A 57,340-nucleotide genomic window follows, 5' to 3' on the forward strand; every position below is an offset into this window, starting at 1 on the left:
GTCTTGCCGTGGTCAACGTGGCCAATCGTGCCGATGTTGACGTGCGGTTTTGTACGCTCAAACTTTTCCTTTGCCATGATGGCCTCCTTTTTCGGTAATGAAGGGAGCGTGATACCCACGCTCCCTCAAATCTTCGCTTATGCGTATTTCGCCTGGATCTCGTCCGAGATGTTCTGCGGAACCGGATCGTAGTGGTCGAACTGCATGGTGAACTGGGCACGGCCCGACGACATCGAACGCAGAGTGTTGATGTAGCCGAACATGTTCGCCAGCGGAACGAACGCGTCGATCGCGATTGCGTTGCCGCGCGGTTCCTGACCAGACACCTGGCCACGACGCGAGGTCAGGTCGCCGATGATACCGCCGGTGTATTCTTCCGGGGTGATCACTTCGACCTTCATGATCGGTTCCAGCAGTTTCGCGCCGGCTTTGCGCATGCCTTCACGCATGCACATACGGGCAGCGATTTCGAACGCCAGAACGCTCGAGTCAACGTCGTGGAACTTACCGTCCAGCAGGGCAACCTTGAAGTCGATCACGGGGAAGCCAGCCAGAGGGCCACTGTCCATGACAGACTGGATGCCTTTTTCGACACCCGGGATGTATTCCTTCGGAACAGCACCACCAACGATGCGGCTTTCGAACGAGTAACCTTCGCCCGGCTCGGTCGGAGTGATCTCAAGCTTGACCTCGGCGAACTGACCCGAACCACCCGACTGTTTCTTGTGGGTGTAGGTGTGCTCGACCGGCATCGAGATGGTTTCACGATAGGCCACCTGCGGCGCACCGATGTTGGCCTCGACCTTGAACTCGCGCTTGAGGCGGTCAACCAGGATGTCCAGGTGAAGTTCGCCCATGCCCTTCATGATGGTCTGACCCGATTCCAGATCGGTTTCCACACGGAAGGACGGGTCTTCGGCTGCCAGACGCGCCAGACCCTGAGACATTTTCTCCTGGTCGCCCTTGGTTTTGGGCTCGACCGCGATCTCGATCACCGGATCGGGGAAGGTCATGGTTTCCAGAACCACCGGATCCTTCGCGTCACACAGGGTGTCACCGGTGGTGGTGTCTTTCAGACCCGCCAGCGCGATGATGTCGCCTGCAAACGCTTCTTCGATCTCTTCCCGGTTGTTCGAGTGCATCATCATCATACGACCGATGCGCTCTTTCTTGCCTTTGGTCGAGTTCAGGATCGAGTCACCCTTGTTCAGCACGCCCGAATAAATCCGGGTGAAGGTCAGCGAACCGACGAAGGGGTCGTTCATGATTTTGAACGCCAGACCCGAGAACGCCATGTTGTCGTCAGCACGACGGGCGATGTCCCGAACTTCGTCCTCGTCACCGGGTTTGAAGCCCATGTAATCGACAACGTCCAGCGGGCTGGGCAGATAGTCGATCACAGCGTTGAGCAGCGGCTGAACGCCTTTGTTCTTGAACGCAGAACCACCCAGCACCGGAACGAACGCGATTTCCAGTGTGCCCTTGCGCAGCAGTTTGCGCAGGGTCGGAACGTCGGGCTCATTGCCTTCCAGGTATTCCATCATCGCGTCGTCGTCCATTTCGACGGCCGCTTCGATCATCTTGCCGCGCCATTCTTCAGCCATGTCTTTCAGGCTGTCGCGGATCGGAGCTTTGATCCAGCTTGCGCCCAGGTCTTCACCCTGCCACAGCCATTCTTCCATGGTGACCAGGTCGATCAGACCTTCCAGCTCGGATTCGGCGCCAATCGGGATACCAACCGGAACAGCACGTGCGCCGGTGCGGTCTTCGATCATGCGAACGCAGTTGAAGAAATCTGCGCCGATCTTGTCCATCTTGTTGACGAAAACCATACGCGGAACCTTGTAGCGGTCAGCCTGACGCCACACGGTTTCGGTCTGGGGCTCAACACCGGCGTTTGCGTCCAGAACGCAGACGGCACCGTCGAGAACCGCCAGCGAGCGTTCGACTTCGATGGTGAAGTCAACGTGGCCGGGGGTGTCGATGATGTTCAGGCGGTGCTTGGGGGTATCGGCGGTTTTACCGTCCTCGGTGCGTTCCCAGAACGTGGTGGTCGCAGCCGAAGTGATGGTGATGCCGCGTTCCTGCTCCTGCTCCATCCAGTCCATGGTGGCGGCACCATCGTGCACCTCACCGATGTTGTGGGATTTGCCAGTATAATACAGGATGCGTTCCGAGCAGGTCGTCTTGCCTGCATCGATGTGCGCCATGATACCGAAGTTACGGTATAGTTCGAGCGGATATTCGCGTGCCATTTGGATAAGCCTCTAGAATTACCAGCGGTAATGGCTGAAGGCTTTGTTCGCCTCGGCCATCTTGTGGGTGTCTTCGCGCTTCTTAACGGCAGTACCGCGGGACTGTACGGCGTCCAGCAGTTCGCCGGCGAGGCGTTCTTCCATGGTGTTTTCGTTGCGGCCGCGCGCAGCGGTGATCAGCCAGCGGATGGCCAGTGCTTCGCGGCGCTCGGGGCGCACTTCGACCGGAACCTGGTAGGTTGCACCACCAACCCGGCGCGAGCGAACCTCGACCGAAGGTTTGATGTTGTCGAGCGCTTCGTGGAACACTTCGACCGGAGCGCGCTTTACCTTGTTCTCAACGCGGTCAAATGCGTTGTAGACGATGCGCTCTGCGACCGACTTCTTGCCGTCGATCATCAGGTTGTTCATGAATTTGGTCAGTACCTTGTCGCCGAATTTGGCGTCAGGCAGGACTTCGCGTTTTTCGGCGGCGTGACGACGTGACATATCAGCCTCTCCTTCTTACTTGGGACGCTTCGCGCCGTATTTCGAACGACGTTGCTTACGGTCTTTGACGCCCTGAGTATCCAGAACACCGCGCAGGATGTGGTAACGCACACCGGGAAGGTCTTTCACACGGCCGCCACGGATCAGAACAACCGAGTGTTCCTGCAGGTTGTGGCTTTCACCGGGGATGTACGAGATGACCTCGAACCCGTTGGTCAGGCGCACCTTGGCAACCTTACGCATCGCCGAGTTCGGCTTTTTAGGCGTTGTGGTATAGACACGTGTGCAGACACCGCGCTTCTGCGGGCACTGCTCCAGGTGCATGGACTTCGAGCGTTTGACTTTGGGCTGCCGCGGCTTGCGGATCAGCTGTTGAATAGTTGGCATTCCGGTTCTTTCCCCGTTTTGCAACACACATGACATGCACGCGCGTTGCGTGCGGCTAAATTCGCTGCACTTATGCGTCCACAAGCGCAAAACCCACGAGCGTTCCCATTCCGAGGTGAACGTCGCGGTTGGTTCTCAGAGGGCGCGAACTGCAAAATTGTCCGGGCCTTGACCAGTTCATTACTGGAATCGGCTACGGGGCGGCCCCCGGTACCGAGATGACGCGCGTATAGGGGGAGTCGTCCCAAGTGTCAACAGCCCTATCCCGGCGCCCAGGCGCGCGCGTTGAATGCAGCCTGTCGGATTGCCATTCCTGCGCGCCGCTGTCCCGGTTGCGGCTGAACCGCGGCAAGGGCATAGTCGGGTCGAATATCTGCTGATGGATTACAGATGCAAGTGATTGGCCTTTGCCGGTTTTCCTATCCCGCAATTGGCGGCTTTCAGACAACGCACGAGAGTGTCGAAGAAAGACGGCAATTCCTGTACCAGCACGACAGGTTGGAAGAACGGTTTCGCCTGTTCGAGACGGTCGCCCTGCCCGGTTTCAAAAAACAGTCCGACGAAGATTTCCAGTTGGTGATCGTGGTCGGCGACTGCCTGCCCAAGCCGGCATTTGACCGCCTCAACGATCTGACCGGTGGGCTGAAACAGGTGCGCATTGTCGCGAAACCTCCGGGGCGGCACAGAAAAGTCATGCAGGATGTCCTGAATTCGGCGCGGAACGATCCTGATCAACCCTGCCTTCAGTTTCGCCACGACGATGATGATGCAGTGGCCGTGGATTTTGTCGAGCGGTTTCGGGGCTGTGTCAGGGAATGTGTCGGCTTGTTCGAAAGGCACGCGATGGTCGCCGTTGACTTCAACTGCGGTTATCTGGCCCGCGCCAATTCCGAGGGGATACGGGCTACGCGCGTGCATCGCCCGTTGATCACTGCCGGTCTGGGAATGTACGTGCGGGGCGGGCAGCGGAAATCGATCATGAATTTTGCCCATAACAGGATCAACCGCGCGATGCCCGTTGTGACCCGACCCGATAGTCCTATGTGGGTACGGGGATTGAACCGGTTCAATGACTCACCGCGAACCAGAAACATGGATGTAGCGCTCAACCCTCTTACCCGGCAGCAGGAGCTCGAGTTTCAAACCCGTTTCGCCATTGATCCGGACGTGGTCAGACGGCGTCACGCCAAGCCCTGACGCGCACGTGCCCGGAACAAGGTGAACAGACCGGCACCCACGATCAGGACAGCACCCAGCATCGTCAGGCTGTCAGGCCATTCGTCAAACACGACCCAACCCAACCCGAGCGCCCAGATCAGGCTGGAATATCTGAACGGTGCAACGAATCCGACATCTCCCTGACGCATGACCATGACGCTGAACAAATAGCCAAGCAGCACAAACACGGCCGCCGCCGCGACCAGAGAACCCGCCGTTGCCGAAACCGCAACCCATCCTTCGAAAACCGAGGCTATTGCCGCAGCCCCCGCTATGGAAACCGAGGTGGCAAGGGTAACCAGCATTGACGGCACGTCGGCTGACATGCGTCGCGTGATGAGGTCCCGAACTGTAATCGAAACCACTGCAACCAGCGCATAGATGGAATACACGCTGAACCCCCCTGGGCCGGGTCTTACGATCAGCAGCATTCCGACGAAACCCACGGCGATTGCCAAAGCGCGTCGCCAACCAACCTGTTCGGAAAAAACCAGAGCAGCACCCAATGTTACCGTAAGAGGCAATGCCTGAAGAATGGCCGTAACATTGGCAAGCGGCATGTTCTTCAGCGCCGTCAGGAAAAAGAATGTCGCCGCAAGCTCTGCAAGGCAGCGCAGTGCAACCAGCCACTTGTCATGGCGCGAAAAATTCAGATGCAACGTGCCCAGTGACCGGGCAAGCACATAGATCAGAAATACCGCCAGAAACCCGCGCATGGCCACCAGCTGAAACAATGGCAGATCCTGCAAGGCAACCTTCACCAGCGTGTCGTTCAGGGTAAAGGCAGCCATGCTGCCCATCATCAGCAAAGCACCTTTGGTGTTTGGAGTCATGCTGCTTCGGGCTCCGGGGCTATTGATCGCCCCGCATTGGCCGCCGAGACGGGCTGGATGTCAACAACGCACAAGGGGTGCAGAGATCATCAACCGAATGGAAGGATGGTCCCGAACAGATTCAGGCTGGAAGGCTCTGTCGTGTCTTTTACAAACTCCACCCAGTCTTCCCCGTATACAAGTTCGAAAAACACAGGATATTTCCACACGAAATTATGAAAGGAAAAGGTCGTCACCAACGCACCAACCGTGAGCGCCCCAGCGAACTCTCGCAGTTTACCTTTCAAAAACAGCATAACCATGATGCAGGCCCCGCCTGCGAGGCCGAGGCTTACGAAATCCTGCGTTCCTACCTTGCCGGGCACCGGAATGCCAACCGATTGGTATTGAATCAGGCGGGACAGGAAGACCGCAAAAACACCCAGTAAAAAAGCCCCCAGAAACGCAGCGGGATACCCCAGACGTTGCCAGATACTCTCGGTTCGAGGCATAGGCGACTTGTGTGTGTTTTCTGCCGAACGCTTTTTGATCCGCGCCACTCGGTCCTCGAAAGAGTTGCTTTTGGTGTCCATTGTTCAGCTCAAAATAATCCGAAAACACAGAACATCGCTAAACCACCGATTGCAGAACCACAAGCCTGATGAAATCGCGTCAAAGGCTGTGCTCTGTCACGACGGTTCACAATTGCGTACCGGGAGAGGCGACGAAAAAAGGCCCCACGAAATCGCAGGGCCTTTTTCTGTTCGATTCTGAATGACGCGGTTTATTCGCGGCTTTCCGGTGTTTCGACCAGAACGTCCAGCTCATCCCCGACCATATCATCATCCATGATCGGCGCGGCCAGGGCGGCGGCGGCCTCGGCCTCTTCCCGGCGGGCTTCGATCACCACGTTGTCACGCGACTGCGCGATGTGGCGGACAGCCTGCGTTGCACCACCGGTACCGGCGGGGATCAGACGACCGACGATGACGTTCTCTTTCAGGCCGACCAGCTTGTCCTTCTTGCCCTGAACCGAAGCTTCGGTCAGCACGCGGGTGGTCTCCTGGAACGACGCCGCCGAGATGAACGAGCGCGTCTGCAACGAGGCCTTGGTGATCCCCAACAGGATCGGCTCACCCTGTGCCGGACGACCACCGCGGGCGATGGTCTTCTCGTTGGCCGCGTCGAACTCCTGCTTGTCGACATGCTCGCCTTTCAGCAGGGTGGTGTCGCCTGAATCCAGGATCTCCCACTTCTGCAGCATCTGGCGCACGATGACCTCGATGTGCTTGTCGTTGATCTTCACGCCCTGCAGACGATACACGTCCTGCACCTCGTCGATCATGTAATCCGCCAGCGCTTCGACACCCATGATGGACAGGATGTCATGCGGCGCAGGGTTACCGTCCATCAGGTATTCACCCTTCTGGATGAAGTCCCCTTCGGCGACCGGGATGTGCTTGCCCTTGGGTACCATGTACTCGATGGTCTCCATGGACTCGTCAGCCGGCTCGATGCTGATGCGGCGCTTGTTCTTGTAGTCGCGGCCAAAGCGCACGTAACCATCGGCCTCGGCGATGATCGCGTGATCCTTGGGACGGCGCGCTTCGAACAGTTCGGCCACACGCGGCAGACCACCGGTGATGTCCTTGGTCTTGGCACCTTCGCGCGGGATACGCGCGACGACGTCACCGGCTTCGACCTTCTGACCGTCTTCGACCGACAGGATCGCATCCACCGACATCGGATAGTGAACCGGGTTGCCCGCATCGTTGCGGACCGGCTCGCCATCTTCGCCAACCAGAATGATCTCGGGCTTGAGGTCGCTGCCCTTGGGGGCGGCGCGCCAATCGATCACGATCTTCTGGGTCATGCCGGTTGCTTCGTCGGTCTCGTCGCGAACAGCGAGGCCCGAAACCAGATCGACATATTTCGCAGTACCGGCTTTCTCGGCGATGATCGGCAAGGTGTACGGGTCCCACTCGAACAGCTTGTCGCCACGGGCCACCTTGGTGCCGTCCTTGACGAACAGCTTGGAGCCGTAGCCCAGCTTGTGGCTGGCACGCTCTTCGCCGTGTTCGTCCTTGATCACCAGCTTCATGTTCCGGCCCATGACCAGGCTTTCGCCGGCTGCGTTGACCAGGATCTGCGGGTTCTCGAAGGAAACGATACCTTCCTGGCTGGCTTCCTGGAACGACTGCTGACCACCTTGCGCAACACCACCGATGTGGAAGGTCCGCATGGTCAGCTGTGTACCGGGTTCACCGATCGACTGAGCCGCGATAATGCCGACAGCTTCACCTGTGTTCACCATCGTACCGCGTGCAAGGTCACGACCATAGCAGGTCGCACAGACGCCTTCCTCGGACTCACAGGTCAGAGGCGAGCGGATGCGCATCGACTGAACGCCGGCTTCGTCGATGGTGTCTGCCATACGTTCGTCGATCAGCTGACCGGCTGCGACGATCACCTCATCGGTGCCCGGACGCAGAACATCGTCAGCGGCCACACGGCCCAGCACGCGTTCGGCCAGCGAGGCGACAACCTCACCGTCGTTCACGGCTGCTTCGGCTGTGATCGCACGCTCGGTGCCGCAGTCGATCTCACGAACGATACAGTCTTGCGCCACGTCCACCAGACGACGGGTCAGGTAACCCGAGTTCGCCGTCTTCAGAGCGGTATCCGACAGACCCTTACGGGCACCGTGGGTCGAGTTGAAGTACTCGAGAACGGTCAGACCTTCTTTAAAGTTCGAGATGATCGGCGTCTCGATGATGTCACCGTTCGGTTTGGCCATCAAGCCCCGCATACCGCCCAGCTGTTTCATCTGAGTGACCGAGCCACGCGCACCCGAGTGGGCCATCATGTAGACCGAGTTCGGCTCCATGTCCGACCCGTCTTCGGCCTTGGCAACGTCCGAGATCGTGCTCATCATTGCCTCGGTCACGCGGTCGTTACACTTCGACCAGGCATCAACAACCTTGTTGTACTTTTCGCCCTGAGTGATCAGGCCGTCCATGTACTGTTGTTCAAAGTCTTTCACCTGGCTGCGGGTGTCATCGACGATGCTCCACTTGTCCTTCGGAATGACCATGTCATCCTTGCCGAACGAGATGCCCGCCTTGAACGCTTCCTTGAAGCCCATCGACATGATCTGGTCACAGAAGATCACCGACTCTTTCTGACCGCAGTAACGGTAGACGGTGTCGATCACCTGCTGCACTTCTTTCTTCCGCAGCAGGCGGTTGACCAAATCGAACGGTGCCTTGTTATTCATTGGCAGCAACGCACCCAGACGCAGACGGCCCGGGGTGGTTTCATATCGCTTCTGAACTTCGTTGCCTTCCTCGTCGATCTGCGTGATCCGGGCCGTGATTTTCGAGTGCAGATGCACCTCGCCCGCATCCAGCGCGTGCTGAACTTCTTCGATCGACCCAAAGACCTTGCCTTCGCCCGGCATGCCTTCGCGTTCCAGGGTCACATAGTACAGACCCAGGATCATATCCTGCGACGGAACGATGATCGGTGCGCCGTTTGCAGGCGACAGAACGTTGTTCGTCGACATCATCAGAACACGCGCTTCCAGCTGGGCCTCAAGGCTCAGCGGGACGTGAACGGCCATCTGGTCACCGTCGAAGTCGGCGTTAAAGGCCGAACAGACCAGCGGGTGCAGCTGGATGGCTTTACCTTCGATCAGAACGGGCTCGAACGCCTGAATGCCAAGACGGTGTAACGTCGGCGCACGGTTCAGCATGACAGGGTGTTCGCGGATCACCTCGTCGAGGATATCCCACACTTCGGGACGCTCTTTCTCGACCAGTTTCTTCGCCTGTTTCACGGTCGAAGAAAGACCCTTGGCTTCAAGGCGCGAGTAGATGAACGGCTTGAACAGTTCCAGCGCCATCTTCTTGGGCAGACCACACTGGTGCAGCTTGAGTTCCGGACCGGTCACAATGACCGAACGGCCCGAGAAGTCGACGCGCTTACCCAAAAGGTTCTGACGGAAGCGGCCCTGCTTACCCTTCAGCATGTCCGACAGCGATTTCAGCGGACGCTTGTTGGCGCCAGTGATCACGCGGCCACGACGGCCGTTGTCAAACAGAGCGTCAACGGATTCCTGCAGCATCCGCTTTTCGTTGCGGACGATAATGTCAGGCGCGCGCAGCTCGATCAGACGCTTCAGACGGTTGTTCCGGTTGATGACGCGGCGATACAGATCGTTCAGATCAGACGTCGCGAAACGGCCACCATCCAGCGGAACCAGCGGACGCAGTTCCGGCGGAATAACCGGGATCACGGTCATCACCATCCATTCGGGCCGGTTGCCCGACTCGAGGAAGGATTCAACAACCTTCAGACGCTTGATGATCTTCTTGGGCTTCAGCTCGCCGGTTGCTTCGGCCAGATCAGCGCGCAGCTGCTCGGCTTCGGCTTCCAGGTCGATTTGGGCCAGCATCTCACGGATGGCTTCAGCACCGATATTCGCGGTAAACGCGTCCATGCCATAAGCATCCTGCGCGTCCATGTACTCTTCTTCAGTCAGCATCTGGCCATAGGACAGGTCAGTCAGACCGGGCTCGATGACGACATAGTTTTCAAAGTACAGAACGCGTTCCAGATCGCGCAACGTCATGTCCAGCATCAGACCGATGCGGGACGGCAGCGATTTCAGGAACCAGATATGCGCGACGGGCGCGGCGAGTTCGATGTGGCCCATACGCTCGCGGCGGACTTTCTGCAAGGTGACTTCCACACCGCATTTCTCGCAGACAACGCCGCGATACTTCATCCGCTTGTATTTGCCGCACAGGCATTCGTAGTCTTTGATCGGGCCAAAGATACGCGCGCAGAACAGACCGTCGCGTTCAGGCTTGAACGTCCGGTAGTTGATGGTTTCGGGTTTCTTGATCTCGCCATAGGACCAAGACAGAATCCGCTCAGGGCTCGCCAGCGAGACCTTGATCTCGTCGAAAACCTTCGGGGGCGTCAGCGGGTTGAACGGGTTGTTGGTGATTTCCTGGTTCATTTGTTACCTCAAATCTTGCGGAAGGGGGGACGGGAGAAAGGGCAGCGCCCTTACTCCTCAACCTCCGCATCCAGGAGTTCCATATTCAGGCCGAGGCCACGGACTTCTTTCACCAGAACGTTGAACGATTCCGGTACGCCCGCTTCAAAGTTATCCTCGCCCTTGACGATCGACTCATAGACCTTGGTCCGGCCGGCGACGTCATCCGATTTCACGGTGAGCATCTCCTGCAGAGTGTAGGCGGCGCCGTAAGCTTCCAGAGCCCAGACTTCCATCTCACCAAAGCGCTGACCACCGAACTGCGCCTTACCACCCAGCGGCTGCTGGGTAACCAGGCTGTACGGCCCGGTCGAACGCGCGTGGATTTTGTCGTCCACAAGGTGGTGCAGTTTCAGCAGGTACTTGATGCCCACGGTCACCGGACGCGCGAATTGCTCACCGGTACGACCGTCGAACAGGATCGACTGACCGCTTTCCGAGAAGCCCGCGCGCACCAGCGCGTCGTTGACGTCAGCCTCTTTGGCGCCGTCAAAGACCGGGGTAGCAATCGGAACACCGCGGGTGACGTTGCTGGCCGCTTCGATCAGCTGGTCCTCGTCCATGCCGCTGATGCCCTCTTCATAGACATCCTCGCCATAGGCGTGTTTCATCGCGTCACGTACCGGCGTCAGGTCGCCCGAACGGCGGTATTCCTGCAGCGCCTCATCGATGTTCAGACCCAGACCGCGTGCGGCCCACCCCATGTGGGTTTCAAGGATCTGACCGACGTTCATACGCGACGGCACACCCAGCGGGTTCAGACAGAAGTCGACCGGCGTACCATCGGCCAGGAACGGCATGTCTTCCATCGGAACAACCTTGGAAATCACACCTTTGTTCCCGTGGCGACCAGCCATCTTGTCGCCCGGCTGCAACTTGCGCTTCACGGCGATGAAGACTTTGACCATCTTCATCACACCCGGCGGCAGATCGTCGCCACGACGGACTTTCTCGACCTTGTCTTCGAAACGGGCGTCCAGAGCACGCTTTTGCACTTCGTACTGCTCGTTCAGAGCTTCGACGATCTGTGCATCCTGCTCGTCTTCCAGCGCCAGCTGCCACCACTGACCACGGGTCAGGGTTTCCAGCAGCTCCTCGGTGATCACCGACCCTGCCTTGACGCCTTTCGGGCCTTTGACAGCGGTTTTGCCCAGGATCAGACCTTGCAGACGCGCATAGATGTTGCGGTCAAGGATCGCCAGCTCGTCGTCCCGGTCACGGGCCAGACGTTCGACTTCCTCACGCTCGATCTGCAACGCACGTTCGTCTTTTTCGACGCCGTGACGGTTGAACACGCGGACTTCGACGACCGTACCGTAATCGCCCGGCTTCACGCGCAGCGAGGTGTCGCGCACGTCGGATGCTTTTTCACCAAAGATGGCGCGCAGCAGCTTTTCTTCCGGGGTCATCGGGCTTTCGCCCTTCGGGGTGATCTTGCCGACCAGGATATCGCCCGGCTCGACGTCCGCACCGATGTAAACGATGCCCGCCTCGTCGAGGTTGCGCAGCGCTTCTTCACCGACGTTCGGGATGTCGCGGGTGATCTCTTCCGGGCCCAGCTTGGTGTCACGGGCGGCGACTTCGAATTCCTCGATATGGACCGAGGTAAATACGTCATCGCGCGCGATACGTTCGCTGATCAGGATCGAGTCTTCGTAGTTGTAACCGTTCCACGGCATGAACGCGACGACCACGTTCTTACCCAGAGCCAGTTCACCCATATCGGTCGACGGACCGTCGGCAATAACCTCGCCCTTCTGGACGGTGTCACCCACCTTGATCAGCGGACGCTGGTTGATGCAGGTATTCTGGTTCGAACGCTGGAATTTGCGCAGACGATAGATGTCAACGCCAGCGTCGCCCAGTTCCAAATCCTCGGTGGCGCGGATAACGATACGCTGGGCATCGACCTGGTCGATGATACCGGCGCGTTTCGCCTGAATCGCAGCACCCGAGTCAATCGCAACCTTTTCCTCGATACCGGTACCGACCAGCGGCGCCTCGGCCCGCAGCAGCGGAACCGCCTGACGTTGCATGTTCGAGCCCATCAGAGCGCGGTTAGCGTCGTCATTTTCAAGGAACGGGATCAGCGATGCAGCGACCGAGACCAGCTGTTTCGGCGACACGTCGATCAGGTCCACATTCTCGCGCGGGGCAAGCGTGTAGTCACCGGCCTGACGTGTCGAAACCAGATCATTGATGAACTTGCCATCGGCATCCAAGGTCGCGTTCGCCTGCGCCACGGTGTGACGCATCTCCTCGGTCGCGGACATGTAGTGAACCTCATCGGTCACCTGCCCGTCTTTTACGACGCGATAAGGGGTTTCGATGAAGCCGTACTTGTTCACGCGGGCAAAGGTGGCCAGCGAGTTGATCAGACCGATGTTCGGACCTTCGGGCGTTTCGATCGGGCACATCCGGCCATAGTGGGTCGGGTGCACGTCGCGCACCTCAAAGCCCGCACGCTCACGTGTCAGACCACCGGGGCCAAGCGCCGAGAGACGGCGTTTGTGGGTGACTTCCGACAGCGGGTTGGTCTGGTCCATGAACTGCGACAGCTGCGACGAGCCGAAGAATTCGCGGACAGCAGCCGCAGCAGGTTTCGCGTTGATCAGGTCCTGAGGCATGACGGTGTCGATTTCAACCGACGACATACGCTCTTTGATCGCGCGCTCCATGCGCAGCAGACCGACGCGGTACTGGTTTTCCATCAGTTCGCCAACCGAACGCACGCGACGGTTGCCGAGGTGGTCGATGTCGTCCACGTCGCCTTTGCCGTCACGCAGTTCAACAAGCGCCTTGATGCAGGCCACGATGTCTTCGCGGCGCAGGGTACGCAGGGTGTCCGGCGCATCCAGAGCCAAGCGCATGTTCATCTTCACGCGGCCAACGGCGGACAGGTCATAACGCTCGCTGTCGAAGAACAGGGTGTCGAACAGCGCCGACGCAGCCTCGACGGTGGGCGGCTCGCCCGGACGCATGACGCGGTAGATGTCCATCAGCGCGGTTTCGCGGCTCATGTTCTTATCCTGAGCCATGGTATTGCGCATGTAAGGACCAACATTGACGTTGTCGATGTCCAGAACCGGGATGTCAGTGATACCTGCATCGATCAGCTCTTTGACGGTGCCGCCAATCAGGTCGCCGTCTTTGTCATATTCCAGGGTCAGCTCATCACCCGCTTCGACATAGATCGCGCCGTTTTCTTCGTTGATGATGTCCTTGGCGACAAATTTGCCAACGATGTGATCGAACGGAACCAGCAGGTCGGTGACGGTGCCTTCGTCGATCAGCTTCTTGACCGCGCGCGGGGTAACTTTCTTACCCGCTTCGGCAATCACTTCACCGGATTTGGCGTCGACCAGATCATAGGTCGGGCGTGTACCACGCACACGTTCGGGGAAGAACGGAGTGATCCAGCCCTTCTTCTTGTCCAGCTTGTAGGACACGGTGTTGTAATACGCGTCCATGATCGCTTCCTGGTCCAGACCCAGCGCGTACAGCAGGGTGGTCACAGGCAGCTTACGGCGACGGTCGATACGGGCGAAAACGATGTCTTTGGCATCGAACTCAAAGTCCAGCCAGCTGCCGCGATACGGGATGATGCGGCAGGCAAACAGCAGCTTGCCCGAGGAATGAGTCTTGCCCTTGTCGTGGTCAAAGAACACGCCGGGCGAACGGTGCATCTGGGATACGATCACACGCTCGGTCCCGTTCACGACAAATGTGCCGTTCGGCGTCATCAAAGGCATATCGCCCATGAAGACATCCTGTTCCTTGATGTCCTTTACCGATTTTGCGCCGGTGTCCTCATCGACATCAAAAACGATCAAACGCAGCGTTACCTTCAGCGGCGCGCTGTAGGTCATGTCGCGTTGCATACATTCTTCAACGTCGTATTTGGGTTTTTCCAGATCGTATTTCACGAATTCCAGAACGGAGGTTTCGTTGAAATCCTTGATCGGGAAAACCGACTGGAACACGCCCTTGATGCCTTCGCCGTCAGTGGGCTGCTCTGCATCGCCGGAGCGCAGGAAAAGATCATAAGAAGATTTCTGGACCTCAATAAGGTTCGGCATCTCCAGCACTTCGCGGATTTTGCCGTAATATTTACGAAGACGTTTCTGGCCAAGGAACGTTTGAGCCATGTCAGATGTCACCTTTCGATGTTCTCAGCGGGCAAAGACACCGTCGGGCCCCGGCATCTTGCACAATCGAGACAACACGTCCGGATCAATTCATGGCCACCGTCCCGAAGGCGGCCTCCCGATCCGAAAACCGTGTCTTAGAAAACGCCTCGCGTCTTGAGGCCCTTTCTAAGACAGGTTCGGCTGGACCCGGATTTCTCCGGACCCAGCCAAATTTTTCGGCACATCAGCGATGCACCTGAGGATAAGCTTAGGCCAGTTCGACTTCGGCGCCAGCTGCTTCCAGCTTGGCTTTGACGTCTTCTGCTTCTGCTTTGTCCACGCCTTCTTTGATCTTGCCGCCGGCTTCGACCAGTTCCTTGGCTTCTTTCAGGCCCAGGCCGGTGATGCCGCGAACTTCTTTGATGACGTTGATTTTCGATGCGCCGGCGTTCTTCAGAACGACGTCGAATTCGGTTTTTTCTTCCTCAGCTGCGCCGCCGGCGTCGCCAGCTGCACCTGCGACCATTACGGCGCCGCCAGCTGCGGGCTCGATGCCGTATTCGTCTTTGAGGATGGTTTTCAGTTCTTGTGCTTCCAGCAGGGTCAGACCCACGATGCTTTCTGCGAGTGCTTTCAGATCAGCCATTTTATCAGCTCTTTCCGTTTACAGTGTGTGTTCCAACGTCAGGGCACATGCCCCACGCAGATCATTCAGTGCCAACCGCTTACGCAGCTTCCGCCTTCTCTTCGATGGTGGAAAGGATGCTTGCGATATTGCTTGCAGGTGCGCCAATCGCGCCGGCGATGTTCGAAGCAGGTGCGCCAATGCAGCCAACGATCGAAGCAATAAGCTCCTCGCGAGACGGCATTTTCGAAACAGCTTCGACGCCTTTGCGGTCCAGAGCGTTCTCGCCCATTGCACCGCCAAGGATTTCGAACTTTTTGTTCTCCTTGGCGAAGTCCTCGGCCACCTTGGCTGCTGCCACGGGGTCCTCGGAATAGGTCAGAACGGTCATCCCTGTCAGCAGGTCGGCCATGTTTGCACACGGCTTACCCTCAAGGGCGATTTTGGCGAGCCTGTTTTTGGCAACACGCACGGAACCGCCCGCTTCGCGTGCACGCGCGCGCAGGTCCTGCATCTCGGCAACTGTCAGACCGGCGTAGTGGGCAACCACTACGACGCCAGAGCTTTCGAAGATTTGGCCGAGTTCCTCGACCACTTTCTCTTTCTGGGCTCTATCCACAGTTCTCTCCAAGTTAGGGGCGAAATCTCACCCCGGCTCATATTTGCCGCAGCTTTCGCTCCGGCGTTCAGGTCCTTGTTACGGGATTGGCCAAAATGCGCCCGAGGGTGGGACCCCCAGAATTCTTTGGTCTTACCCGTCTCAGGCAGGGAATTAAGGGACCGAATGGGCCCACCCACCGTCTTGGACGAAACGAAACAAAGCGCACGACGAATCGCACGCTTTGTTCCGCAGGTCTTCTTAGGGCAGATGGAGGGGGTTTCCAAGGGGTAAATTGCACCCAATTCAGATCATACAGCACCCAAATTCCAAGGTCATGTTTTCAGAACTTCCCGTTGTCGTTTTTCCATTCCTCGCGCGGCGGAACCGCTTCGATGGTGCTCCAATGTTCGACGATCCGATCAGCGTCCCAGCGATACAAATCATAAAAGCTGGAATGCACCCCAATTCTTTCCCCTTCACACACGCAAAGGACGAAATTTCCCTCTGCCAAAACCCGATGCAAATGCTTGTAGACAAATTTTGCCCCGCTTTCGCTTGTTCCTTCCAACACGTTCTTGAGCGCTACGATTCCGTCGGCCATGTCCGGATTGTGCTGTTTTAGATCCTCTGCAACAAAGTCCGCCAATCTGTCAAACCTGCGCTTTATCAGAACGTCTGTGACAAACATGCTGCTAGCGGCCCGGTTTTCTTCCGTCTTCTCCAGGTCCGTTACTTCGGTGTGACCATCCAGCATTCCACGCCCAGAAAGGTTTGGACCGCGCAAAGGCTGAATGTTGTCCCAATGCTCTACGGCTTTGCCATCTTCGAACCGAAACACCTCAAACGCGGCGCGCAGGCTACTGAAATCGTACTCAATATGCGCAAAGGCAAAGTCGCCATCCTCGAAAACCCTTTTGAATGTAACCTTGGGTGAAGTTTTGGACAGCCTTGCGAACAGGTCGGCAATACCTTCGCTGCCTTCGTGAGTTTGAGGGTTGTGCTGGATGTACTTCTCTTCATTCACAACCGCTGCCGCCATGGCGTCACCGGTTTCCAATCCCTTAAGAAATCTTTGGAGGAGTTCGCGCTTAGTTTCCATAGCCATGGTCCGTTCGATTGCCAGAACTGAAATGCATGCGATTTATCTTCGCACCGAACCCGGCAAAATGAAAATCCCGGGCAGTTTGCACCACCCGGGATCAATTTTTTGCATCAGATTTGTCTGGCTTACTCGCCCGAGGCCTCTGCTACATCAACGGTCACACCGGGGCCCATGGTCGAGCTCAGCGCGATTTTCTTCATATAGGTGCCTTTGGCGCCCGACGGTTTCGCCTTGGCAACAGCCGAGACAAACGCGCGGACGTTTTCAGCCAGTTTGGCTTCGTCGAACGACGCTTTGCCAACACCGGCATGCACAACGCCGCCTTTTTCCGCCTTGAACTGAACTTCACCGCCCTTGGCTGCTTCCACGGCCGCTTTCACGTCCATGGTCACGGTGCCAACCTTGGGGTTCGGCATCAGGTTGCGGGGGCCCAGAACTTTACCCAGACGACCGACGATCGGCATCATGTCCGGGGTGGCAATGCAGCGATCGAATTCGATGGTGCCGCCCTGGATGGTTTCCATCAGGTCTTCTGCACCAACGATATCCGCGCCTGCTTCTTTCGCTTCGTCTGCCTTGGGGCCACGAGCGAAAACAGCAACGCGCATCGCTTTGCCGGTGCCGTTCGGCAGGCCGACAACACCTCGAACCATCTGGTCCGCGTGACGGGTGTCAACGCCCAGGTTCAGAGCGATCTCGATGGTTTCGTCGAATTTCGACGTTGCATTGGCTTTGACCAGGGCAACTGCTTCGTCTACCGACAGGTTTTCCTTGCCAGCGACAGCTTCGCGCGCGGCGCGCGTACGTTTACCGAGTTTTGCCATCTTACTTCACCTCGATGCCCATAGAGCGGGCCGAGCCCAGGATGATCTGCATTGCGCCTTCGACGTCGTTGGCGTTCAGATCTTTCATTTTGGCTTCGGCGATTTCGCGAACCTGCTTCGAGGTCACGGTTGCCACGGTCTCACGACCTGGGTTTTCCGCGCCACGGGGGCGGTTACGCTTGCCAACCGGCTTCAGACCAGCTGCTTTTTTCAGGTAGTAAGACGCGGGTGGCGTCTTGATGTCCATGGTGAAGGACTTGTCCTGATAATAGGTGATCACGGTCGGACAAGGGGCGCCCTGCTCCATGTCTGCAGTCTTGGCGTTGAACGCCTTGCAGAATTCCATGATGTTGATGCCGCGCTGACCCAGCGCCGGACCAACTGGCGGCGACGGGTTCGCCTGACCTGCAGGAACCTGCAGCTTCATTGTACCAGCAAGCTTCTTGGCCATTTGGTTTTCCTTTCAACTTGGGTGAAACGCGTCCCACCCAGATTATGTTGCGTGGTCCGGTCCGGGATCGCGACCCCAGCAACCTCCCACGAGAGAATCTCGCCCGAAGACGATAAAGGCGGCGTTTACATGGGATCAGGAGAGATGACAAGTGGTTGGCGCACCATTCGGGTTGTACCGAATCAAACCCTGAATCAAACCCTGAGAGGATTCTTGCTGCCTGCATGATCGCACGCGAATGTCCGTACAGTTTCAAATTCCTCTAACAATCTGCAAAGACATGTAAAACCGCCAGTTTGCCGCCAACTGAACGCGACATTGGCGCTTGCTTCGCCACAACGCAGATGACCGTGCTATACTCCTTAAAAATTGTGATTATTGGTGGAGGTTAATTATGATACTTCGTTTAGCTTTAACTCTTGGCATCGCCTTTTCTCTTGCTGCTGCCATCCCTCAAACGGCGCGGGCCGACGCTGGAGAGTTTCTTGGTGGTGCGGTCGTCGGCGGGATCGTTGGTTACGCAATCGGCAAGGACCAACAAAAGAAAAAATCTCAGAGAACAACTTCATCGAACCGCACCTACCGGTCAGGCATTCCGTCGACCACGCAAGGCGCGCAAACCCAGACCGCGCTCAATTACTTCGGATACAACGCAGGAAGGGTCGATGGTCAGGTCGGTCGTGGCACCCGGTCCGCAATCGAACGCTATCAGGCCTCGATGGGTTATCCTGTAAACGGCTATGATTTTCAGCCATATCAGTATGACTTTCTGATGCAAGCCTACTATTGGGCCACAAGCGGTGGACAGGCGACGACTCAACTTGCGGGCCAACCGCTTCTGATGGCGTATCGCCGTCAGGTGCAAACGGGATCTGCTTTGGCTACTGCCCCGCAAGCTCCGGCACAAACCGCCCCGGCACAACCTGTTCCGGTTGCGACACCGCAAGAACCTGAGCCGGAGACAACCGAAACAACGTCTGCCAGCCTGCCGAGCCTGTTTTCCGGCGGCACCGGAGGCCCGTCGCTGGCCAATCGCTGTAGCGGGGTCATGCTGCAAACATCTACCAATGGCGGCTATACGACCCTGGCGAACATGTCCGATCCCGACTTTGCGCTCAGCGAGCAGTTCTGTCTTGCCCGCAGCTACGCGATGGCGCGCGGTGAAGATCTGATTCAGGATATCCAGGGGCTGACGCCGGATCAGGTGAGTGCTCAATGCGACTCGTATGGTGAAATGGTGGCGCCTCAGGTTGATGCTCTGTCTATCAACTCGAAAACTGAGGCTGAAACCCAGATGCGCAAGCTGGCGCTGGACTCGGGCCTCAGCCCCCAAGATCTTGCCGCGACAAGCAAGGTCTGCCTTGCGATTGGCTATCGTCAGGACAACATGGATGCTGCTCTTGGGTCTGCCCTGATGCTGGTCGCAATGGGTGAGCCCGCCTATGGCGAGCTGATTGGCCACCATCTGCGCGAAGGCTTCGGTGTGCAGAAACGTCGCGATCTTGCGATGCAGTGGTATGACGCGAGCCTGTCGGCACTGGATGCCGGATCGCAGGCTGTGTTCCTGCCCTCGCAGACCGACCGCCCGCAACTCTTGCGCGCGGCCATGGTTCAGGCGCAATAGGTCGATCCGTTTTCAGCGAATACCCAAACAAAAAAACGCCGCGTTGCCCTTGGCATCGCGGCGCTTCAATTCTCGAGGAACGTTTCCTCAGCTCTGCTTGGTAACCTGCGTGAAGTCCAGCTCGACCGGAGTTTCCCGGCCGAAGATCGAAACCGAAACCTTCAGCTTCTGGTTTTCGTCGTCCACACCTTCGACCATGCCGTCGAAATCTTCGAACGGGCCGTCGTTGACTTTGACCTTCTCACCGACCTCGAAGCTGATCATCAGCTTGGGCGCTTCTTCGCCTTCCTGAACACGGTTCAGGATCTGATTCACTTCGGCGTCGCGCATCGGCATCGGGCGGCCTTGCGGGCCCAGGAAACCAGTGACGCGGTTGATCGAGTTGATCAGGTGATACCCCTGATCCGACATTTCCATATGCACCAGAACGTAACCAGGCATAAAGCGGCGTTCGGTCGTGACCTTCTTGCCCCGGCGCACTTCGATCACTTCTTCGGTGGGCACCAGAACTTCATCGATATCGTCCTCAAGGCCCTGTTCAGCCACCGACGTGCGGATCTGTTCTGCGATCTTCTTTTCGAAATTCGAAAGAACGCTGACCGAGTACCACCGTTTCGCCATGAACCTGTCGTCCTTGTTTGTCTTCGGGGCATCAAGCGTACCGGACACACCCGTCATTAAAATCTTGTCACACCATCCGGAATAAAAAGCGGCGCGCAGCCCGAATCGCCACACGCCCATTCCGAATAGTACCGCGTCACCTACTCTGACATTGCCCGCAGCGCAAGGGGGCAGAGACGTTTCAGCGCGCTGATCCCGTCTAGCTGAAAGCACCCAGGATCAGTTGAAGACCACCCCGAATACCCAAATCGACCAAAGCGAAAAATACAGCCGTCAGCGCCGCCATGATGAAGACCATTACCGTGGTCAACAGCACCTCGCGCCGGGTCGGCCAGACGACCTTGGAGACTTCGGCACGGACTTGCTGAATGAACTGGATCGGATTGGTGGTGGCCATTTGGCGTGTTCTCTCTGCTAGCGGATGGGCCGGACATAGCCGGGCATTGCGGCAATTTCAAGGGCAGTTGGTTCAACTCTGCCTCTATAGGGCATTCGTTCAGGGTTTGGGTTTGTCATCCCATTCGTCGCTCAGGATCCGGCGCGCATCACCTTCGGGGTCTTCGTACTGGTTCGTACGAACGGTATATACGAAGGCAGCCAGACCAACGCCCCCCAGGAACAGGGAAATCGGGATCAGATAAGCAAGCACTTCCATTCAGGTTACCTCAGCCGCAGGGCGTTCATGGACACGGTAATGGACGAGGTCGACATCGCCAAGGCCGCGATCAGCGGTGTCGCCAGTCCGATCACGGCCAGAGGAACGGCGATCACGTTGTAAACGGTTGCGATCTGGAAGTTTTCGCGAATGCGTCTGGTGGCTTTGACGGCCGTGTCACACGCATCCGCAATGGGCGAAAGATCATTGCCCAACAGCACGATATCCGACGCGACCCGCGCCGCATCCAGCGCAGAGGCCGGAGAGATCGACACATGCGCTGCCGCCAAAGCGGCGGTATCGTTCAGCCCGTCGCCAACCATCAGAACTTTGTGGCCTTCATCGCTGAGATCCTGAATGCGTCTTGCCTTGTCCTGCGGCAAAGCCTCGGCGATCCAATCCGTGATTCCCAGTTTTTCGGCCAAGGCGCGCACCGCCCCCTGCGAATCCCCTGAAATCAAAAGTACACGTTTGCCCGAAGCACGCAGGGCATCCACCGCCTCAGCAGCGCCGGGGCGCAACGCGTCCGAGAATCGGAAGGCCACGGGTGCGTCCTCGCCGATTGCAAGCCAGGCTGAAGTATCGGCGCCCTGATCCGCGCCGACCCAGGCCGCCCGCCCCAGACGAACACGTTGACCACGGAATTCGCCCTCAGTGCCATAGCCGGGAACCTCGGCTATTCCCCGCACACTTGCTGGTTTGATCCCTGCCGCGCGCGCCGCTTTTGCCAGTGATACGGACAAGGGATGTGCAGAAGCCTCGGCCAGCGCCAGAGCGACCTCGACCTTGGCGCGTGCATGGTCTGCCAGATTGACCAGTTCGGGTGCGCCGGATGTCAGCGTGCCTGTCTTGTCGAATACAACCGTGTCGGCTTCGGACAGCCGCTCCAGTGCCGTGGCGTGCTTGATCAGCATTCCCTTGCGGAACAACCGGCCCGACGCGGCCGTGGTTACTGCTGGCACGGCCAGACCCAACGCACAGGGGCAGGTAATAATCAGAACAGCCGCCGCGATATTCAGCGCCGTGCGCAAGTCACCGGAATAGATGTACCACCCAACAAAGCTGAGCGCCGACAGAATGTGAACACCCGGCGCATACAGCTTGGCGGCCTTGTCGGCCAACGAGGTATAACGGGACCGGCCAGACTCGGCGACGGCGACCAGATCAGCCATACGATGGAGCGACGTGTCTTCCCCGACCGCCGTTGCCCGGATTGTCAACGGACCCGTCAGGTTGACTTCGCCCGCGCTCACAGTCTGTCCGGCTTCGGCAAAGACTGGCACCGTCTCACCCGTCAGAAGGGATCGATCCAGTTCTGACTGACCCGACACGATCTGGCCGTCCACGGGCATGCGCCCACCCGGTCGCACAAGGATCAGGTCTCCGACGCGCAACTCGGCAACGGGAACTTCATCTTCAACCCCATCGGCGACACGAATGGCGCGGGGAACTTCCAACGCGGTCAATTCCTCGGCCGCAGATCGCGCCGCGGCACGGGTGCGGTAATCAAGATACCGTCCGGCCAGCAGAAAGAAGGTCAATGTCAGGGCTGCGTCGAAATAGGCATGCTCGCCGCTCAACGCGGTTTCCCACAGCGACGTGACCAGCGCCAACAGGATCGCCAGTACAATCGGCACATCCATATTCAGCCGTCGCACGCGCAGGGCGCTCCAGGCATTGGCAAAGAACGGCTGGGCCGAGAACGCAATGGCCGGCAGCGCAATGGCCGCTGAAATCCAGTGGAACATGTCCCGCGTTGCATCCGTCGCACCGGACCATACCGACACCGACAGCAACATCACGTTCATGGATGCAAACCCGGCCACGGCCAGCCGCATCAGAAGATCACGCCCGGCCTTGTCTGTCTGCGTTGCGGACAAAGCCCCCGGATCAAGCTCATGTGCTTCGAATCCTGCCTGTTCAAGCACCGGGATCAGATCGCTTGCACGCGTCTCCGGCGTGGCTTTGATCATCGCGCGTTTGAGCGTCAGGTTCACCCGGGCGTCTTCGACGCCGGGATGCGCGTTCAGTTCACGCTCGACCGTCGCGATACAGGCCGAGCAATGAATGCCCGGCAGCGACAAGGCGATCTGCACATCCTCCGGTATGGGCCGGGCCGGCTCTGCCGGGGCCGCAAGACAGCCCGGGCAGGCTGCTGTGCCGGATGAAAGCTGAGCCGTCATGCTTACCCCTTCACGTAAAGCGGGACGCGCTGCGAGAATTCGGCGCCGTTTCCGTCACGCGCCACCAATCGGATGTTCCAGTTGCCCTTACCCAGTGTAGCAGGCGTGGCATAGGCTGTACCGTCGAACGTAAAATCCGGCACGAAGTCGTCGCGCAAATGGGTTGCCCGGCCGACCACGGCCTGCAATTCGCTCACCTCAACTGGCGCACCGCTTTCGTCGGTGATGTGCAGGATCAGAAGGCCGCCTTTGGTTTCCGCCCGAACTGTCCAGCCCAGCGCCTGCTGCTCTTTCAGGCGCTCGTTGAACTCCTGGCTGGCGACGTAGGAGTTCTTGACCTCCAACCCCGGAAAGGTTTTCACCGCATTATACGCCAGCACGAGGTTCACCGCGATGATCACGCCAAAAGCGCCGACAAACACGGCCAAAGCGTGCTTTCCGGTGAATTTACGTTCGGCCATGATCAGTTCCCTCGTCCGTTAAACGTGGTGTCCTTGTAGGCGCGTTCGCCGCTGCTGAGGTCTTCGACCCAGATCCGTACTGGCGTCGCCTCTGCTGCGGCCGGATCGCTATCGCGGGAGGCCACGATATATACACGGGTCAATTGTGCCGTATCCGCCGTGACATTCACAGTATCGATATTGGTTCCCTCGATTTCCAGTCGCATCGCCGGATCGCCCGCCAAAGACAGTTTGAACAGACGGTCCTCACCGTGCTTATTGCGCAGACGAACGTCATAGGTGTTGCGGATTGTACCGTCCGACAGGGTGACGAAAGTGGGGTTGCGGACCGGTGCAACAGTCAGATCGATGTCAGAACGGATGAAGAGTGCAAACAACAGCCCGAACCCGACCAGCGCCCACAATGCGGTGTACATGATCGTACGCGGCCTCAGAATGTGCTTCCAGACATTCTTGGCGGGCTCGCCGGATCGCTCATGCTCTTCATCGCTCAGCGCCATGTAGTCGATCAGCCCTCGTGGCTTTCCGATCTTGGCCATCATGTCATCACACGCGTCGATGCAAAGGGCACAGGTGATGCATTCCAGCTGCTGGCCATCCCGAATATCGATTCCGACAGGGCAGACATTCACGCAGGCCATACAGTCGATGCAATCCCCCAATTCAGAATCGGCCGTCCGCTTGCCTTTGCCGCGCGGTTCACCCCGCCATTCGCGATAGCCGACAACCAGCGTGTCCTCATCCATCATCGCCGCCTGAATGCGCGGCCAAGGGCAGGCATAGATACAGATCTGCTCGCGGGCGAACCCGCCGAAGAAGAAGGTTGTACCCGTCAGGATCAACATCGTCGTGTAGGCGATGGGATGCGCGTTGCCGGTCACAAGATCACGGGCCAGCGTAGGTGCATCCGCGAAATAGAACACCCAGGCACCACCTGTCGCCAAACCGATCAGAAACCAGACCGCCCATTTGGTGACCCGCAAGCGAGCCTTTCGGAAATCAAGCTTTTCCTGACGGTGCAGGCGCAGGCGGGCGTTTCTGTCGCCTTCAATCCAGCGCTCGACCAGAATGAACAGGTCCGTCCAGACGGTTTGCGGGCATGCGTATCCGCACCAAACGCGACCCAGAGCGGACGTAAACAGGAACAGACCCAAACCTGCCATGATCAGCAGACCAGCGACAAAGTAGAATTCGTGCGGCCAGATCTCGATCCAGAAGAAATAAAAACGTCGATTTGCAAGATCCAGCAGGACAGCCTGATCAGGCAGGCTGGGGCCGCGATCCCATCTGATCCAGGGTGTCACATAGTAGATGCCCAGTGTCACGATGAGGATGATCCATTTCAGGTTTCGAAACGGCCCCGAAACACGTCTTGGAAAAATCGGCTCACGCGCGGCGTAAAGGCTGGGGGCGGGATCGGAATCGCTCACTGGCTGGCTCCACAAATGGGTCTTCTGAAGACGTCTTGTTCCAGATCATGCCTAGGCGAACTTTGACATGGGTCAAAAAGCGCATCGAGCAAACATCTTTTGAAGATCAGCCCATCTTGCCGGCGCTGGAAATCAGGTATTTTACCCGATTTTCAGCCTATTTTGGCGGAAATTATGCTTTTGGCGCGGTACCAACCGCACATGAGTACATGCAGCTTTCCAAGTGCCGACCAATTGTCGCAGCCCCGGGTCAACCCTGCCCGGACGCGGGTGATCAGCCGTCGTTGCAAAGAACGGAATGGCAAAACAACAGGAATTCAGTGTAAAAAAGCACCGGCTGTTCAGGAAACGCGCGAACAGATGGAACAGCCGGTGCTACAGCCTTCGGGCGGCCAACCGCCCGAAGGTGCCCTCTAGGTCTTACTGTCCACCACCCAACTGGTGGACATAGGCGGAAACCGCTCGGATCTGCGCCTCGGTCAGTCGGGTATCCCAGGGCGGCATGACACCAAAGCGGCTGTAAGTCACAGTTTCGGTCAGAGCTTCTTCGCTACCGCCATAAAGCCAGATCGCGTCGGTCAGGTTCGGCGCCCCCTGGAAGATGTCACCTTTGCCATCTTCACCATGGCAGGCCGCGCAGTTGTCTTCGAAGACTACCTTGCCCGCCTGTGCCGCCGCGTCATCGGTCTGAGCGTTGCTCAGCGACATGACATACTGAACCACCTGCGTGATTTCGTCATGCTCCAGGATTTCACCGAAGGCAGGCATCTCGGAATAGCGCGCATCGTCACTTTCTTCGTTCCGGATACCATAGCTGACGGTGTAGACGATATCTTCCATCGTACCACCCCACAGCCAGGCGTCATCCAGCAGGTTCGGGAAACCCGGCGCGCCCTGCGCACCGGAACCGTGGCACTGTGCACACCAGGTACGGAACACGGCACCGCCAGAGTTCACGGCATATTGCTGAAGCTCAGCGTCCTTCGCGATGTCTTCCAATGGTGTTTCTACCAGTTTGGCGTTCCAGGGTGCATTTGCCTCTTCGAATGCGACCATCTCCTGCTGGACCAAAGCCCGTGAAGACCATCCCATGACGCCGGCGGTTGCCGACTGCACCAGGGGCCATGCTGGATACATGATCGTGTAGATCACGCCCCAGAAGATAGTGGCGTAGAAGGTCCACAGCCACCAGCGCGGCATCGGGTTGTCGAACTCTTCGATCCCGTCCCAGCTGTGCCCGGTTGTATTCGGATCACCCGGCTGTTTTTCAGGTGTCTTGCTCATTGCCGCGCCTCCTTGGATGTGGCGGGTTTGTCTTGATGCCGGAAGGGGATGTTGGCGGTGTCCTTGTATTCCTTGCTGGCACCGGGGCGGAAAACCCAGATGACGATACCAACGAAGAAGGCGAACAACAGCAGCAGCATCCAGCTATCCGCGAACTGCCTGAGAATTGTGTATTCTTCCATCACGATCCTCCTTTAGCGGCTTGCGTCCGGGGTGAAGGTCGAGAAATCGACCAACGTGCCCAGCATCTGAAGATAGGCAACCAACGCATCAGCTTCGGTCAACTCGGGCTGGCCGTCGAAGTTGCGCACGTTGACCTTGTCGCCATAGCGCTCCAGCAGCCCGTCATAGTCGCTGTCCGGGTCAGCCTGAGCGAGGAAGTCGGCTTGTGCGTTTTCCAGCATCTCTTCGGAATAGGGCGTCCCGACCAGGGCATTGGCGGCCATCACATCACCGATGTACTTGCCGTCAATTTTGCGGTGTTCGAGGAAGCCGTATTTCGGCATCACGGATTCCGGCACAACGGATTGCGGATCCCGCAGGTGGTCGACATGCCATTGGTCAGAATAGCGGCCACCGACACGCGCCAGATCGGGTCCGGTACGTTTGGACCCCCACTGGAACGGGTGATCGTACATCGATTCCGCCGCCAGCGAGTAGTGGCCATAGCGTTCGACCTCATCCCGCATCGGGCGGATCATCTGGCTGTGGCAGACATAGCAGCCTTCGCGGATGTAGATCTCGCGCCCCGCCATTTCCAAGGGGGTGTAGGGCCGCATGCCCTCCACCTTTTCGATTGTGTTCTCAAGATAGAACAGCGGGGTGATCTGAACGATGCCGCCGATGGTCACGACCAGAAAGCTGAAGATCAGCAGGAGGGTCGCGTTGGTCTCGAGGATCTTGTGTTTGTCGAGAATTGCCATTGCTCCGGCCCTCCTTATTCAGCCGGGACCGCGACGGTCAGGCTGGCCTCTTTGGCCGGCGCTTTCCGCACAGTCATCCACAGGTTGTAGCACATGATCAGCGAACCGGCGACGAACATCACGCCACCCAGAGCACGCACCACATACATCGGGAACTTGGCAGCCACGGTGTCGGCGAACGAGTTCACCAGGAAGCCGTTGGCATCCACTTCGCGCCACATCAGGCCTTCCATGATACCGGTGACCCACATCGACGCGGCGTAAAGCACGATGCCGATGGTGGCGAGCCAGAAGTGCCAGCTGACCATCTGCAGCGAGTACAGACGCTCACGCTTCCACAGGACGGGCACCAGGAAGTACAGCGCACCGAAGGTGATCATGCCGTTCCAGCCCAGCGCGCCCGAGTGCACGTGACCAATGGTCCAGTCTGTGTAGTGCGACAGCGAGTTCACCGCGCGGATCGACATCATCGGGCCTTCGAAGGTGGACATGCCGTAGAAGCCGACCGAGATCACCATCATCCGGATCACCGGGTCAGTGCGCAGCTTGTCCCATGCGCCCGACAGAGTCATCAGACCGTTGATCATACCACCCCAGGACGGCATCCACAGGACCACCGAGAACACCATGCCCAGCGTCGAAGCCCAGTCAGGCAGCGCGGTATAGTGCAGGTGGTGCGGACCGGCCCAGATATACAGGAAGATCAGTGCCCAGAAGTGGATGATCGACAGCTTGTACGAGAATACAGGGCGTTCGGCCTGTTTCGGGATGAAATAGTACATCATGCCCAGGAAGCCGGCAGTCAGGAAGAATCCCACCGCGTTGTGGCCGTACCACCACTGGATCATGGCGTCTTGTACGCCCGACCAGACGATGACCGATTTCGAACCCCAGATGCTGACAGGAACGGTCATGTTGTTGACCAGGTGCAGCATCGCAACGGTGACGATAAAGGCCAGGTAGAACCAGTTGGCCACATAGATATGCGGCTCTTTCCGCTTGACGATCGTGCCCAGGAACACGGCCAGGTAGGCGACCCAGACAATGGTCAGCCACAGATCGACATACCATTCAGGCTCGGCATATTCCTTGGACTGCGTTCCGCCCAGAACATAGCCCGTCGCCGCCAGCACGATGAACAGCTGATAGCCCCAGAAAACGAACCAGGCCAGATTGCCGCCCCAAAGACGCGCGGCGCTGGTACGTTGAACGACGTAGAACGACGTTGCGATCAGCGCGTTGCCACCAAAGGCAAAAATCACTGCCGACGTATGCAGCGGACGCAAACGACCGAAATTCAGATACCCCTGTGCCCATTCAAAGTTCAGCACCGGAAAGGCGAGCTGAAACGCGATGAAGGTCCCGGCCAGAAACCCGACCACGCCCCAGAAGGCGGTTGCGATCACGCCATAGCGGATCACGTCATCCATGTATTCGCCCGAGCGATCGACTAGAATATCTGGCTCGTCAGTGTTTCGAAGCGTCCAGATAAACAGGCCACTGGCGATAAGCATCACCAGCAGTGCATGTACCTGATACGCCAAATCGCGTGCATAATTGGTTCCGATCGCTGCAAACAGCGCGATCAGACCAAGCACGATCAGCTTGATGTAATTCGACATATTGCGTCCCTTTGCCATGCCCCGCGCGTTTTTGATTCTTGTACGCGCGAAACCCATTTGACTGGCTGCCGTTCTGAAGCACGGCAGCTGTTACTGCTTTGATCTGTATCAAGACAGTTCTGCGTTTTCTGTGACACGCATTGTAGAGGAAATAGGCCGACTGGTCACATGAGACCAAATGCCCGAATCATGAGGTCGCAATGACTTACAAATCACTACTCACTGTCATGACCGAAACGCAGACGGCACCCGCCGCTCTGGCGCAGATGGTGGCCCTGGCAGAATCGCAGGATGCACATGCCGAAGCCCTGTGCCTTGGCGTCGATCGCAGTCAGACAGGTTATTACTATGCTGGTGCCAATGCGCTTATCGTTCAGGAAACACTGAGCCGGGCCAATGCCGAGGCCCAGGAGCTGTTGAACTTTGCCAATGACTACCTTGGCAAGTCCGGCGTTCGCTGGTCCGCCGAGCACGGCGTCGCGCAGATTGCCGATATCGGACGCCATGTTGCGCATCGGGCACGGTTTTCCGATCTGGTGGTCCTGCCGCACCCTTATGGCAAAGACCGCGCTGCCGAGGCCGAGCCGATCATCGAAGCCGCCATGTTCGAGGGGCATTGCCCGGTTCTGGTCGTACCGGACGACGCCGAGCCCCTGACGGTGCCGCGCAATATCATGATAGGTTGGAACGAAAGCGTAGAGGCCATGTGCGCCATTCGTCACGCCCTGCCCTTCCTGAAACAGGCCGAGCTGGTCCGAATCGTGGTCATCGATCCGCCCCGCCATGGGCCGGACCGGTCTGATCCAGGCGGAATGCTGTCACAGATGCTGGCGCGACACGGGGTCAAATGTGAGATTGATGTGCTGAGCAAAAGCATGACGCGCGTGTCGGATATTCTCAACCGCCACGCATCCGATACAGAATCAGATCTGATCGTCATGGGCGCTTACGGTCATTCCCGTTTTCGCGAGGCCATTCTGGGCGGCGCAACACGCAACATGCTGGAGCAGTCTACCGTACCGGTATTCCTGGCTCATTGATCCGCCCTTCAAAAGCCGCCCGACTTGGCGGCTTTTGTCATCCTCTGCGGATCAGGCCTATCAGGAACAACAAGATTACGGCACCTGCTGTTGCGAAGAGAATAGATGACAGCAGGCCGCCGCCAACGGCGAATCCAAGCGCCGGAAAAATCAACCCCGCCAGAAACGCACCTACGATTCCGACAACTATGTTTCCGAAAAGACCAAAACCCCTGCCCTCCATAATCTTTCCGGAAAGCCAACCGGCGATTGCGCCGACCAAAAGCATTGCCAAAAAACTGGTAAATTCCATGTCGATCTCCTGAATCAGACATTCCTGCGAACAAGACCGCGACGGCTGTTGGCGGTCAAAAACCGTTCGCGTCAGACCGGAAAGCCGCCATCCGAATCGTCACCTGCCTCTTCCATCAGGCGGCCCAGATCGGGGATGGTCACGTGTCGCTTTCCTTCAAGTGTGATCACCCCGTCTTTTTTCAAAGCTGATATCTGGCGACTGACCGTTTCCAATGTCAAACCCAGGTAATCCGCCATTGCTTCTCGGGTCAGGGGCAGGTCGAACACGATAGATCCAGTCAGACCCTTTTGGCTGACCGAAGCGTCCCGGCGCGCAATGATCGACAGCAGGCTGGCAATCTTCTCACGCGCCGTCTTGCGCCCCAGAACCAGCATCCACTCGCGGGCGGCATCAAGCTCGTCCAAAGTCATCTGCAAAAGACGATGGGCGATATGCGGGGTGTGGTCCATCAACTCTTCGAACGGTTTCTTGCGGAAACAGCACATCACGACATCCGTCGTGGCCTGAACATCATAAGGCGCAGTATCGCGACCCGGGCGGCCAACGAAGTCGCTTGGCAGCAGCAGACCAACCATTTGGGTGCGGCCATCTTCCATTGTCTGGGTCAACGATGCGATTCCGGCCACAACCGAGCCGACAAAACTCATCTGATCCCCAGACCAGATGATCGTCTGACCAGCCTCGAAACTTCGGTAATATTTAATGCTTTCAAGCTCTTCCAGCTCATCGGCATCACAACGGGCACAGACGGCGCGATGACGAATCGGGCAATCTCCGCAATTTGAATGGTCAAATTGTGCTTTTACTGTCATGCGCGTTCCCACTTGATCTCCATCAAAGCACCTGTGTCGCCTGTCGCATAAGGGTATCGCCATGATAGTGAAACCACAATTGGCAAAGCTTGGACTTTTTGACGCGAAAGTACCGCGTTACACAAGCTACCCCACCGCCCCCCACTTCAGCAACGACGTGGGAGCAGATATGTTCGGCGACTGGATTTCCGGGATCAAACCCGGCAGTGCAATTTCGCTGTACATTCATGTCCCATTCTGCCGCAGGCTATGCTGGTTCTGTGCCTGCCGAACACAAGGGACACAAACCGATAATCCGGTAATCGCCTATGTCGATGTTCTGAAGGCCGAACTGGACCTTCTGGCGGCACGTCTACCTGAAGGAGTGGTTCTGTCGCGCCTGCACTGGGGCGGCGGCACACCAACATTGCTGAACGCCCAATTGATGCGCGAATTGGCACAACACATCCTGGGTATCGTGCCCATGGGGCCGAATGCCGAATTCTCGGTCGAGATCGACCCGAACGAGATTGACGAGGCGCGTTTGGATGCGCTGGCAGACGCGGGCATGAACCGCGCCTCGATTGGGGTGCAGGATTTCGATGACGAAATCCAAAAAACAATAGGCCGTATTCAAAGCTACGACACCACGCGCGACGCCATCGACATGATCCGTGAACGTGGCATCACCAGCCTGAATGCGGATATCCTTTACGGTCTGCCACATCAGACCAAGGCGCGCATGACGGAAAGCGTGCAGAAACTCCTGTCGCTCAACCCGGATCGCGTGGCACTTTACGGTTATGCCCACGTGCCTTGGATGGCCAAGCGGCAGCAGCTGATTCCGTCGGACGCCCTGCCCACACCGGAACAGCGTCTTGAACTGTTCGACACGGCCCGACGTTTGTTCCTTTGGGACAATTATGCCGAGATCGGTATCGACCATTTCGCCACTGTGGATGACGGTCTGACACACGCTTTGCGCGCGGGCCGCCTCAAGCGGAACTTCCAGGGTTACACCGACGATCAGGCCGATGTTCTGATTGGTGTCGGGGCCAGCTCGATCTCTCGTTTCCCGCAAGGCTACGCGCAGAACGCTCCGGCCACCTCTGCCCATACCAAAGCCATTCGCGATGGGCAGTTTTCGACATCCCGAGGTCACCTCTTCAAAGGTCAGGACATTCTGCGTGCCCGCCTGATCGAGGCATTGATGTGCGATTTCAAGATCGACTCGGCGGAAATCCTGCGGGATCACGATATTTCGGCCTCTGACTTGGACGAGATGTACCGCGCAGCCAACGCATCTTTCGACGGAATGCTGCAAATCACCGAAGCCGGGCTTTTCATACCGCCCGAAGCGCGGGCGCTGACCCGGATGATCGCCCGCAGCTTTGACGCCTATGACCTCAGCAAAGCCGGGCACAGCTCGGCCATCTGACCCTTTTTCGGCGGGCAACATTCGGCCCGTGACGCGCAAAACACATCAGGGGCTTGACGCACGCCTGCGGTTTTTCCCACACTCATGTTGTAGGGCGGCATCTCGCTCTGCGGTCTGAGGCGGGCAAAATACAGACAATCCTTGTCGGCGCCAACGCGTCGGTCGGTCCCTTTCGTGTAGCCAATCTGCAACCTGAAAGAGGGACAACACTCATGCGCGTTTTCACCGTCCTCGGGCCCAGCCAATCGGGCAAATCTACGCTTGTCGAGGCCATCAGCCGCCTCGACGGGCGCCCCACCACATTCGATGTTTCCGGAACCGTGCATTTGCACGGTTTTTCTTACCTGGACGAGCCCTGGTGCGCAATCGACGTCGATGGGGGCGGCGATGCACTGGCCTATGTCGGCCCTGCAATGGCGATTTCGGACGCCGCCGTGGTCGTGGTGCCCCCCGACCCGAATGCCGCCGTTCTGTGCGCGCCCTACCTGCGATTGGTCGAAGAGGCCGGCATCCCCTGTTTTCTGTTCATCAACCGGATGGACAACCCCAATGGCCGCGTCCGCGATATCATCGCCGCTCTGCAAACATACTGCACCCACCACATTGCCCTGCGTCAGGTGCCGATCCGCGAAGGGGATACGATCATCGGGGCGGTTGATCTGATCTCGGAACGGGCCTGGAAATATCAGGAGGGCCAGCCCTCGGCGCTGATCGAACTGCCTCAATCCGTCGAAGACCGCGAGCAGGAAGCGCGAACCGAGCTGCTCGAAACCCTGTCCGATTTCGATGACACCCTGCTGGAACAGCTCATCGAAGACAAACAGCCGCCAAGCGACGAGGTCTATGACCTGGCGGCACAGGTCCTGAAGAACCATCAGTTGATTCCCGCCTGTCTGGGTGCCGCAAGCCACGGCAACGGGCTGACGCGCCTGATGAAGGCCCTGCGACACGAAGCCCCCGAATTTGATATCGCCGCCGGGCGCGACGAGGCCGGAGACAGCGCCCGCGCCATTGCCGGTTTTGCGGATGTCAAAAAACACATCGGAAAAATCGTTGTACTGCGCGGCCTGGGGGACGGCGTGCAAGCCCATGAAGCCTTGGGCGGTGAGACCGTCGGCAACCTGACAACGCTGGATGCCAAAACCCAGATCGCCACGCTTGAGGCCGGGCAGATTGGTCTGGCGGTGAAATCCGATCACCTCAACCCCGGCTATATCTACGACAGCAATTCGGCGACGGAACTGCCGGAATGGGCGGCCTCGCATCCGGTGGCGCATCGTCAGATCGTCTCGCCTGCGCATGAGCGGGACGATGTGCGCCTGTCCAACGCCCTGAGCCGTCTGGCCGAGATCGACCCCGGCCTTCACCTGCAACAGGATGAGCTGACCGGCCACGCCGTTCTTGGGTCTCAGGGTCCGCAGCACATGCGGCGCGTGACCGCCAAACTGGCCGAGGATTTCGGGATCGAGATTGAAGCCGACCAAGTCGAAACCGCCTATCGCGAAACCATCCGAACACCTGTCGAACATCGCCACAGACACCGCAAACAATCCGGCGGGGCCGGGCAATTCGCGGATGTCGTGATCTCGGTCGCACCGCTGCCGCGCGGATCTGGGTTCCAGTTCGAAGAGGTGGTCAAGGGCGGCGCGGTGCCCAAGAATTACATCCCATCCGTGGAACAGGGCGCCAGGGACGCGCTGGAGCAAGGCCCCGAGGGCTTTCCGGTGGTGGATGTGAAGGTCACGCTGCATGACGGCAAGCATCACAACGTGGACAGTTCCGATTATGCCTTCCGCACCGCGGGCAAGAACGCCGTGCGCGAAGCGCTGCCACAGGCCAAGCCCGTTGTTTTGCAGCCGATCCTGAACGCCGAAATCCACCTGCCTTCTGATTTTGTCGGCGACCTGGTGCCGACGATCAGCTCTCTGCAAGGGCAGGTTCTGGGATTTGAGGGCAACCCAAACGCATCAGGCTGGGAGATTTTCAACGCCCTGATACCCGCCGTGGCCGAGGATGAGTTGCATCGCACTCTTGCCAGCGCCACGCGCGGAACCGGGTGGGTCAAGCTGAGCTTTGATCACTATGAAGAACTGCGCGGACCGGTGCCGAAAGCGGCATCCAAAGAAAAGGCAAGCGCCTGACGGCCTGACGGTGGCGGGCTGATTTCAGCCCGCCGCAGCAATCAATTCGCGGGTATAGTCGGTCTGGGCATTTTCGAACAAATCCTCGGCCGTGCCCATTTCAACCACATCTCCGTTTCGCATGACGATCACCTTGTGCGACATCGCCCGCACAACTTTCAGGTCATGGCTGATGAACAGATAGGCCAGCCCGTATTTCTTTTGCAGATCGCGCAGCAGATCGACGATCTGAACCTGAACCGTCATGTCCAGCGCGCTGGTCGGTTCGTCCAGTACCAGCAGCTTGGGGCGCAAGACCATCGCGCGCGCAATCGCGATGCGCTGACGCTGCCCGCCCGAAAACTCGTGCGGATACCGGTCCATCGCCGCAGGATCCAGGCCCACCTCGGTCATCACTTCAGCGACCAGCTCGCGCGGCGCGCGATGAGGATCGACGTTGTGAATGGCCAGACCTTCCGCGATGATCTGCTGACAGGTCATGCGTGGGCTGAGGCTGCCGAACGGGTCCTGAAACACGATCTGCATATCCTTGCGCAGTCGGCGCAGCTCTCGCGTGGACCATTTTCGAACATCCTGATCGCGGAAGGTGATGCCGCCTTCGGACGCGATCAGACGCATGATCGCCAGCGCCAGCGTGGTCTTGCCCGACCCGCTTTCGCCCACGATCCCCAAAGTCTCACCCGCGCGTACACTCAGCGAGGCGTCATTCACCGCCTTCACATAGCCGACCGTGCGTTTCAGAAATCCCCGTTGGATCGGGAACCAGACCTTCAGGTGATCGGTGCGCGCGACTTCCTCGGCATCTGTTGCAACGGCGTCTGGCTGACCCGAAGGTTCCGCGGCCAGGAGCTTGCGGGTATAGGGGTGCTGCGGGTTGTCGAAGATCTCGGCGGTCGCGCCGGTCTCGACGATCTCACCATCCTTCATCACGCAAACCCGGTCGGCGATGCGCCGCACGATGCCCAGATCGTGGGTGATGAACAGCATCCCCATATTTTCGGATTTCTGCAAACTGGCCAGCAACTCGAGGATCTGTGCCTGAATGGTAACATCCAACGCCGTTGTCGGTTCATCGGCGATCAGGATGTCCGGCTTGTTCGCCAGCGCCATGGCGATCATCACGCGTTGCCGCTGTCCGCCAGACAACTGGTGCGGATAGCTGTCCAGCCGGTCTTCGGGGTCGCGGATACCGACCTTGTTCAACAATTCAAGAATTCGTTCGCGCGCGACATCACCCGTGACCCCCTGATGCAGGGCCAGCGATTCCGCCATCTGCTTCTGGATCGTGTGCAGCGGGTTCAGCGATGTCATCGGCTCTTGGAAAATAAAGCTGATGTCATTGCCGCGCACATCCATCAGGCGTTGCTCCGAGGCGCCGATCATCTCCTGTCCGTCATAGGTGACGGACCCTTCGACGATCGCGCTGTCGCCCAGCAAAGATACGGTGCTGAGCGCGGTCACAGATTTGCCCGATCCGGATTCACCCACCAGCGCCACGGTTTCCCCGCGATCGACATGGAATGACACGCCCCGAACCGCAGCACTGATCTGACCGTCCTGCCGGAACGAGACCTTCAGGTTGTTTACATCCAGCAGGCTCATGAGAAGGTCTTTCTGGGATCGAACGCATCCCGCACGCCTTCAAAGATGAAGACCAGCAGGGACAGCATGATGGCAAAGGTGAAAAAGGCCGTAAAGGCCAGCCATGGGGCCTGAAGGTTCTGTTTTGCCTGCAAGGTGAGCTCCCCCAGCGAAGGGGCCGAAGACGGAAGACCAAAACCCAGATAATCCAGCGAAGCCAGCCCCCCAATGGTGCCCGTAACGATGAAGGGCATGAAGGTCAGCGTGGCAACCATTGCGTTGGGCAGCATGTGGCGGAACATAATGGTCATGTTGCCCACACCCAGTGCCCGTGCAGCGCGCACATATTCAAGGTTTCGCGCCCGCAGGAATTCTGCGCGCACCACGCCAACCAGCCCGGTCCAGCTGAACAGGATCATCAACGCGACCAGCAGCCAGAAACTTCGCCCCAATACCGCGAACATGATGATGATGACGTAAAGCGATGGTGTCGCTGACCAGATCTCGATGATCCGCTGAAAGATCAGATCCAGCCAACCGCCGAAGAAACCCTGTATGGCACCGGCAAAAACACCGATCAGGCTGGCAGCGCCCGTCACCAACAGCGTGAACAGGATCGACAAGCGGAAGCCGTAAATCACCCGTGCCAGCACATCGCGCTTGGTGTCATCGGTGCCCAGCAGGTTCTGGCCGTTGGGCGGCAAAGGTGCGGCCCCGGGGCGGTCCACAGACGTGTTGTAGGAATAAGGGATCAGCGGCCAAAGCGACCAGCCACGCTCGAACCCCTCCGCCTGGAACGTGCCGGCGTCGATCTGTTCGATAATGGCTTCGGGATCGTCAAAACACTGCTCAAGCCCGCCACTGTCTATCAGGCACTGAACCTCGGGGTCGCGATAGATCGCCTCTGTCTGGAAGTCTCCGCCAAATTCGGTTTCCGCGTAGAAGTTGAAGACCGGCATGTAAAACTCGCCCCGGTATTTCACCAGAATCGGTTTGTCGTTGGCGATGAACTCGGCAAACAGCGACAGGCCGAACAACACGGCGAAGATGATCAACGACCAGAAGGCGCGCTTGTTTCGGCGAAAGTTGCTCCAGCGGCGCTGGTTCAGGGGGGACAATGCCATTTACCCCTCCCGCTTTTCAAAATCGATGCGCGGGTCGACCAGCACATACATCAGATCGCTGATGATGCCGACCACCAGCCCCATCAGGCCAAAGATGAACAGCGTGCCGAAAATCACCGGGTAATCCCGCGCCACGGCGGCTTCAAAACCCAGACGTCCCAAACCATCAAGTGAGAAGATCGTTTCGATGATGATCGAACCTCCGAAGAACACGCCGATGAACACAGCCGGAAATCCGGCTATGACGATCAGCATCGCGTTGCGGAACACATGGCCATACAGCACCTTGCGTTCGCTCAGGCCTTTGGCGCGGGCGGTCATGACATATTGCTTTTTGATTTCATCAAGAAAAGAGTTCTTGGTCAGCAGCGTCAATGTCGCAAAGGCCGAGATCGTCAGCGCAATGGTCGGCAACGCGATATGCCAGAAATAATCTGCGATCTTGCCAAAAAGACTCAGGCTGTCCCAGTTGTCGGATGTCAGCCCCCGAAGCGGGAAGATCTGCCAATAGGATCCACCGGCGAAAAGCACCAGCAGTAGAATGGCAAACAGGAAGCCAGGGATCGCATAGGCCACGATGATCGCTGCGCTGGTCCACGTGTCGAACTGCGAACCGTCCCTGATCGCCTTGCGAATGCCCAGAGGGATCGAAACCAGATAGGCGATAAGCGTTGACCACAGGCCCAGCGAGATCGAGACCGGCATTTTCTCGAGCACCAGATCAATCACGCTGATCGAGCGGAAATAGCTCTCGCCGAAGTCCAGCGTCAGATAGTTGCCCATCATGATCAGAAAACGTTCCAAGGGCGGTTTGTCGAAGCCGAACTCCTTTTCAAGTTCAGCGATGAACTCGGGCGGCAGGCCCCGCGCACCGACATATTTGTCGTCGAAAACGCCGCCCGCCGGCTCTGACCCCGCGCCGGTATCGCCCGCACCCGCAAAACCGGCGAAAACATCCCCCTGACCTTCGATCTGGGCAATGATCTGCTCGACCGGTCCGCCAGGCACGAATTGTACTAGCGTGAAGTTGACGATCATGATGCCCAGAAGGGTCGGGATGATCAGCAACAAACGTCTTAGAATATAGGCGCCCATGTTATCGCAGCGCGCCTTTCGCTTTCAGTGCGGCCTCTTTTTCCGGATTGATCCACCACAGATCCAGATAGCCCAAGGAATAAGGCGGCAGGTTTTCCGGGTATTCATACATATCGTAATATGCCACCCAGTGGTCAGCGATGTATCCTACGGGGATCACGAAGAACTCGTACCGCAAAGCGCGATCCAACGCCTTCAACGCCATGTCCTGATCCGCCTGATTGTCAGTATCAAAGGATGCTTCGATGATTGCGTCAACCAATGGGCTGGCCAATCCGGCCGGGTTGAAAAGACTGAATGCGGCCTCTTCCGACCCGTACATCTGGCTCAACCCGCCACCGGTCGACAAAAAAGACCCGTAACGTGTGGAATAGACCATGTCATAGTCCCGCTCGCGGCTGCGCAGCGTGTATTGCGCCGGGTCAACCTTTTCCGCCGACGCATCCACGCCAATGGCTTGCAGGTTCTGGACATAGGTTTCAATCATCGTGGCCGTCGAAGTCGGCAGGTTTGAAGGATAGGGGATATCCACCTTGAGCGTCTGTCCTTCCGCGTTGCGCCGCACGTTGCCATCGCCGACCGGCCACCCGGCCTCGTCCAGCAGTTTCGCGGCTTTTCGCAGATTTCTGCGATCATTCAGGCGCGCGGGGTTTGACTCGTGCACCGTCACGGCAGGTTCTGAAAGAAGGTCCTCGGGCACAACCTCACCCAGCGCTTGAAGAAACGCCAGTTCATCGCCCTCGGGCAGGCCTTGCGCTTCCAGCGGGGTGCCTTGTGTAAAGGAGTTGCGCGGCGAATTCAGACCAAACAGCAGGGATTCATTTGCCCATTCGAAATTGAAGGCCAAGGCAAGGGCCTTGCGTACGTTTTTGTCGGAGAACTGCGGTTTTCCGAGGTTGAAGACGAAGCCTGACGGTGTTGGCGGGCTGCCATCCGGTATCTCGTCCCGAACGATCACACCTTCGTTCAGCTTCGGAAAATCATACGCCGTCGCCCAAAGCTTGGGATCGCTTTCAATCCGCAGCGTGTATTCACCGGCCTTGAACCCCTCGAACGCCGCTGTCTGATCGGCGAAATACTCGACGCGAATGGTATCGAAATTGTTGCGACCGACATTGAATGGCAGATCTTTACCCCAATAGTCGTCGCGTCGCTTGTAAACGATACGGCGATTGATGTCATAGCTGTCGAGTTTGTAGGGACCCGAGCCGACCGCAACTTCCAGACGCGGCTCATCCAGACGCCGGGACTCGTCCGCCTCGAACCATGCTTTCGAAAAGACGGGGGTCGACCCAACGGTCTCGATCAAACTGCGGCGGGTGACTTCCGGATTGAACGTGAACTTGACCGTGTGATCATCCAGCGCTTCGGCCCCCGTCACCATGCGGCCCACGGCTTGGGCGTACGAAGGCAGGCCCTGTTCGATGAACAGGCGGTGGCTGTAAACAACATCCTCGGCCGTCACCGGCGTGCCATCCCAAAAGGTTGCTTCGGGTCGCAAATGGAAAATGACGTAGTTGCGCCCTTCATCATATTCCAGACTTTCCGCCAGCACGCCGTAATACTGCCCGACACCGTCATCAGAGCTTTCGAACAGGCGGTCATATTGCAGCGTCGTCAAGGCGCCTGCGCGCCCCTTGCGGGAATAGGGATTCAAGGAATCGAACGTCCCCGAAGCCGCCAAGGACAACTCACCACCTTTGGGCGCATCTGGATTCACGTAATTCAGATGCGGATAGTCAGCAGGGTAATCCAGATTGCCGAAATACGAGTATCCATGACTGCGGGTAACCCCCTCATCCAATGCCAAAGCGGCTTGCGGTGAGAGCAGAACAGCACAAAGCCCGAATATGCCAGCCAATGGCCTGACCTTAAGATCACGTGCAGCAGGCATTAGGGATATCATGGGGCTCATCCTCTGGGTTATTGTAATCTTTTATGTCGCATACGCTAGCTAAAGTGCCAACGCTGACAGTTTCAAGTTTAGAATGCGTGAGCGCTTTGTGAAGTTCCCTTCAGACAAAAAAAGCCGCTGCGCGGGGCAGCGGCTCTGAACTTCAATGGTCTCTCAGGCAATCAGTTGCCAATTGTCTGCAGATAAGCAATCAAGTCCGCGCGGTCCTGAGGTTTTTTCAAGCCAGCAAAACTCATCGATGTTCCCGAGATATAGGCGCTTGGGCGTTCCAGGAAGGCATCCAGCGCTTCGGGCGTCCAGTTGCCGCCATGAGCCTGCATGCTGGCTGAGTAACCGGTGAAACCTTTTGCCGAGGCAACCGGGCGATCAACTACGCCATACAGGTAAGGGCCGGTTCCATTCGCCCCGTCTTCCAGCTTGTGGCACGCGGTGCACTTGCGGAATACTTTCGCGCCCTTCTCAACGTCAGCGGCGGCCAGCAGATCTTCAAAGACCACTTCTTCGCCGTCGGCGCTTTCGCCCGAGCTTTCGGTTTCGATAATGTAGGCGGCCTCAGCCGAGCCATGGCCACCGGAAGAATAGAGGATGTCAGCCCCCCATTTGGCCAGAAGCAGCACCAGGAAAGTGCCGAACAGGCCAGCGGCGGCCTTCGTAACTGTCATCGTGTCGAACATTGATCGCGTGTCCATTTCAGCTGTCTGCGCAGGTGTCTAAGGCTTCCACTTGCGAGAGGCAAGGTATAGACACCGCGACGAAACGACCAAATCGCGAACTTGTTGCATGGAATCGACCAAATGACCAATCGCATTGCTTTTCAGGGCGAACCCGGCGCCTACAGTCACGAGGCCTGCCGCAACGCACGACCCGAAATGGAGGCCCTGCCCTGCCGCACATTCGAGGATGTGATCGAATCAGTTCGCTCAGGCGCGGCCGATCTGGCGATGCTGCCGGTCGAAAATACGACCTATGGTCGGGTTGCCGATATTCACCGGCTGTTGCCCCACAGCGGGCTTCACATCATCGACGAAGCGTTCGTGCGTGTTCACATCAACCTTCTTGGTGTACCCGGCGCAAAACTGGAAGACATCACCGAAGCGCATTCGCATCTGGTGCTGCTGCCGCAATGTTCCGGCTTTCTGAAAGAACACGGTATTCGCGGCCGTGTCAGTCCCGACAATGCCCGCGCCGCGCGCGAAGTGGCCGAAATCGGGGATTTGCATTCCGCCGCTCTGGCCAGCGAGCTTGCGGCTGAAATCTACGATCTGAACGTGCTGGCCCGCCATATCGAGGACAATGACGACAACACGACCCGTTTTCTTGTCATGTCACGAGAGGCGGATCTGTCACGTCGGGGTGAGTATGAAATGATCACCAGCTTCGTGTTTCAGGTCCGCAACATCCCGGCCGCGCTGTACAAGGCCATGGGTGGCTTTGCCACCAACGGGATCAACATGACCAAGCTGGAAAGCTATATGGTCGACGGGTCCTTCACTGCAACGCAGTTTTATGCGGATATCGTTGGACATCCCGAAGACCGCAACGTGCAGCTAGCAATGGACGAACTGGAACACTTCACGACCAATGTCGAGGTTCTTGGCGTCTACCCTGCGGCCCATCCTCGCGGCTGACAGGTCACGCGAAAGACTGGTTGAATTCCGATTGGCGCAGGTCACTGCGCCATGCCTGAAGAATTGCCTTCACGTTGGTCTCAATGCCGTCCATCGAATCAATCTCGATATCGTAAACTCTACCAGCATGGATCATGGATTGGTCCCGTTGGGCGCTTCCCACCGGGCGGTCGCCGCGCAATCGTTCGCGCGCGTTCAACTAGGGAAGCGGGCAATGGACAGCCACGAACAGAACATCAAACGGGCGGAAAAGGTCGCGCAAATCTCTGTCCCACCCCGGCGTATCCAGAATATGTTCCAAAATCAGATTGTTGCCCGAGGCCGCGTAGGCGGCCAGCGACTGATGAAACCCATCAAAGACTGCCGATCGGTCGTCGGACCAATCGAACTCGCCACGGCGATAGCGATCCAGCGGCAGAACACCACAATCGCGCAGGTGATCGATCGAGATATGCCAGAATGGCTTCGCCATCTTCTGTTGCAAAGCCTGCGCGATTGTCGATTTTCCGCTGCTTGATGCACCATGCAGAAAAATAATGTGCGACATCCGAGGTTTTTTCCAATCCTTGCCCCGATCAGCCCAGCAGACCCCGTTCACGCCCCGTGCAGGTGACGCTGCTCCAGTTCACGCGCAAACTCGCTGAACCGCAGCTGGAATTGCTTGCGGAACTTTGACTGTCCAAGCTTCATGGACTGCAACAGCAACCGCGCGGGCAAGGACTTTGCGGCCAAGGACATCTCGATGCTCAGGCGTGTCCGGCGCGGAGACAGGGCCAGAAAATCAACTGTCGTCAGGCCGGTCATCCCTTTGCTGGCCGCCTCAAACCGCATTTGCGACGGCTTGTCGTAATCCGTCATCACCACCGACATCTGGCGCGGCTTTCCACGCAACTTGAATTCGGTTTTCCATTCAGTGCCGGCAACCACCATTGCATCAGCCTCCAGACGCCGCACGTCGATACCACGACGCATCGCCATACGTTCGAACCTTTCGAAATCCGACACCATGTCGAACACCGAATTGATCGGGGCTTCGATATCTTCGCTCGCTGAAAACTGCATAATGACCTTTGCTGTTTATGGCTTCACCAGTTTTTCCTCAGTCCAGCGTATCCGCAAGCCAGTTCTGAAGCAGAAAATGAGCGATAGCTCCCTTGCGAGCCGGCAACAACCGGGGATGTTCGCCGGCAAATGCCTGCATCATTTCGGATTTGCTGACCCACATCGCCTCTTCGATCTCGACCGGATCGATAACGATGTCGCGCGACAGGGCCTCGCCGGCGCATCCGAACATCAGGGATGCCGGGAACGGCCAGGGCTGGCTGGACAGGTAAGACACCGCACCAACAGGTACGCCTGCCTCTTCCATCACTTCGCGACGCACCGCCGCTTCGAGCGTTTCGCCGGGTTCGACAAATCCCGCCAGCAAGGAAAACATGCCCTCGGGCCAACCCGGAGACCGCCCCATAAGCACATTGTCCCCATGCGTAATCAGCATGATCACAACCGGATCCGTGCGCGGAAAATGTTGCCCGCCGCATGACGGGCAACTGCGCTGCCATCCCGCTTGCGACATATCGCTGGCTGCGCCGCAGCGAGCGCAGAAGCGATGTGCTTCGTGCCAACCGACAACCGCCTTGGCGGATGCGGCCAGTTCGGCATCACGAGGCGACAATCGCGCCATGATCCGGCGAAGCTCGGCGAAAACATGCCCTTCAGGCAAATCCGGGTGCTGCTGTTCGGATCTGTCCACGAACTCTCCCAGGCCGGTCAGATCCAATCCCTCTGCCCCCCAGGCCGAGATATCCGCGGCAAACAGGGGTGCGCCCTCTGCGTTCAGGCCCAGAAAAACCGGTGCTTCGATCACGCCGCCGGGGCCATCGCATACCAGCGGGTGAGTCATCTGCGTCAGGGCAAGCTGATCCAGCGCCGCGCCCACGACCAAAAGCTTGCCTCGCCACAGCAATATGCATCGCGCAGCAGGGTCGCGCGCCATCTCGGCCAGCTTCTCTGAATCCCCACGAAGATGCGCTGCCCGATTCAGGCCCGAGCCACCGAAAGTCACCTGCTCTGCGTTTTTCATTGGAATTCCTTCTGGTCTTGCGCACAGGGCTGCCATGTCTCAGGCCCTGTTGCAATGGCAATTCAAGACGCAAAACGCAGAGACGCGCCGCCGAAAAGCCGCATGGCGGCCTCGGAAAAATCATCTAGACTGCGCTTTGATGATTTTAGCCCATTACCACATTCAAAAGCAGAACAAAAAAAGTGAAGCAAAACCCATCGACGCAGGTTCAACCCACAAAAGACCGTGGGCGTATTCGTATTCTTGCCACCTCCGACCTGCACATGCATCTGACCGGTTTTGACTATTACGCGGACACACCGGACCCGACGCTTGGGCTGACACGCACCGCCAGCCTGATCCGCAAGGCCCGACACGAGGCCACAGACGCGCTGGTGCTGATGTTCGACAACGGGGATTCGCTTCAGGGAACGCCGATGGGCGAATGGGCCGTTCGGAACGACAATCCCCACCCGATGATGCAGGCATTCAAGGCGCTGGACTATGATGCGATTGGTCTGGGCAACCATGATTTCGGGTTCGGGCTGCCGACATTGGACAAGACCCTTGCACAAGCCCCGTGCCCGGTTCTGTGCGGCAATCTTCATCGGTCCGGAGAACAACAATCATGGCAGCGTTTTACGATCCTTGACCGTGTCGTGAGAGTGGGAAACAAGGATGTGCCCATTCGCGTCGGCGTGTTTTCGGTTCTGCCGCCGCAGACGACGCGTTGGGAAGAACACAATCTGAACGAAACCGTAGCGGCGGACGACATCGTTGTCGCGGCACGGTCCCTGACGCGTATCTTGCGCGAAAAGGGGTGCGATCTGATCGTGGCGCTCGCCCATTCCGGGCTTGGACACCCGGACGCAGCGACCGACACTGAAAATGCCGTTATTCCCCTGGCCGCGATTGAGGGCATCGACGCTGTTGTCGCCGGGCACACTCACCTGAACCTTCCCGCACGCATCGGCGCGCAAACCCCGAATGTGGATTACGTGAAAGGGCTGGTGCATGGAACGCCGGTTGTCATGCCCGGCTCGGCAGGCGCATATCTTGGAGTAATCGATCTGGCCGTTACCCTACAGCCCCAGTCGGGGCTGCGTGTTGTCGACAGCCACACCGAATTGCGCCCGGTTTCGGTGGGCGGCACCGCGATTGGCGAAGATTTGGAAATCGCGCATCTGGTTGAACCCGCACATCAGCAGACCCGTCAGGACATGGCCGCGCCCGTTGCGCGCGTCTCGGACACATTGCACAGCCATTTCAGTTTCTGTGCGCCGGATCGTGGATTGACGCTTGTGGCAGCCGCACAGGCAGCCGCGTTGCGCCCTTTCTTACACGGCACCACGCTTGCAGAGCTGCCGCTGTTGTCAGCCGCGTCACCGGCCAAATGCGGCGGACGCTCTGGCCCCAGGCACTATACGGACGTGCCGCCCGGTGAAATCTGTCTGCGTCACGTGGCGGACCTGCATGTCTTTCCCAACGAGTTGCGCGCGGTTCAGATCACGGGCGCGCAGCTGCTGGAGTGGTTGGAGATGTCAGCCAGCGCATTCAACCAACAATTCCCCGACGCCGAGGCAGAGCTGTTCGACCGGGATCGGGCGGGATACAATTTCGATGTCATCTTTGGCCTGTCCTATCAGATCGACCCGTCGCAACCGGCGCGTTACGATGTCGGGGGGCAAATGATCCATCCCGGCCACAGGCGGGTGCATCATCTGACTTGCGCAGGCCAGGCCGTGCAACCCGATCAGGCATTTGTCGTTGCGCTCGATAATTATCGCGCAAGCGGGGGCGGACATTTCCCGCATGTGTCATCGGCCCCGGCTATCGATCTGCCCCCGCTGGATATCCGGGACATTTTGCGGGATTACATGACGCACCGCCTGCCACCCGACCCATTGGCCCGACAACCTTATCCGTTCTCTCTGATGCCGAAATCGGGGGTGACGACCATTCTTCGGACCGGTCCCGGTGCTTTCAAGTATGTCGACGAATTGAACAGGTTTGCCCCCAAGATTCTGGACCCTGACGAAAACGGTTTTGCACGCATTCGGCTGACGCTCTGACGGGTTGTCTTTTGCCGAAGCCTTCCCTATATCCTGAGTCGAGAGGTTGGCGCGGGCGAGCGCCTCGCCAACCTGGTCAGGTCCGGAAGGAAGCAGCCACAACGAGCCCCGCTTGGGTCGATGTCCAACCTCTCACTTTACGAACCTTAGCCGCAGGAGGGCTTTATGATTGTAGCAAAGACCCTTCGGGCAGCATGGTTCTGACCTCACGGTATCGACTGACTGCCTGAACACATGACCCGGGGATGAGCGATCGCCATCCGTCGGGAGTGCTGTTTCTGACGACAGGCAAACCAATGTTTCTTGCACTTTCGGACCTGGGATGGTCCTCTCACTTTGCTGCGCAACACGCGGCTTATCCTTCCTGCACACCTTTTCGCATCACTTCCGTTCATCGGGACCGCCTGATCGGGCTGAACCCTGACGGCGAAGTCCCGTTGCTGACCCCCGATCAAACGACCGGCAGCTATGCCGTTGGCGATTGGGTTCTCGCCGATGACGACAAACGCGTGCGCCATTTGCTCGACCGGCGCAGCCTGCTGCACCGACGCGCCGCCGGTACAGGCGCCGCAATGCAACTGATCGCAGCCAATGTCGATGTGCTGTTCATCGTCAGCTCGTGCAATGCCGATTTCAACCTGCCCCGGCTGGAACGGTATTTGGCGCTTGCGTATCAGGCCGGGTGTTACCCGGTCGTTGTTCTGACAAAGGCCGACAAATCGGCGGACCCTGACAGTTTCTCGGGACAGGTGCAATCACTGGACCCGTTCCTGACGGTTCTGGCGATCAACGCGCTGGACCCGGCAGAGGTTGAAAAGGTTCTGTCCTGGTGCCCAAAAAGCCAGACCGGAGCGCTGGTTGGTTCGTCGGGCGTTGGCAAGACGACACTTGCCAATACCATGACCGATCAGAATCTTGCCACCTCGGACATTCGCGAGGATGACGCACGGGGCCGGCACACGACGACCGCACGCGCATTGCACCGGATGCGCAACGGTGGCTGGTTGATCGATACACCCGGAATGCGCGCGTTGCGCCTGGTGGACGCTCAGGATGGGATCGACGACGTTTTCTCGGACCTTGCCGAGTTGAGCCGGGACTGCCGTTTTTCGGATTGCCAGCACAGCTCCGAGCCCGGATGTGCCGTGCAAAAGGCGATCAGCCACGGCACGCTTGATCCGGCTCGATTGGACCGGTGGCGCAAGCTTCGGCGCGAAGATCAGCGCAATTCTGAAACCGTCGCGCAGTCTCGGGCGCGGGACAAAGCGTTCGGCAAGATGGTCCGTGGCGTCATGAAGGAAAAGAAACTTCGCAACCGGTGATTGTTGGACGGGGCCTGGCCCGTTCTGCGCCGCGTCTGATCAAGCGATCAGTCGCGGCCAAACCGCTGCATTGCGCCGGGCAAATGCTCCGATATGACCAACCTCGGACAACCCGAAATCGGCAGGGCTCAGCAGGTGGCGGTTGGCATCGGGGCCGTAAAGATCCGCAAGCCGCCAAACCGCGTCCGGCGGCACCATCTGGTCGTCCTCGAAGGTGAACAAATCCACGGGCGTTCCAGAATCCTTCCACTGCGCCGCAGGTAACTCATGCCCGATTTCAGGCACATAGTTCAAAGGCGCCGTACACCATTTGCGCCACTGCCAATAGACCGATGCCGGCAGATCCGAGCCGAACCCGATCGCCTTTCCGGGAAGGTAGCCAAAGGCTCGGGCCAAAAGCGGGGCATGACCATACCAGAACAATCCTGCCAAACCACGATAGGGCCATGGATGGTCGCTTAGGGTTACCAGCCCCGAACACACACAGATCATCCGGTCAATCAGATCGATATCCGGCTGCACAGGCCCCAACATCGCGCCGATCGAATGGCCGATGGTCCAATGCTGCGAATCGGGAAACCGTCTGCGCATTTCCGCCCGTGCCGCGGGCATGTCGATCAAGGCCCAATCCGCCATCGTCGCACGCGAGTCTTTCAGGCGGCCAGTCAAGGAATGCCCGTAATCGCGATAGTCATAGGTCAGGCAGGCCATACCCTGCTTGGCAGCAAGCCATCGTGCGAAATGACAGTAATAATCGCGCGGCACACCCGTTGCACTGTTCAGCACGACGACGATTTCGGGCGAGGTCAGCGGGCTGTACAACCGGGCAGACAGTGTTTTCTGCCCGGACGGAAAGCGAAACTCTTCGGTCAATACCGTTTGCTCTGTGTCCAACATGATCTCTGGCTTTGCGCTTGGTAAATCCGGTTTCCGAACCTCAACGCCCTCGACACTATGCATGAACCAACATCGTATCCAGCATGACCAAGCGTCCGGCCAAAAGATCGGCTTGACTCGATGCGTGCTCAAACGCTAGCGGTTGTGTGATGGTTTCCGGCCTCCACAAGGGGTCGGGGTGAAAAGGGAACACGGTGCGGTAATGTCTGGTCATGCAGGCAACAACCAAATCCGCGACTGCCCCCGCAACTGTAAGCGGTAAGCGATGCCGAAACACCACTGGCCCCGAAGGCTGGGAAGGTCGGCAAAGCGATGACCCGCAAGTCAGGAGACCTGCCATCGGAAACGAAACCGAAACTCGGGCGGGGTGTCCGGGCAGGTCCTGACGGCATCACGATGTCCCACCTGTCCAAAATATCCTGTCCACCAAGCGCGGAGGGCGCAGGATGATCTGGAAGACAAAAACACATGAATTCAGTGCAACAGTATGTCAGCGGACGGGTAAAACCTGCCCCGCTTTGGCGCGGCTGGCGCGCTCGATATCCGAAGCCATGGCCCAGGCGACCTCGGCCACCAGTGACGATTTCGAGATTGAGGGCAGCAGTGAGCTGTCACATTGCACCGACGGATGTCATGCAATTTTCCGCGCGCGATCAGACAGCATTCGTGTCTTTTGCGGGACGCAGCCCGAAACCGCAATTGAGCCGCTGAACGGCTATGCCGACCTGATCTTCGGAAACACGTTCAGTGCGATGCCATCCGGCGTCGTGAAGACCCCACCCTGCGCGATGATCGAAGTTTCCACGATCCGGCCTCGGAAACCTGCTTGCGCGCCCGTGCAGATTTCAATCTGAATCCAGACTGACCTGTGCCTGGGCACGCCGAGAGGCCCAGGCCAGTTGCGCATCCGTTTCGACGGCGCAAGGGCGCACCGCCCGCAATCGTTGCAGCGCCGTGTCCGTGCGTTCGCCGCATTCGACCATAAGCCGAAGGACAACCATACCTGACCTGCCACATCCCCCGCGGCAGTGTACCAATACGCGACCTCCGCCGGACAGCGCGTGCCGGGCCGCGGCGCTGACGGACGGCCACGCGTCATCAATCGCTTTTGTCGGCGCTCCGAAATCTTCGATCGGCAGGTGAACCCATCGGCTGGCGCGGCTTTGAATATCGCTGCCAAATTCCTGCGCCCCGTCCTGAAGCATTTCGACATCCGTCGTCATCGAAACAACAAGCCCCGGCTGCCAGGCTGCGATCATGTCCAGATCGCTGGAGTAATCTCCGCCGCGTCCGGGCATCGAGGTCAGTGCCAGCGTTCCGCCACCGACTTGCAGGGCGTAGATCACCAACTGCGACATGAATCCTGTCCTCCCCAAAGAACTCTTTACAAAAATGAGCCATTAAATCCGCTGATGCAGTTTAGTGCGAAAGCGACTCGTTTCTAAATCAAAAATCATCGCGCCCCGCTGTGGACGCGGGCAACGGTGGCCACTACGCTGTGCCCAAGCACCGAATCCCAACGAGAAGACATGACAGACAGTTCCAGCCCCGCCTATCAGGTTCTCGCCCGCAAATATCGCCCGGAAACCTTTGCCGATCTGGTGGGTCAGGATGCCATGGTGCGCACCCTAAGAAACGCGTTCGCGGCCGACCGGATCGCGCAGGCCTTCATCATGACCGGTATTCGCGGCACCGGCAAAACCACGACCGCAAGGATCATCGCCAAGGGGATGAACTGCATCGGACCCGACGGAACCGGTGGCCCCACGACCGAACCCTGCGGTCAGTGCGAACATTGTGTCGCCATCATGGAAGGCCGCCATGTCGACGTGATGGAGATGGACGCCGCCAGCCGTACGGGCGTCAACGACATCCGCGAGATCATTGACAGTGTTCGCTATCGCGCCGCCAGCGCGCGTTACAAGATTTATATCATCGACGAGGTTCATATGCTCTCGACCAGCGCGTTCAACGCGCTGCTCAAGACGTTGGAAGAACCGCCCGCGCATGTGAAGTTCATCTTTGCAACCACTGAAATCCGCAAAGTGCCTGTCACCGTGCTGTCCCGCTGCCAGCGTTTCGACCTGCGCCGGATCGAACCCGAAGACATGATTGGCCTGCTGCGCAAGATCGCCGAAGCGGAAAACGCCCAGATCGCCGAAGACGCGCTGGCGCTGATCACCCGAGCAGCGGAAGGATCGGCCCGGGATGCGACCTCGTTGCTGGATCAGGCGATTTCGCACGGGGCTGGCGAGACGACCGCCGATCAGGTCCGTGCAATGCTTGGACTGGCAGACCGTGGCCGGGTTCTGGACCTTATGGATATGATCCTGCGCGGTGATGCCGCCGGAGCACTTACCGAGTTGAGCGGCCAATACGCCGAAGGCGCAGACCCGCTGGCGGTGCTGCGCGATCTGGCCGAGATCACGCATTGGGTGTCCGTCGTGAAGATCACGCCTGACGCGGCGCAGGACCCGACGGTTTCTCCGGACGAACGGACCCGGGGCCAACACATGGCCGAGGCTCTGCCGATGCGGGTTCTGACCCGGATGTGGCAAATGCTGCTGAAGGCGCTCGAGGAAGTCTCGGCTGCCCCCAACGCCATGATGGCCGCTGAAATGGCCGTTATTCGCCTGACCCATGTGGCGGATTTGCCCAGCCCCGAAGAGCTGATCAAACGGTTGCAAGATGCCCCGCCACCGCCGCCGGGCGGGCCCAATGGCGGCGTTTCGATATCCCGACCGGGCACCGGTCCGGCGCCGGCTGGCGCAGCCCATCCACCTGCCTATGCGCCGCCCCCTCGCGGTGCCGGTGGCGCACCGGTTGCAGCCCTGGCGCAGGATACCCAGACGGCCCTTGCCCGGTACCCAACCTTCGACCACGTGGTGGAACTGATCCGGACCAATCGCGACGTGAAGTTGCTGGTCGAGGTGGAAAACGGCGTGCGCCTCGTCTCCTATCAACCCGGACGAATCGAATTCACGCCTGCCGTCCAGGCACCGGCAGATCTGGCGCCACGACTGGGCTCTGCCTTGCAACGCTGGACAGGAAATCGGTGGGCTGTCTCGATCGTCTCGGACGGAGAAGCCCCCACAATTGCAGAAATACGGCACGAGGCCGAGCTGGCTCTGAAATCCGAGGCCGAAAAACACCCGTTGGTGCAGGCGGTACTGGCGCAATTCCCAAAGGCGAAAATCACCAGGATCGAAACGCCGGAGCAACGCGCCGCCAAGGTCGAGACCGAAGCGCTTCCCGAGGTGGAAGACGAGTGGGACCCGTTCGAGGAAGACTGACCTCACCGCCCGTCACCCCTTGTTTCAAACGAAACAGATCGAGGTTTCGATCGAACACATCCGCCCGCATGTCTCAGATCGTTTGTTGCGACACCGGCCAGCGGAAGGCGGCCCGTGACAATTCTGATCCGGATGCCGCGTAGCCATTCGAACCCCGCCCAGATTTTTTGCGTTCCATGCAATCACGCTCGGTTGCAGACCATATGCGCGCCAAGGGCGATCCGCGCGTGTCGGACCTGCAGGCGAATATGGCGTCGCAGACGGGTGGCACGATCCTGCTGACGCCTGCGCCGATCAACATGCCGGCCGGAACGATCGAGCCTCCGACCGGCGGGAGAACCCTTGTGCCATGTGGCTGCTGCCCGTATCTAGAGCGCAAACGGAGACACAGGAGAATACTATGCTGAAAGGACTCGGCGGGCTTGGCGGTCTGGGCGACATGGCCAAGATGATGAAATCCGCGCAGGACCTGCAAACCAAGATGACCGAAATGCAGGAAGAGCTGAACAACATGATGGTTGTCGGCGAATCCGGTGCAGGCCTGGTCAAGGCAACGGCGACAGCCAAGGGTGAACTCAAAGGTCTGGATATCGACCCGTCGATCTTCAACGGCGATGACAAGGAAGTGGTTGAAGACCTGATCCTGGCCGCCATCAAGGATGCACAGACCAAAGCCGCTGAACGTTCACAGGAAGAAATGGCCAAGCTGACCGAAAGCATGGGCTTGCCCGCAGACATCAAGCTGCCGTTCTGAGCTTCATCTTTTCTAAAATACTCCCGCCGGAGGCTCCCTCCGGCGCAAAGCAGGATTGGCCATGAGTTCGAACAGCGACATCGACAACCTGATCGACCTGATGGCCAAACTGCCGGGCCTGGGCCCGCGCTCGGCCCGCCGCGCTGTGCTGCACCTGATCCGCAAACGCGCCTTACTGCTAACGCCCCTATCTGATGCCATGCAGCAGGTCGCGATCACGGCCCGGGAATGCCTGAATTGCGGCAACGTGGGCACCACCGATATCTGTGACATCTGCAACGATGAGGCCCGCGCAACCGGAGAGCTCTGCGTGGTCGAAGACGTCGCCGATCTGTGGGCGATGGAGCGTGCCGGAGTGTTCAAAGGGCGTTATCACGTTCTGGGCGGCACGCTGTCGGCGCTGGACGGGATCGGCCCCGACGAGTTGCGCATTCCCCGCCTCAAGGACCGGATTGTGTCCGAAGGGATTACCGAGGTCATCCTGGCGCTGAACGCCACCGTCGATGGCCAGACCACCGCCCACTACATCGCCGATCAGCTTGAGGGGCAGGTCCGCCTGACTTCGCTGGCGCAGGGTGTGCCTATTGGCGGAGAACTGGATTATCTGGACGACGGGACGATCACGGCCGCGCTGCGGGCGCGGAAGGAACTGTAGCTCTAATTCCCGGTTCATTTTTTGCGAGGCCTTTGCGCTAGGCGGCGCCAGCGCAGCGCACGATGCACGCTCAAATATCGCGGTAACTAGCTTGACAGCTGTACTGTTATTGGATGAGTTTCTTTCTGTTAATTCCACGGATTATCAAACACGATGAAACACTTAGCGTTTTATGCAATTGTTGGTGCTTTCGCCTCGCCCTTGGCCGCTGAAACTCTCTACTTATACGAAGACACGCACGATTTACCGCCGCCATACAAACAATGGTGGAGCGCAATTCCAGAAGACAAAAAGTATGATGAACAAACACACAGGCACGTCTATGTTCGCGGTGACGGTAAGTATGGCGATTTTTTCGGCGTTCTATACGTTGATTGCATTAACCCTGAATACTCCGAATGGTTAGCTGTCGGAGGATCGCTGAATTCAGAAGACGTTCCAAACCAGGCAATTGTTAACCTGAGACTTGAGATTTGTTCCAACGGCGAGGAGACCTGACACGGCCCGCGGGAAATTAATGGATTGTCTAAGTTCTACAACACTTTACAATGACATGAATAGATTGTCTGATTTGTGGATGTGCTATGACCCGCCTTCTCGCCCTCACTTTCGCCGCTTTGACAGCCACCTCCGCCCTAGCCCAAGACCTCATCGACAAGGGCTTTGTCGAAGGTTGGAACATCATGATGGACCCAGCGCTTGGCAACGGGTGCCTGATCCAGACGGTGTATCAGGATCTCTCGGTGGTGCGGCTGGGCTATGATGCGCTGGGCAATCGTGGGTATTTCGCCGTGTACAACAAGGCATGGGGCGACATTAAACAGGGTGAGAGTTATCCGATCCGCTTTGATCTGGACGGCAAAAGCTATGATGCCACGGCCATCGGGTTCAACGAACGCGACGTGCCGGGCGCAACCGTGTTTTTCACCGACCGGAGATTTGTGAACGCCATCGCTCAGAACAAAACGATGACCGTCTACAATCCGGCAGGTGAAGTGGTGATGGCCATCGATCTGAAAGGCACCGCCAAGGCGCTGGACTATGCGCGGGACTGCCAGAACAAAAAGCTTTAACGAATCGGATCGAACAGCGCGTCCTTAGCGGTGCAGTCGCGGATCACGTCGCGGCCACAGGGTACGGGATCAAGATCGCGGGACAGGCACAGGCGGACTTCTTCGATATAGCCCTGTTTGCAGGTGATCGTGATCATGTCGCGCTCCAACTCCGGGTTGGCCTTCAGGAATGCCTCCTCGACCACCGAAGCCGGCAGTCTGACGGATGAATCCAGCTTGCGGAGCACCTCAGGGCGCTTGACCGCTTCATAAGCCCGCCGGGACAAGGCAAAGTAGTCGGATGCCGACAATCCCGAGCATGTGCCGTGTTTCTTCCATTGATGCCACGCAAGGCCGGAGCTGCCCTGAATATCCTCCATTTCCCGCGTCATGCGTCGCGAAGGTGGGCTTTCGGGGGTACGGCAGTAGGACGGCCAGCCCTGATGGAACTGTGGCCATAACCCGTGCAGTATCCAGCCGTGATCATGCCGATCGTCACATTGATCCGAGCCGCGCGCGTCACCTTCGCGGGCGCACCAGTTGGGCGACCAACTGAGCGACAGCACGTAGTAATCGAACTCGCCCGCCTTTTCGCCCTCGGCCAGCGCAGCGACCGCGCTCAAGATCCACAAAACCAGCCCCGTAATCCCTTGGCGCATTCGCCTCTTCCCTTCTTGCCTTTGCGCGACTATATACGGGCCAAGTTCCCCGACAACGGAAACCTGCCCCAAAACCAAGGGGCCGCCGAATTCCGGCGACGGGACAGATGTATGTATAGGAGACGGGCTGATGGCAAAACCGCTTATGGCCAAGGCAACCGCCGTATGGCTGGTGGACAACACCACGATCAGCTTCAAGCAGATCGCGGATTTCGTAGGAATGCACGAGTTGGAAGTGCAGGGTATCGCTGATGGTGACGTCGCCGCCGGCGTCAAGGGCTTTGACCCGATCGCCAACAACCAGTTGACCCAGGAAGAAATCGACGCGGCACAGAACAACCCGCTTCACAAGCTGAAGCTAAAGTTCAACCCATCGGCCGCCGGCGAGGAAAAGCGCCGTGGCCCGCGTTACACGCCGCTTTCGAAACGTCAGGACCGTCCGAACTCGATCCTGTGGCTGGTCAAGTTCCACCCGGAACTCAGCGACGGCCAGATTGCCAAGCTGGTCGGCACCACCAAACCCACCATCCAGTCGATCCGCGAACGCACGCACTGGAACATCACCAACATGCAGCCGATTGATCCTGTTGCTCTGGGTCTGTGCAAACAGTCTGAACTGGACACCGCCGTGCAGAAAGCGGCGGCCAAGAAAGCAGCTGAAGGCGGCGTGATGAGCGATGACGAGCGTCGCAAGCTGGTCTCGACCGAGCAGTCGCTGGAAATGGACGCAGCGCCGAAAATCCCGACCGCAATTGAAGGTCTGGAAACCTTCTCGCTGTCCGACGAGCCGCCGGAAGAGAAAGAAGACGAGCCGATCATCGACGCAGACAGCTTTTTCAACCTGCCCAAGGGTGGGGCGGATGACGAAGACGAAGACGATCTTCGTCCGTAACGCGCAAACAGCCTCGGCCATGACGGCTGGGGCTTTTTTCACGGACTTGCCATGCTGAACGTTCTATCTGCGGTATTTGGCCCGCACCGCGCCGTCACGATTTATGCCTTTCTGAAAACGTGGGGGCTTGGTCTGGCCGGCGGCGTTGTCATGATTGCCATCGTCACGACATTGTTTCTGCTGGGGGATGAAGGCGAACACGAGCATGAGGCGTTTCTGATCGTCCCGGTTCTGTCTGCAACTCCGGTGAACGGAGATCTGAAGAACGGCGTCGTGGCGTCGGTCCGCTTGCCTGATGGGTCCGCCACATCGATTACGTCCACAGATGCGCAGATTTCGCAGACAGTGGGCACGACGGCCTGTATTGAAAAACGCGTTTACGTCGAAAGCGGAGAAGCCCGATACCGGTTCAAACTGCCACGTCTGTGCGACGGTAGTTGATCGACGGAACCGAACGGATAAAAGCCGCCCGATGTGACACCGGGCGGCTTTTGCGTTCAAACCAATTGAAAGATGATACCAGCCACGATTGCGCCACCGACCCCCAGGGTCAGATAGGTTGCAAAGACACGTGGTTTGACCAATGACCAGACCGCAGCCATCGCCGGGATGGAACTGACGGCACCGGCAACCATGAACGACATGGCCGCACCCGCTGTCATACCTTGCTCCATCAACCCTGCCAGCAAAGGCGGCGCCACGTAGGAGTTCAGGTATGCCGGCATACCCACCAGCGCAGCAACGACGATCGGCAGCATGCCTTCTCCGCCAACCAAGCCTGCGATCAGGTCGGCGGGGACATAGTTTACCAAAAGCGCCTCCAGCACATAAGCCAGCGCAAGCCATTTCAACAGGAACAGACCGTTGTGCACGAATTCCGAACGGAACCGGGCGCGACGCTCGGGCTCCTGCCAGAATTTCCAGACCGGTTTGTCATCCGTTTTCGGACCACATCCGCAGCACCCGGCGGGCTTGTATTCGCGCAAGGGCTGGGCAAACGCGCCGTTGCGAATCAGCAACCGAACCGCGAACCCACCGAACAGGCCAAGCGCAACAGCCGCAACAGCCTTGCCGATGGCAAAGGGCCATCCCAGCGCACCGGCGGTAATCAAAAGCGTAGGCGGATCGATCAAGGGTGAGCTGAGCCAGAACGCCATGACTGCGGACAACGGCGCACCAAGGGCCAGAAGACCCGCAATAAAGGGGATAACCTCGCAAGAACAGAACGGTGCAAGACCACCGAACAAGGCAGCCAGAAAGATCATCCGGGTTTCGCGCCCCTCAAAGGCACGCGCCACCATCACCTCTGCGCCGGTCGCCTTGAGGTAAGACAGCAGAAGCACTGCAAACAGAATATACTGCCCTGTATGCGCCAGAGCCTTGGCTGCAAATGTCACCACCTCGGGCAAGTTTCCGGGATCCAGGATCGCCACCGCCGCCAGAATGACGACGATCAGCGTCCAGGGTGTCTTGATCAGGTCCAGCGCCACTTTGGCAGTCATGCGCGGGTTCTGCGTCAAATCAGCCATCGTTCGCAGCCTTTCCAACTTCGTCAGCACAGCACTCGCTGAGAATGAATTGCGCCAGATTTCTCAATTCGTCGTAATTGGCGCGGTTGATCGTGGTTCGACCGACCTTTTCCTGTTCGACCACACCACCGGCTGCAAGAAACCGCAGGTGATGGGCCAGGGTCGACGGGGCAATCCCTGTCCGGTCCTGTATCTCGCCAACGGTCAATCCGGCTTTGCCAGCCCGGACCAGCGTCTTGAGGACTTTCAGCCGAGCTTCAGAGCCCATGGCAGAAAATCCGGCAGCAGCAGCTTCCCACATCCACCATCTCCATTAAACTAGATTTCTAGTTATTTAGTCCGA

General features: G+C 58.3%; 53 protein-coding genes, 1 other RNA gene, 1 pseudogene and 1 riboswitch. Of the genes and pseudogenes, 18 read left to right on the top strand and 37 right to left on the bottom strand.

Going from position 1 to position 57,340, the window contains the following annotated elements:
• Nucleotides 1-137: 137 nt before the first annotated feature.
• The 3 genes from fusA to rpsL are packed head-to-tail and all read right to left on the bottom strand — an operon-like array spanning nt 138 to nt 3,131.
• Nucleotides 138-2,255, bottom strand: a complete 2,118-nt coding sequence (gene fusA, locus GOW56_RS20205) for an elongation factor G (RefSeq protein ID WP_152459172.1) — start codon at nt 2,253-2,255, stop codon at nt 138-140.
• A gap of 18 nt (nt 2,256-2,273) precedes the next feature.
• A complete protein-coding gene (gene rpsG / locus GOW56_RS20210; RefSeq protein WP_010441203.1) occupies nt 2,274-2,744 on the bottom strand; it encodes a 30S ribosomal protein S7 in 471 nt (156 codons plus the stop codon).
• A gap of 15 nt (nt 2,745-2,759) precedes the next feature.
• A complete protein-coding gene (gene rpsL / locus GOW56_RS20215; RefSeq protein ID WP_005621086.1) occupies nt 2,760-3,131 on the bottom strand; it encodes a 30S ribosomal protein S12 in 372 nt (123 codons plus the stop codon).
• 390 nt (nt 3,132-3,521) lie between these two features.
• On the opposite strand from rpsL, the gene GOW56_RS20220 reads away from it, so the two are divergent.
• Complete coding sequence (locus tag GOW56_RS20220; RefSeq protein WP_171207007.1) at nt 3,522-4,328, top strand: putative rhamnosyl transferase; 807 nt, start codon at nt 3,522-3,524, stop codon at nt 4,326-4,328.
• Here GOW56_RS20220 and GOW56_RS20225 read toward each other — a convergent pair.
• The 9 genes from GOW56_RS20225 to rplK form a co-directional block, all read right to left on the bottom strand.
• On the bottom strand, nt 4,313-5,182 hold the full coding sequence (locus GOW56_RS20225) for a DMT family transporter (protein WP_171119838.1): 870 nt from the start codon (nt 5,180-5,182) through the stop codon (nt 4,313-4,315). The two genes, GOW56_RS20220 and GOW56_RS20225, sit on opposite strands and share 16 nt — an antisense overlap.
• Nucleotides 5,183-5,271: 89 nt before the next feature.
• Nucleotides 5,272-5,754, bottom strand: coding sequence for a hypothetical protein (locus GOW56_RS20230; RefSeq protein WP_171207008.1), 483 nt, complete (start codon nt 5,752-5,754; stop codon nt 5,272-5,274).
• A 191-nt stretch (nt 5,755-5,945) separates the two neighbouring features.
• Entirely contained in the window at nt 5,946-10,187 is a 4,242-nt protein-coding gene (gene rpoC, locus GOW56_RS20235; RefSeq protein WP_171119840.1) for a DNA-directed RNA polymerase subunit beta', read from the bottom strand.
• 50 nt (nt 10,188-10,237) lie between these two features.
• Nucleotides 10,238-14,374 (bottom strand): DNA-directed RNA polymerase subunit beta, encoded by a 4,137-nt coding sequence (gene rpoB, locus GOW56_RS20240; RefSeq protein ID WP_171207009.1) that lies wholly within the window; start codon nt 14,372-14,374, stop codon nt 10,238-10,240.
• 250 nt (nt 14,375-14,624) lie between these two features.
• Nucleotides 14,625-15,002: a 50S ribosomal protein L7/L12 gene (rplL, locus tag GOW56_RS20245; protein ID WP_152459178.1), complete on the bottom strand. Its 378-nt coding sequence runs from the start codon at nt 15,000-15,002 to the stop codon at nt 14,625-14,627.
• A gap of 79 nt (nt 15,003-15,081) precedes the next feature.
• Nucleotides 15,082-15,600, bottom strand: coding sequence for a 50S ribosomal protein L10 (gene rplJ / locus GOW56_RS20250; protein ID WP_152459179.1), 519 nt, complete (start codon nt 15,598-15,600; stop codon nt 15,082-15,084).
• A gap of 322 nt (nt 15,601-15,922) precedes the next feature.
• Entirely contained in the window at nt 15,923-16,681 is a 759-nt protein-coding gene (locus GOW56_RS20255; RefSeq protein ID WP_171172582.1) for a nuclear transport factor 2 family protein, read from the bottom strand.
• Between the two features lie 128 nt (nt 16,682-16,809).
• Nucleotides 16,810-17,508 (bottom strand): 50S ribosomal protein L1, encoded by a 699-nt coding sequence (rplA, locus tag GOW56_RS20260; RefSeq protein WP_171119843.1) that lies wholly within the window; start codon nt 17,506-17,508, stop codon nt 16,810-16,812.
• Between the two features lies 1 nt (nt 17,509).
• The gene (gene rplK, locus GOW56_RS20265) at nt 17,510-17,959 is read right to left on the bottom strand and encodes a 50S ribosomal protein L11 (RefSeq protein ID WP_037314971.1); all 450 of its coding nucleotides are present in this window, start codon (nt 17,957-17,959) and stop codon (nt 17,510-17,512) included.
• Nucleotides 17,960-18,353: 394 nt separating this feature from the next.
• On the opposite strand from rplK, the gene GOW56_RS20270 reads away from it, so the two are divergent.
• Complete coding sequence (locus tag GOW56_RS20270; RefSeq protein WP_171207010.1) at nt 18,354-19,583, top strand: peptidoglycan-binding domain-containing protein; 1,230 nt, start codon at nt 18,354-18,356, stop codon at nt 19,581-19,583.
• Between the two features lie 87 nt (nt 19,584-19,670).
• On the opposite strand, the gene nusG is transcribed toward GOW56_RS20270, so the two are convergent.
• The 6 genes from nusG to ccoG all read right to left on the bottom strand — a co-directional run bounded on the left by nusG (nt 19,671) and on the right by ccoG (nt 24,933).
• Nucleotides 19,671-20,204: a transcription termination/antitermination protein NusG gene (nusG, locus tag GOW56_RS20275; protein WP_152459924.1), complete on the bottom strand. Its 534-nt coding sequence runs from the start codon at nt 20,202-20,204 to the stop codon at nt 19,671-19,673.
• Nucleotides 20,205-20,403: 199 nt separating this feature from the next.
• Nucleotides 20,404-20,601, bottom strand: a complete 198-nt coding sequence (secE, locus tag GOW56_RS20280; RefSeq protein WP_050605011.1) for a preprotein translocase subunit SecE — start codon at nt 20,599-20,601, stop codon at nt 20,404-20,406.
• A gap of 99 nt (nt 20,602-20,700) precedes the next feature.
• Nucleotides 20,701-20,859, bottom strand: coding sequence for a cbb3-type cytochrome oxidase assembly protein CcoS (gene ccoS / locus GOW56_RS20285; protein WP_152459183.1), 159 nt, complete (start codon nt 20,857-20,859; stop codon nt 20,701-20,703).
• Nucleotides 20,860-20,864: 5 nt separating this feature from the next.
• Nucleotides 20,865-23,042, bottom strand: coding sequence for a heavy metal translocating P-type ATPase (locus tag GOW56_RS20290; protein WP_171207011.1), 2,178 nt, complete (start codon nt 23,040-23,042; stop codon nt 20,865-20,867).
• A gap of 2 nt (nt 23,043-23,044) precedes the next feature.
• Entirely contained in the window at nt 23,045-23,503 is a 459-nt protein-coding gene (locus tag GOW56_RS20295) for a FixH family protein (RefSeq protein ID WP_152459185.1), read from the bottom strand.
• A 2-nt stretch (nt 23,504-23,505) separates the two neighbouring features.
• Complete coding sequence (gene ccoG, locus GOW56_RS20300) at nt 23,506-24,933, bottom strand: cytochrome c oxidase accessory protein CcoG (RefSeq protein WP_171207012.1); 1,428 nt, start codon at nt 24,931-24,933, stop codon at nt 23,506-23,508.
• Nucleotides 24,934-24,968: 35 nt separating this feature from the next.
• Here ccoG and GOW56_RS20305 point away from each other — a divergent pair, with 35 nt between their 5' ends.
• Nucleotides 24,969-25,259, top strand: coding sequence for a hypothetical protein (locus tag GOW56_RS20305; RefSeq protein ID WP_171207013.1), 291 nt, complete (start codon nt 24,969-24,971; stop codon nt 25,257-25,259).
• Between the two features lie 94 nt (nt 25,260-25,353).
• Here the strand turns inward: GOW56_RS20305 and ccoP are convergent, their stop codons facing one another.
• The 4 genes from ccoP to ccoN are packed head-to-tail and all read right to left on the bottom strand — an operon-like array spanning nt 25,354 to nt 28,762.
• Entirely contained in the window at nt 25,354-26,217 is an 864-nt protein-coding gene (ccoP, locus tag GOW56_RS20310; protein ID WP_171119849.1) for a cytochrome-c oxidase, cbb3-type subunit III, read from the bottom strand.
• A complete protein-coding gene (locus tag GOW56_RS20315) occupies nt 26,214-26,399 on the bottom strand; it encodes a CcoQ/FixQ family Cbb3-type cytochrome c oxidase assembly chaperone (RefSeq protein ID WP_050605006.1) in 186 nt (61 codons plus the stop codon). The genes ccoP and GOW56_RS20315 overlap by 4 nt, the downstream gene beginning before the upstream one ends.
• Nucleotides 26,400-26,411: 12 nt before the next feature.
• On the bottom strand, nt 26,412-27,140 hold the full coding sequence (gene ccoO, locus GOW56_RS20320) for a cytochrome-c oxidase, cbb3-type subunit II (protein ID WP_152459189.1): 729 nt from the start codon (nt 27,138-27,140) through the stop codon (nt 26,412-26,414).
• Nucleotides 27,141-27,154: 14 nt separating this feature from the next.
• A complete protein-coding gene (gene ccoN / locus GOW56_RS20325) occupies nt 27,155-28,762 on the bottom strand; it encodes a cytochrome-c oxidase, cbb3-type subunit I (RefSeq protein WP_171207032.1) in 1,608 nt (535 codons plus the stop codon).
• 200 nt (nt 28,763-28,962) lie between these two features.
• Here ccoN and GOW56_RS20330 point away from each other — a divergent pair, with 200 nt between their 5' ends.
• Complete coding sequence (locus GOW56_RS20330) at nt 28,963-29,802, top strand: universal stress protein (protein ID WP_152459191.1); 840 nt, start codon at nt 28,963-28,965, stop codon at nt 29,800-29,802.
• Nucleotides 29,803-29,839: 37 nt separating this feature from the next.
• On the opposite strand, the gene GOW56_RS20335 is transcribed toward GOW56_RS20330, so the two are convergent.
• Nucleotides 29,840-30,094, bottom strand: coding sequence for a GlsB/YeaQ/YmgE family stress response membrane protein (locus GOW56_RS20335; protein WP_171207014.1), 255 nt, complete (start codon nt 30,092-30,094; stop codon nt 29,840-29,842).
• A gap of 71 nt (nt 30,095-30,165) precedes the next feature.
• Nucleotides 30,166-30,909 carry a transcriptional regulator FnrL gene (fnrL, locus tag GOW56_RS20340; RefSeq protein WP_152459193.1) on the bottom strand — a complete coding sequence of 248 codons (744 nt, stop codon included), beginning with the start codon at nt 30,907-30,909 and terminating at the stop codon, nt 30,166-30,168.
• A 61-nt stretch (nt 30,910-30,970) separates the two neighbouring features.
• Between fnrL and hemN the strand changes: the two genes are divergently transcribed.
• Complete coding sequence (hemN, locus tag GOW56_RS20345; RefSeq protein WP_171207015.1) at nt 30,971-32,326, top strand: oxygen-independent coproporphyrinogen III oxidase; 1,356 nt, start codon at nt 30,971-30,973, stop codon at nt 32,324-32,326.
• 212 nt (nt 32,327-32,538) lie between these two features.
• A complete protein-coding gene (locus GOW56_RS20350; protein ID WP_171207016.1) occupies nt 32,539-34,467 on the top strand; it encodes an elongation factor G in 1,929 nt (642 codons plus the stop codon).
• 24 nt (nt 34,468-34,491) lie between these two features.
• Here GOW56_RS20350 and GOW56_RS20355 read toward each other — a convergent pair whose 3' ends face one another.
• The 5 genes from GOW56_RS20355 to GOW56_RS20375 form a co-directional block, all read right to left on the bottom strand.
• On the bottom strand, nt 34,492-36,069 hold the full coding sequence (locus tag GOW56_RS20355; protein ID WP_171207017.1) for an ABC transporter ATP-binding protein: 1,578 nt from the start codon (nt 36,067-36,069) through the stop codon (nt 34,492-34,494).
• A complete protein-coding gene (locus tag GOW56_RS20360) occupies nt 36,066-37,172 on the bottom strand; it encodes an ABC transporter permease (protein ID WP_171207018.1) in 1,107 nt (368 codons plus the stop codon). The genes GOW56_RS20355 and GOW56_RS20360 overlap by 4 nt, the downstream gene beginning before the upstream one ends.
• Entirely contained in the window at nt 37,173-38,267 is a 1,095-nt protein-coding gene (locus GOW56_RS20365) for a microcin C ABC transporter permease YejB (protein WP_171207019.1), read from the bottom strand.
• Nucleotide 38,268: 1 nt separating this feature from the next.
• Nucleotides 38,269-40,173, bottom strand: coding sequence for an extracellular solute-binding protein (locus GOW56_RS20370; RefSeq protein ID WP_171207020.1), 1,905 nt, complete (start codon nt 40,171-40,173; stop codon nt 38,269-38,271).
• A 170-nt stretch (nt 40,174-40,343) separates the two neighbouring features.
• Nucleotides 40,344-40,856, bottom strand: coding sequence for a cytochrome c family protein (locus tag GOW56_RS20375; RefSeq protein WP_152459925.1), 513 nt, complete (start codon nt 40,854-40,856; stop codon nt 40,344-40,346).
• Between the two features lie 120 nt (nt 40,857-40,976).
• Here GOW56_RS20375 and GOW56_RS20380 point away from each other — a divergent pair, with 120 nt between their 5' ends.
• A complete protein-coding gene (locus GOW56_RS20380) occupies nt 40,977-41,810 on the top strand; it encodes a prephenate dehydratase (RefSeq protein WP_152459200.1) in 834 nt (277 codons plus the stop codon).
• A gap of 4 nt (nt 41,811-41,814) precedes the next feature.
• Here GOW56_RS20380 and GOW56_RS20385 read toward each other — a convergent pair.
• The 3 genes and pseudogenes from GOW56_RS20385 to nudC all read right to left on the bottom strand — a co-directional run bounded on the left by GOW56_RS20385 (nt 41,815) and on the right by nudC (nt 43,893).
• Nucleotides 41,815-42,357 (bottom strand): annotated as a pseudogene (locus GOW56_RS20385) (chloramphenicol phosphotransferase CPT family protein).
• 47 nt (nt 42,358-42,404) lie between these two features.
• Entirely contained in the window at nt 42,405-42,872 is a 468-nt protein-coding gene (locus GOW56_RS20390; RefSeq protein WP_171207021.1) for an SRPBCC family protein, read from the bottom strand.
• Nucleotides 42,873-42,909: 37 nt separating this feature from the next.
• On the bottom strand, nt 42,910-43,893 hold the full coding sequence (gene nudC / locus GOW56_RS20395) for an NAD(+) diphosphatase (protein WP_171207022.1): 984 nt from the start codon (nt 43,891-43,893) through the stop codon (nt 42,910-42,912).
• A 182-nt stretch (nt 43,894-44,075) separates the two neighbouring features.
• Between nudC and GOW56_RS20400 the strand changes: the two genes are divergently transcribed.
• From GOW56_RS20400 to rsgA, 3 genes are all read left to right on the top strand, one after another.
• Complete coding sequence (locus GOW56_RS20400; RefSeq protein WP_371807928.1) at nt 44,076-45,944, top strand: bifunctional 2',3'-cyclic-nucleotide 2'-phosphodiesterase/3'-nucleotidase; 1,869 nt, start codon at nt 44,076-44,078, stop codon at nt 45,942-45,944.
• A gap of 39 nt (nt 45,945-45,983) precedes the next feature.
• An RNA gene (ffs, locus tag GOW56_RS20405) (signal recognition particle sRNA small type) lies at nt 45,984-46,082 on the top strand.
• A 107-nt stretch (nt 46,083-46,189) separates the two neighbouring features.
• Nucleotides 46,190-47,266 (top strand): ribosome small subunit-dependent GTPase A, encoded by a 1,077-nt coding sequence (gene rsgA / locus GOW56_RS20410; protein ID WP_254447271.1) that lies wholly within the window; start codon nt 46,190-46,192, stop codon nt 47,264-47,266.
• 39 nt (nt 47,267-47,305) lie between these two features.
• On the opposite strand, the gene GOW56_RS20415 is transcribed toward rsgA, so the two are convergent.
• Nucleotides 47,306-48,226 carry a hypothetical protein gene (locus tag GOW56_RS20415; RefSeq protein ID WP_371807929.1) on the bottom strand — a complete coding sequence of 307 codons (921 nt, stop codon included), beginning with the start codon at nt 48,224-48,226 and terminating at the stop codon, nt 47,306-47,308.
• Nucleotides 48,227-48,296: 70 nt separating this feature from the next.
• Nucleotides 48,297-48,519: riboswitch (cobalamin riboswitch) on the top strand.
• A gap of 90 nt (nt 48,520-48,609) precedes the next feature.
• Between GOW56_RS20415 and GOW56_RS20420 the strand changes: the two genes are divergently transcribed.
• Nucleotides 48,610-49,017: a hypothetical protein gene (locus tag GOW56_RS20420; protein ID WP_171207024.1), complete on the top strand. Its 408-nt coding sequence runs from the start codon at nt 48,610-48,612 to the stop codon at nt 49,015-49,017.
• Here GOW56_RS20420 and GOW56_RS20425 read toward each other — a convergent pair.
• The gene (locus GOW56_RS20425) at nt 49,009-49,521 is read right to left on the bottom strand and encodes a dual specificity protein phosphatase family protein (protein WP_171207025.1); all 513 of its coding nucleotides are present in this window, start codon (nt 49,519-49,521) and stop codon (nt 49,009-49,011) included. The two genes, GOW56_RS20420 and GOW56_RS20425, sit on opposite strands and share 9 nt — an antisense overlap.
• A 171-nt stretch (nt 49,522-49,692) precedes the next feature.
• Here GOW56_RS20425 and GOW56_RS20430 point away from each other — a divergent pair, with 171 nt between their 5' ends.
• The 5 genes from GOW56_RS20430 to GOW56_RS20450 all read left to right on the top strand — a co-directional run bounded on the left by GOW56_RS20430 (nt 49,693) and on the right by GOW56_RS20450 (nt 53,938).
• Entirely contained in the window at nt 49,693-51,456 is a 1,764-nt protein-coding gene (locus GOW56_RS20430; RefSeq protein WP_171207026.1) for a DNA polymerase III subunit gamma/tau, read from the top strand.
• Between the two features lie 400 nt (nt 51,457-51,856).
• Entirely contained in the window at nt 51,857-52,210 is a 354-nt protein-coding gene (locus tag GOW56_RS20435; RefSeq protein ID WP_170347293.1) for a YbaB/EbfC family nucleoid-associated protein, read from the top strand.
• Nucleotides 52,211-52,271: 61 nt separating this feature from the next.
• Nucleotides 52,272-52,865: a recombination mediator RecR gene (recR, locus tag GOW56_RS20440; RefSeq protein WP_171207027.1), complete on the top strand. Its 594-nt coding sequence runs from the start codon at nt 52,272-52,274 to the stop codon at nt 52,863-52,865.
• Between the two features lie 153 nt (nt 52,866-53,018).
• Nucleotides 53,019-53,363, top strand: a complete 345-nt coding sequence (locus tag GOW56_RS20445) for a hypothetical protein (RefSeq protein WP_171119866.1) — start codon at nt 53,019-53,021, stop codon at nt 53,361-53,363.
• An 86-nt stretch (nt 53,364-53,449) separates the two neighbouring features.
• Complete coding sequence (locus GOW56_RS20450; RefSeq protein WP_171207028.1) at nt 53,450-53,938, top strand: hypothetical protein; 489 nt, start codon at nt 53,450-53,452, stop codon at nt 53,936-53,938.
• On the opposite strand, the gene GOW56_RS20455 is transcribed toward GOW56_RS20450, so the two are convergent.
• The gene (locus tag GOW56_RS20455; protein ID WP_152459210.1) at nt 53,935-54,576 is read right to left on the bottom strand and encodes a ribonuclease T2; all 642 of its coding nucleotides are present in this window, start codon (nt 54,574-54,576) and stop codon (nt 53,935-53,937) included. The two genes, GOW56_RS20450 and GOW56_RS20455, sit on opposite strands and share 4 nt — an antisense overlap.
• Nucleotides 54,577-54,706: 130 nt before the next feature.
• Between GOW56_RS20455 and GOW56_RS20460 the strand changes: the two genes are divergently transcribed.
• Both GOW56_RS20460 and GOW56_RS20465 read left to right on the top strand, forming a co-directional pair.
• Nucleotides 54,707-55,468 (top strand): DUF1013 domain-containing protein, encoded by a 762-nt coding sequence (locus GOW56_RS20460; RefSeq protein ID WP_171207029.1) that lies wholly within the window; start codon nt 54,707-54,709, stop codon nt 55,466-55,468.
• A gap of 51 nt (nt 55,469-55,519) precedes the next feature.
• Nucleotides 55,520-55,909 carry a hypothetical protein gene (locus tag GOW56_RS20465; protein ID WP_152459212.1) on the top strand — a complete coding sequence of 130 codons (390 nt, stop codon included), beginning with the start codon at nt 55,520-55,522 and terminating at the stop codon, nt 55,907-55,909.
• Nucleotides 55,910-55,965: 56 nt separating this feature from the next.
• On the opposite strand, the gene GOW56_RS20470 is transcribed toward GOW56_RS20465, so the two are convergent.
• Together GOW56_RS20470 and GOW56_RS20475 are read right to left on the bottom strand one after the other, a co-directional pair.
• Nucleotides 55,966-56,997 carry a permease gene (locus GOW56_RS20470; RefSeq protein WP_171207030.1) on the bottom strand — a complete coding sequence of 344 codons (1,032 nt, stop codon included), beginning with the start codon at nt 56,995-56,997 and terminating at the stop codon, nt 55,966-55,968.
• Entirely contained in the window at nt 56,990-57,298 is a 309-nt protein-coding gene (locus GOW56_RS20475) for a helix-turn-helix transcriptional regulator (RefSeq protein ID WP_171207031.1), read from the bottom strand. The genes GOW56_RS20470 and GOW56_RS20475 overlap by 8 nt, the downstream gene beginning before the upstream one ends.
• Nucleotides 57,299-57,340: the final 42 nt, after the last annotated feature.

It is taken from the genome of Ruegeria sp. HKCCA0235A (genome assembly GCF_013033235.1).
GTDB lineage: Bacteria > Pseudomonadota > Alphaproteobacteria > Rhodobacterales > Rhodobacteraceae > Ruegeria.

Bases quoted from the DNA above. Each gene is read 5' to 3' on its own strand.
- GOW56_RS20230 (WP_171207008.1), bottom strand. From the start codon at position 5,754: ATGGACACCAAAAGCAACTCTTTCGAGGACCGAGTGGCGCGGATCAAA.
- GOW56_RS20460 (WP_171207029.1), top strand. From the start codon at position 54,707: ATGGCAAAACCGCTTATGGCCAAGGCAACCGCCGTATGGCTGGTGGAC.
- rplL (WP_152459178.1), bottom strand. From the start codon at position 15,002: ATGGCTGATCTGAAAGCACTCGCAGAAAGCATCGTGGGTCTGACCCTG.
- GOW56_RS20430 (WP_171207026.1), top strand. From the start codon at position 49,693: ATGACAGACAGTTCCAGCCCCGCCTATCAGGTTCTCGCCCGCAAATAT.
- nudC (WP_171207022.1), bottom strand. From the start codon at position 43,893: ATGAAAAACGCAGAGCAGGTGACTTTCGGTGGCTCGGGCCTGAATCGG.
- GOW56_RS20360 (WP_171207018.1), bottom strand. From the start codon at position 37,172: ATGGCATTGTCCCCCCTGAACCAGCGCCGCTGGAGCAACTTTCGCCGA.
- GOW56_RS20415 (WP_371807929.1), bottom strand. From the start codon at position 48,226: ATGCATAGTGTCGAGGGCGTTGAGGTTCGGAAACCGGATTTACCAAGC.
- GOW56_RS20335 (WP_171207014.1), bottom strand. From the start codon at position 30,094: ATGGAATTTACCAGTTTTTTGGCAATGCTTTTGGTCGGCGCAATCGCC.
- rpsG (WP_010441203.1), bottom strand. From the start codon at position 2,744: ATGTCACGTCGTCACGCCGCCGAAAAACGCGAAGTCCTGCCTGACGCC.
- ccoN (WP_171207032.1), bottom strand. From the start codon at position 28,762: ATGTCGAATTACATCAAGCTGATCGTGCTTGGTCTGATCGCGCTGTTT.
- GOW56_RS20425 (WP_171207025.1), bottom strand. From the start codon at position 49,521: ATGTCGCAGTTGGTGATCTACGCCCTGCAAGTCGGTGGCGGAACGCTG.
- GOW56_RS20330 (WP_152459191.1), top strand. From the start codon at position 28,963: ATGACTTACAAATCACTACTCACTGTCATGACCGAAACGCAGACGGCA.
- GOW56_RS20390 (WP_171207021.1), bottom strand. From the start codon at position 42,872: ATGCAGTTTTCAGCGAGCGAAGATATCGAAGCCCCGATCAATTCGGTG.
- rsgA (WP_254447271.1), top strand. From the start codon at position 46,190: ATGAGCGATCGCCATCCGTCGGGAGTGCTGTTTCTGACGACAGGCAAA.
- GOW56_RS20420 (WP_171207024.1), top strand. From the start codon at position 48,610: ATGATCTGGAAGACAAAAACACATGAATTCAGTGCAACAGTATGTCAG.
- hemN (WP_171207015.1), top strand. From the start codon at position 30,971: ATGATAGTGAAACCACAATTGGCAAAGCTTGGACTTTTTGACGCGAAA.
- fusA (WP_152459172.1), bottom strand. From the start codon at position 2,255: ATGGCACGCGAATATCCGCTCGAACTATACCGTAACTTCGGTATCATG.
- rpoB (WP_171207009.1), bottom strand. From the start codon at position 14,374: ATGGCTCAAACGTTCCTTGGCCAGAAACGTCTTCGTAAATATTACGGC.
- GOW56_RS20475 (WP_171207031.1), bottom strand. From the start codon at position 57,298: ATGTGGGAAGCTGCTGCTGCCGGATTTTCTGCCATGGGCTCTGAAGCT.
- GOW56_RS20290 (WP_171207011.1), bottom strand. From the start codon at position 23,042: ATGACGGCTCAGCTTTCATCCGGCACAGCAGCCTGCCCGGGCTGTCTT.
- GOW56_RS20465 (WP_152459212.1), top strand. From the start codon at position 55,520: ATGCTGAACGTTCTATCTGCGGTATTTGGCCCGCACCGCGCCGTCACG.
- GOW56_RS20450 (WP_171207028.1), top strand. From the start codon at position 53,450: ATGACCCGCCTTCTCGCCCTCACTTTCGCCGCTTTGACAGCCACCTCC.
- GOW56_RS20470 (WP_171207030.1), bottom strand. From the start codon at position 56,997: ATGGCTGATTTGACGCAGAACCCGCGCATGACTGCCAAAGTGGCGCTG.
- GOW56_RS20270 (WP_171207010.1), top strand. From the start codon at position 18,354: ATGATACTTCGTTTAGCTTTAACTCTTGGCATCGCCTTTTCTCTTGCT.
- GOW56_RS20365 (WP_171207019.1), bottom strand. From the start codon at position 38,267: ATGGGCGCCTATATTCTAAGACGTTTGTTGCTGATCATCCCGACCCTT.
- GOW56_RS20350 (WP_171207016.1), top strand. From the start codon at position 32,539: ATGCGCGTTTTCACCGTCCTCGGGCCCAGCCAATCGGGCAAATCTACG.
- GOW56_RS20225 (WP_171119838.1), bottom strand. From the start codon at position 5,182: ATGACTCCAAACACCAAAGGTGCTTTGCTGATGATGGGCAGCATGGCT.
- GOW56_RS20370 (WP_171207020.1), bottom strand. From the start codon at position 40,173: ATGATATCCCTAATGCCTGCTGCACGTGATCTTAAGGTCAGGCCATTG.
- nusG (WP_152459924.1), bottom strand. From the start codon at position 20,204: ATGGCGAAACGGTGGTACTCGGTCAGCGTTCTTTCGAATTTCGAAAAG.
- rpsL (WP_005621086.1), bottom strand. From the start codon at position 3,131: ATGCCAACTATTCAACAGCTGATCCGCAAGCCGCGGCAGCCCAAAGTC.
- GOW56_RS20445 (WP_171119866.1), top strand. From the start codon at position 53,019: ATGAAACACTTAGCGTTTTATGCAATTGTTGGTGCTTTCGCCTCGCCC.
- rpoC (WP_171119840.1), bottom strand. From the start codon at position 10,187: ATGAACCAGGAAATCACCAACAACCCGTTCAACCCGCTGACGCCCCCG.
- GOW56_RS20295 (WP_152459185.1), bottom strand. From the start codon at position 23,503: ATGGCCGAACGTAAATTCACCGGAAAGCACGCTTTGGCCGTGTTTGTC.
- rplK (WP_037314971.1), bottom strand. From the start codon at position 17,959: ATGGCCAAGAAGCTTGCTGGTACAATGAAGCTGCAGGTTCCTGCAGGT.
- GOW56_RS20355 (WP_171207017.1), bottom strand. From the start codon at position 36,069: ATGAGCCTGCTGGATGTAAACAACCTGAAGGTCTCGTTCCGGCAGGAC.
- GOW56_RS20380 (WP_152459200.1), top strand. From the start codon at position 40,977: ATGACCAATCGCATTGCTTTTCAGGGCGAACCCGGCGCCTACAGTCAC.
- GOW56_RS20220 (WP_171207007.1), top strand. From the start codon at position 3,522: ATGCAAGTGATTGGCCTTTGCCGGTTTTCCTATCCCGCAATTGGCGGC.
- rplA (WP_171119843.1), bottom strand. From the start codon at position 17,508: ATGGCAAAACTCGGTAAACGTACGCGCGCCGCGCGCGAAGCTGTCGCT.
- GOW56_RS20435 (WP_170347293.1), top strand. From the start codon at position 51,857: ATGCTGAAAGGACTCGGCGGGCTTGGCGGTCTGGGCGACATGGCCAAG.
- GOW56_RS20455 (WP_152459210.1), bottom strand. From the start codon at position 54,576: ATGCGCCAAGGGATTACGGGGCTGGTTTTGTGGATCTTGAGCGCGGTC.
- GOW56_RS20315 (WP_050605006.1), bottom strand. From the start codon at position 26,399: ATGGAAGAATACACAATTCTCAGGCAGTTCGCGGATAGCTGGATGCTG.
- GOW56_RS20255 (WP_171172582.1), bottom strand. From the start codon at position 16,681: ATGGAAACTAAGCGCGAACTCCTCCAAAGATTTCTTAAGGGATTGGAA.
- GOW56_RS20375 (WP_152459925.1), bottom strand. From the start codon at position 40,856: ATGTTCGACACGATGACAGTTACGAAGGCCGCCGCTGGCCTGTTCGGC.
- ccoP (WP_171119849.1), bottom strand. From the start codon at position 26,217: ATGAGCAAGACACCTGAAAAACAGCCGGGTGATCCGAATACAACCGGG.
- secE (WP_050605011.1), bottom strand. From the start codon at position 20,601: ATGGCCACCACCAATCCGATCCAGTTCATTCAGCAAGTCCGTGCCGAA.
- ccoO (WP_152459189.1), bottom strand. From the start codon at position 27,140: ATGGCAATTCTCGACAAACACAAGATCCTCGAGACCAACGCGACCCTC.
- recR (WP_171207027.1), top strand. From the start codon at position 52,272: ATGAGTTCGAACAGCGACATCGACAACCTGATCGACCTGATGGCCAAA.
- ccoS (WP_152459183.1), bottom strand. From the start codon at position 20,859: ATGGAAGTGCTTGCTTATCTGATCCCGATTTCCCTGTTCCTGGGGGGC.
- fnrL (WP_152459193.1), bottom strand. From the start codon at position 30,909: ATGACAGTAAAAGCACAATTTGACCATTCAAATTGCGGAGATTGCCCG.